The following is a 44,632-nucleotide window of genomic DNA, read 5'->3' as shown; positions in this document are numbered from 1 at the left end:
GTAAAATGTTATGGAATTACTATGTTTGTATTAATATTTAAAGATGTTAAAATTTAAAATAGTAGAAAATTACAGTTGTATAGGGGGTAATATTATTATGGAGTGGAAACGTTCCATATGCTTTTTAGCTATATTTTCTTTTATTTTTTCCTCAAGTACATCCGCACAAGCAAATGTTGTGGAACCAGTTTTAAAAAATGTACGAAGTTATAAAATTTATTATGGTGAAGCAAATGAGCAAGTAATTGAGAGACTTTCAAAGTATGACATGGTTATTATAGAGCCATATGCATTTACGAAAGAACAAGTTCAGCAATTAAAAAAATCAGGAACGGTAGTCCTTGGTTATGTTAGTGTTTTAGAATTAGAAGCGTGGCATAAGCCGCAAGTAGTTGAATCAGACTATTATTATAGAAACGGTAAGAAAATGAAGATTGAGCAGTGGGATACGTATATTATGAACTTAGCTGATGAACATTACCGTGGGATTGTTGTTAATAAGGTAAAACAACAAATTATTGGAAAAGGCATAGATGGTGTGTTTTTAGATACAGCTGGTGATATTGATGACTATTTTTATGATCAGCCAGCTACACAAGGAAAATTCCGAGAAGCATATGTAAATTTATTAAAAGAAATTAAAAGTGTTGATTCCAACCTCCTTCTTATACAGAATTGGGGATTTGATACAATCAAAAATACATCCTTGAATTTTATACATGGTGTATTGTGGGAAGACTTCGATAAACAAGTTATTGTAAAAGATGAATGGAGTCAAAATTGGATGCGCTATTTTAAACAACAAAGCAATAAAATTGTAACGTTTACCGTTACTCCAAATAACGTATCTAAAAAATATAGTTCTATAAATGGATTTATTCCTACAATTAATCCGAATGATATTTATGATAAATAGCAATTGTTCGGAATAAGAAACTATCAAGATTGATTATGGCAGTTTAGGTCAGTAATACGATTATCTTCTAAAGATGAGTGTATTACTGACCAGCCCCTATTACATAATAATGGACTTAATGAATTCGAACGAGCTGTTTATGGTATACTGTGTTACCTTCTTGGCTTGAATATGGTGGTAAGCTTCGTCCAGAGCAATTTGCAATAATGTTGGGGTGATCGTTATATGAAATTCGAATTTCATATAGATCTACAGTGTCATCTAAATCGGCGTAAAAAACGGCAAGGTTATTACTGTCGAGAGAGTAGGGGAAGCTTGCTTCTACATTTCCTCCGACTAGTACGGGAAGCTTTATTGGAGTAGAATAATTAGACCAATCCCATACTTCTATAGTTATGTGATGGGGATAGTATTTATCCAAGTTCACAATGTTAACTACAGCAGAAATAGTATTAGATTCTTTCGTTAAAACGCCAGTTGAACGAACTACATATCGAGGAATTCCATGATGAAACATATACATCTTACCTTTCTAAAGAAATTAATATGAATTTAAAATATTCTATGTAAAGGATTAGTAGAATGAACTAGTATAAATGAATCATTCTATTAATTCTCATGGAAATAAAAGGGGATAATTTAAAAATCATCCCAGGTCTTGTCTTGTTGTTAGAGTGCGTTTATAATCAAGTAATCCTATTAACTTTTTGATAGGATTATTTCTTTTTGAAAGCGTTTTTAATTCGCGGTATTAGGGGAGTGCTGTTACTTTCAAATACTGAAAGGTTGACTGAGATTAAACAAGAAATTAAAGGTAGTTTCATTTCACTTTTTAAGGTAGGAAGTCTGACTTTTCACATGAAAAACTATGTATGTAGTTTTAAGTAAGAAGAAAGATAATAAAAAATATGATTTTTTATATGGTGGGGAGGTTACAGTGTGAAAACATAAGATTTTCACACGAATATATATGGGTTACGTAGGATTATTACTTTCAGGTGCAGCTTTATTTTTAAATAGTCTTGTTATATTGGGCAAAGTAGAGATGAAAAGCGCAGGTGTCTTTAATTTATTTGTAGGGGCATTACAAATTATTATACCGTTTTATTTAATTATGATTTCTGATCAAAGTAATTGGACGGTATATTCATATGCAGCTACCTTTTTATTTGGTTTAACTTATTTATATGTAGGCGTTACTTTTATTAAAGGAATGGATAGTAGTGGACTAGGCTGGTTCTGTATTTGGGTAGCAATTATTGCCCTATTCTATATGGTCATTTCATTTGTTCAATTCCACGATGTTGTTAATGCGTTAACATGGTTTATGTGGGCATTACTTTGGTATTTATTCTTTGTATTAAATGCGCAAAAAAAGAATATCAATCAATATCTTGGCAGAATTGCATTTGTACAATCATGGGTAACATTGACGTTGCCCTCGCTCTTTTATTTTATGGGAGTATGGGGAGAAGGCTTCGTATATGAACTATGGGTTTATGTATCAGTAATTTCTATTTTATATTGCTGCTATTGTATTTTTAAATATCGAGTACGTTAAAGTATCGTATGTAAAAAGCATGGAATCTTGATAATGATTCCATGCTTTTTAATTATATTCATGTTTATAATTAAGGTAGTATTTTACAAAATAGGGGATGATGAAAGTGAAAAAAGTGTTGGTTCTAGGGGGAACAAGGTTTTTTGGTAAGCGATTAGTAGAAGCACTTTTACAAGAAGGACACGATATAACAATTGCGACACGAGGATTTACGGAGGATTCTTTTGGGGATACGGTAAAAAGAATTATAGTAGATAGAGAAGACGAGAAGTTACTGGAAGAGCGCTTGGAAGGTAAATGCTATGATGTTGTATACGATAATTTATGCTATAGCTCGAATGCTGCGGAAGTCATATGTAAAGTATTACGTGGTAGGGTGAAAAAATATGTTATGACATCCTCAATGGCGGTTTATGAGCCTACATTAAACTTGCAAGAAGAAGACTTTAATCCGTATACATATTCAATTACGTATGGTGATAGAGGGGACTTCACTTATGGTGAGGGGAAGAGATTGGCGGAAGCGGTGTTGTTTCAACGAGCAACATTCCCTGTCGTTGCGGTACGATTTCCCGTCGTTATTGGAGAAAATGATTATACGAAGAGATTACAGTTTTACGTTGAAAATGTTGTGAAACAAGAACCTATTGTCGTGGATCGTTTAGAAGGGAAATTGTCGTTCATACACGAAAAAGAAGCAGGAGAGTTTTTAGCATGGTGCGGAATGGGAAGCATTGAAGGTCCAATTAATGCTTGTAGTAACGGAGTGATTTCCATGGGAGAAGTTATTCGTTCCATAGAAGAAAACAGTGGGACAAAAGCTCTTATTCAAGAAGAGGGAGAGAATAAAGCACCTTATAATGAAATAACTAATTGTACGTTACATAATAGAAAGGCTCGCGAATTAGGATTTCCATTCCGAGAATTAAATACAGAAATAAAAAATGTTTTGCAGCATTACATAAATATACTGAAATAATCATAAAAAAGTTGGTGAAGGTAAAAAAATTCCTTAAGTCAAAAACATACTTATTTTTTCGGAAGTCAATAATAATTATAAAAATTTTCCGAAAAATATTACGATAAAAGTAACACTTTTGATTTCGTTTGTGACTCTTATTCTTTTTGCTTATACTGTAAAGTAGTAACGTTTTGTTGAAATAGAAGGAGATTGTTTATGAGTAAAACGAAACAATTAATAGAGGAAGCAAGTAATTTTATTACCGTTTGCTATAAGGAACTTAATAAAGAGCAATTAATAGAAGAGCGTATTGGAGAAATTCTAATAGAAATAGAGAAGACCGGAACGTATGAGCATACATTTGAAGAACTTGTTCATGGATCGCGAATGGCATGGCGCAATAGTAATCGATGTATTGGAAGACTATTTTGGAGTAAGATGCACATATTAGATGCGCGTGAAGTAAATGATGAAGAAGGTGTATATAATGCATTAATTCATCATATTAAATATGCGACGAATGATGGAAAAGTTAAACCGACAATTACGATTTTTAAGCAATATCAAGGTGAAGAAAATAATATACGAATTTATAATCACCAATTGATTCGATATGCAGGATATAAAACGGAAATGGGAGTGATTGGTGACTCTCATTCTGCTGCATTTACTGATTTTTGTCAGGAACTTGGCTGGCAAGGAGAAGGTACGAATTTCGATGTATTGCCACTTGTGTTTTCTATAGACGGGAAGGCGCCTATATATAAAGAAATCCCGAGAGAAGAAGTAAAAGAAGTGCCAATTGAACACCCAGAATACCCTATTTCGTCACTTGGAGTAAAATGGTATGGTGTTCCAATGATTTCAGATATGCGCTTAGAAATTGGAGGTATTTCCTATACAGCTGCCCCGTTCAATGGATGGTATATGGGAACGGAGATTGGGGCGCGTAACTTAGCTGATCATGATCGTTATAATTTACTGCCAGCCGTTGCGGAGATGATGGATCTAGATACATCTAGAAACAGTACGTTATGGAAAGACAAGGCACTAATTGAGTTGAATATTGCCGTATTACACTCTTTTAAAAAACAAGGAGTTAGTATTGTGGATCACCATACTGCTGCACAACAGTTTCAACAATTTGAGAAGCAAGAAGCAGCTTGTGGACGGGTTGTAACAGGGAATTGGGTGTGGCTCATTCCACCGTTGTCGCCAGCTACCACTCATATTTATCATAAACCGTATCCAAATGAAATTTTGAAGCCGAATTTCTTTCATAAATGATATTTAGTATAGGGTTTTTTTCTGCAAAATATAATTTTTTTAATTACTGTTACGTAGCAAATGGAAGCCTTTACTCTCGGTTATTTTTGGAAGGGGATTTTTGAACCAAGGAGTTCCTTATGTTATAATCAAATTTCTGTTTCGAAGACCTTATAGAAATATAAGGTCTTTTGTTTTGCTTTTTTATGTAATAGGAATAGAAGTTTTCTTTTAAATAAGGGATTTAGCATATTTTTAGGGACAACATAAGTGTGTGGAAAATCGATGAATTATTATGCTTATATAATCATTGTGTTTTGGGTGTAAACAATAAAACATAATAAGGTTGTTTTTTTAGATTGCTGAGGAAGGAGGAAGTGTAAATGAGGATGAAGAGTCGAAAAACGGATTGGCCTGTATTTCTTATTAGTGGTGGCTCACTTTTATTATTTGTAATTGCAGTTTTTTTAAATAAAAGTTACGTAGAGGGAGTCATTAATAGCAGTTTTGCAGCTTCAATTAAATATTTTGGTGCCTTTTGGCAGGTTTTATTAATCGGTACATTTGTTGTTGCTATGTGTATGGCGTTCTCGAAATATGGGAGAGTTAAACTTGGGGGGCTAGAAAAACCTGAGATTAGTACGACAAAATGGCTCGCTATTATTATGTCTACATTACTTGCCGGAGGTGGCGTTTTTTGGGCAGCGGCAGAGCCGATGTACCACTTGATGACGGTGCCACCAATACATGAAGGTATATCCGCTGGAACGAAAGATGCGGTAATGCCTGCTTTAGCACAAAGTTATATGCACTGGGGTTTCCTGGCTTGGACGATTTTAGGTACAATTAGTGCGGTAGTTATGATGTACGGACATTATCATAAAGGTATGCCGTTAAAACCTCGAACGCTTTTATATCCTATTTTTGGAGAGAAATTGCGAAAGAGTTGGCTTGGAACAATGATCGATGTGTTTGCCATTATTGCAGTAGCTGCAGGGACAATTGGTCCAATTGGATTTTTAGGACTACAAGCAAGTTATGGATTACAAGCATTGTTTGACATTCCTGATGTGTTTACTACTCAATTAGCTATTATTGTTTGTGTAGTAGCTGTTTCTACTATATCTGCGGTAACAGGAATTGATAAAGGGATTCAAATTATAAGTAATTTAAATGTTAGGTTAGCAGTTTTATTAATGGTATTCGTATTACTGTTTGGACCAGGTGGATTTATTATCGATTCATTTGTTTCTTCGTTTGGATTTTATATACATGAATTTATTCCAATGAGTACATATCGCGGGGATACAGGTTGGTTAGGATCTTGGACAATCTTCTTCTGGGGCTGGTTTATTGGATATGGACCGATGATGGCAATTTTAGTGAGCCGAATTTCAAGAGGAAGAACGATTCGGGAAATCATCGTTGCAATTGGAATTATCGCACCTATTATTACAACGTTTTGGTTTACTATATTGGGCGGGTCAGGTGTGTTCTATGAGTTAATGAATCCTGGTTCTATCTCGAACGCATTAAGTGAATCTGGTATGCCAGCAGCTATGATTGCAATTACAGAGCAACTGCCGCTCTCTAATATTATTGGACCTGCGTTTCTTTTATTAACAATTTTATTTGTAGTGACAACAGGAGATTCAATGGCCTATTCGATTTCAATGGCAGTGACTGGAGATGGAGATCCTAGAATTAGTTTGCGAGTTTTTTGGTCGCTTATTATGGGTACAGTTGCAGCGATCCTTTTATATATGGGAGAGGGAAGCATTAATGCCTTACAATCTTTCATTGTAGTGACAGCTGTTCCAGTATCTATTCTGTTATTCCCGATGCTATGGCTAGCACCTAAAGTTGCAGGAGAATTAGCATTAAAGCAAGGAATTGTAGAAGAAAAAGATAAAACGGCTTTCTTATTCCAGAGAGCTAGTAAATCAAAATAAATGATAAACAAACATTGAAAAGAGGAAGCATCTTAAATGAGATGCTTCCTCTTTTACGTTTAATCTAACACTTTTCCCTTTGTTTCTGGTACACATAATAGCATCGTAATCAATCCGATTGGATAGATGATAAAAATTAGGGACAATGCTCCAAGTAGATTGCCACCCGTAGCGAGTAATCCAATAATAACCGGTCCAAATCCAGCTAATCCACGCCCTGTGCCGAAAATAAAGTTTTCCGCTGTGGAGCGAGCTTCGGCAGGATAGTTTTCCGCTAAAATTGCCCCGAATCCTCCCATCATTCCATTTGCAAAGAATCCAAGTAGGGCGCTTCCCCATAACAATGATGTCGCATCTGTGAATAGGAAGAAGTAAATGAGGCAGTATATAGTACCACCGACATAATAGATTGTAAAAGTTTTGCGGCGACCAATTTTATCGGCTAGAATACCAAAAGTTGCAATTCCAATTAGCATGCCGATCGTAGAGATGAACATCCAACCGCTCGCTTTTGCTAATGTATAGTTATATTTATTCGCTAAAATAGTTGGCATCCATGTAAAAATTCCATAATACCCGAAGTTCTGGATGAATGACATAATAATAAGACCAATTGTTGTTATTGTTACTTTTTTATTTGCAAATAACTTTCGCAGTGGGAACTTTTTCATTTGTTTTAGTTGTTCTGCTTCAGCAGTTGTCAAATTACCTTTAGCTTCCTTTTGTAACAATTCCTTTTTGTAGCGTTGTTTTTGTTCCCATATTTTCGGTTCACTTAAACTTTTACGGACATAAACAGCTAATAAAGCGGGAATTAGTCCAAATAAGAAAACTGCTCTCCAGCCAAAATGCGGAACAATAAATGCTGGAAGGAGTGAAGCAATCAGGACGCCAAACTGCCAGCCAAGTGCAACAATTGATGTAGCTTTAGCGCGCATTTCTTTAGACCATGTTTCTGTTACGATGGCCATTCCAATCCCGAATTCACCACCAACACCCATTCCAACTAAAAAGCGAAGAATTAGTAATTGCCAATAATCTGTTGCGAAATAAATAAGTGCAGTTGCTAGTGAAAATAGTAAGATTGTAAAGGCCATTGTACGGATGCGACCGAATAAATCAGCAATAAATCCAAATAAATAGGAACCAATTAACATCCCAATTGTTGTGGCTAATGTTAAGTTCCCTCCCTCAACAGGACTAAGATGAAATTCTTTTAGAATGTAGACAAGTACGAAAGATAAGAGCAGCATATCTAATCCTTCTGCTGCATATCCTAGCGCAGAACCAAATAATGTTTTATATCTTTTCTCTTTCGTCTCCTCTGTTGTTGGTTGTACATCAGTAGTAATGCTCATTATTACTCCTCCTTATTTTCTTCTACAGTCGCTATGGAAGAATAACAAAAGGCCTTCTCACCTGATATGATGAGAAGGCCAAAAAATCATACGTGTCCTTTAAAAAAGAACACACGTATATTATATTCCGACTTCCTTCTCAACCTCACGGGGTTGGGTTAAAGGACTGTATTATATTACTTTATTTTTAGCACTCTTCTATTAGATTGTCAAATAAAGAGGGAATTGTTATGTGTAAAATATTTCAAAAAGTATTTCATTCTTCTTGACGGCTACTTCATTATTTTCCCATAATAAAACTAACTAATATAAAAAGGAATGAATCACAGATGTTAAATTTAGTACTTATGATGATTGAACGTGTCGGACTTATTGTTATTTTAGGTTTTTTACTCTCTCATACTAAGACATTCAGGCGCCTACTTCATAGGCAGGACGGATATATAGATAAGTTTAAGCTTATTTGTATTTTTTCAGTGTTTACAATTGTAAGTAATTACACAGGAATTGAAATTGCAGGGAATACGATTATGAATGAAAATTGGCTACAAGGTGTTTCTTCATCGAGTACAATTGCAAATACACGTATTATGGGTGTTGGAATTAGTGGATTGCTTGGCGGTCCTATCGTTGGAATGGGAGTAGGAGCGATTGCGGGTATTCACCGTTATATGCTTGGCGGGACGACAGCGGCAAGCTGTGCAATCTCGTCAATTTTAGCAGGAGTGATAGCGGGGTATATTGGATACATTTTCAAAAAATATAATCGTACAATTACGCCTAAATTTTCAGCGATTTTAAGTGTGTTTATCGTTTCTTTAGAAATGATTATGATTCTATTAATTGTAGAGGATGGAATGAGTATCGTGAAAACAATTGCGATACCGATGATCCTTGTGAATAGTTTCGGGAGCTTTATTTTACTTTCTATGATACAAGCTATTTTGCGTCAGGAAGAGAATGCGAAAGCATTGCAGACTCATAAGGTATTGCGCATTGCTGACAAGACATTACCATATTTCCGCAAAGGGTTAACAGAAGAATCTTGTAAACATGTGGCACAAATTATCCACCGCTTTACGGGAACAGATGCGGTATCCTTAACAGATACAGAGAAAATTTTAGCTCACGTTGGATTGGCATCAGATCATCATATTCCTTCACACAGTTTAATAACAGGTTTATCAAAATCTGTATTAAAAACAGGGAAAATAATGAAGGCGAAATCACGTGAGATTATTAATTGTCAACATGAAGGGTGTCCATTACAAGCAGCAGTTGTTATTCCATTAACTTCACATGGAAATACGATAGGAACATTAAAACTTTATTTTAAAAACTCTAATCAATTAAGTCGTGTTGAAGAAGAGTTAGCGGAAGGGCTGGCGAAAATATTCTCCACACAGCTTGAGTTAGGTGAAGCCGAGTTACAAAGTAAGTTATTGCAAGATGCCGAAATAAAAGCGCTGCAAGCACAAATCAATCCGCATTTTTTATTTAATGCAATTAATACAGTATCAGCTTTATGCCGAACAGATGTAGAGAAAGCGAGAAAATTATTATTGCAGCTTAGCGTGTATTTTCGTTGTAATTTGCAAGGGGCACGACAATTACTTATTCCATTAGAACAAGAGTTGAATCATGTACATGCATATTTATCGTTAGAGCAAGCGAGATTTCCGAATAAGTATGAAGTGAAGATGTACATTGAAGAAGCACTAAAAGTGACTTTAGTTCCACCATTTGTGCTTCAGCTATTAGTTGAAAATGCATTGCGCCATGCTTTTCCGAAAAAGCAGCCAGTGTGCCAAGTCGAGGTACATGTGTTTGAAAAAGAGGGGATGGTTCACTTTGAAGTGAAGGATAATGGACAAGGGATTGAGAGTGAACGTCTAGATCAATTAGGAAAAATGGTAGTTCCATCAAAGAAAGGGACTGGAACAGCTTTATATAATATTAATGAACGACTTATTGGGTTATTTGGGAAAGAGACAATGCTTCAAATTGAAAGTGAATTAGAGCAAGGGACAAAGATCCTCTTTGTAATTCCGAAAAAAGTAGAGGAGGAAAAACGGAGTGTTAAAAGTATTAGTAGTTGATGATGAAATGTTAGCACGGGATGAATTGAAATATTTATTAGAGCAAACAAAAGAAGTAGAGATAATTGGTGAGGCGGATTGTGTAGAGGATGCATTAGAAGAATTAATGAAAAACAAACCAGATATTGTTTTTCTAGATATTCAGTTATCTGATGATAACGGATTTGAAATCGCAAATATATTAAAGAAAATGAAAAATCCACCTTCAATTGTGTTTGCTACTGCATATGATCAATATGCGCTGCAAGCATTTGAAGTAGATGCATTAGATTACATTTTAAAGCCATTTGATGAAGAACGTATCGTACAGACATTAAAGAAATATAAAAAACAAAAGCAAATAAAGTTAGAAACAAAGCAAGATGTGAAGAGTGTAGATGTAACGACCGAGATGCATAAATTAGCATTACCAATTGAGGAATCAATTGTACTTGTTAACATTGAAGATATTATTTATGTAGGGCTTGTAGATGGGAAAGTAACGGTAAAGACAATAAAAGAAACATACGTAACACATGATACGCTTGTCATTTTGGAAAAGAAATTACCACAAACAATTTTTATGCGTGTTCATCGTAGTTTCGTTGCTAATATTAATCATATTACAGAAATACAGCCATGGTTCAATTCTACCTATAATTTAATCATGAAAGAAGGTTCAAAAGTACCTGTTAGTCGTACATATGCAAAAGAGCTCAAAAAGCTGCTTCGTATTTAAGAAGCAGCTTTTGTATTTCACTGTATAATTTTTGTAATTGGCTGTTTATATTTGACATTCCACTATGTAAACGCTTTCTTTTACATTTATATCCTATAAAATAAAGGTACCAAATCAAAAGAGGTGGCCAAAATGAGCACAAAAAAAGTATATGGTTTTCTATCACAAATATTCGTTTTTTCAGCTATTATGTTAGTTTCTAATATTATCTCAACCCATTTACCCATTCCGATGCCTTCATCAGTAATTGGGTTAGTCGTTTTATTTAGTCTATTATGTTTAAAGGTTATTAAATTGGAGCAAGTTGAATCATTTGGAACAGCCTTAACAGGTATTATCGGATTTCTTTTCGTCCCATCAGGTATCTCAGTTATTAACTCTCTTGGTGTAATGAGCCAAAATTTTGTACAAATCCTAACTGTAATCGTTGTCGCAACAATTATTCTACTTGCTGTAACAGGTTTATCTGCACAATTAATGTTAGGTAAAGATGACAAAGAAACAAAAGATACAAAAGAATTGAAAGTTGTAAACAAAGGAAGAAAACACGGAAAAGTCGCGTAACTATTTTAGAACATACATGGCTAGGAGGTAATGAACATGACAAGCACAATGACTCCATATTTCGGAATCGTCGTTTCATTAATTGCATACGGAATCGGAACGTTTTTATTCAAACACTCAAAAGGATTCTTCTTATTTACACCACTATTCGTAGCAATGGTATTAGGGATTGTATTTTTAAAGGTAGGTAACTTTACTTTTGAAGAATATAATACTGGTGGGAAGATGATTAGTTTCTTCTTAGAGCCAGCAACAATTGCCTTTGCAATTCCATTATATAAACAAGTTGATAAGTTAAAAAAATATTGGTGGCAAATTTTATCAGCTATCGTGATTGGATCTATTTGTTCAGTGATTGTTGTGTTCATTGTCGCAAAAGCGATTGGTTTAGATACAGCAGTAATGAACTCAATGTTACCGCAGGCAGCAACAACAGCCATCGCATTACCAATTTCTGAAAGCATTGGTGGTATTCCAGCAATTACATCATTTGCAGTTATCTTTAACGCAGTTATTGTATACGCATTAGGAGCATTATTCTTAAAAACATTTAGAGTGAAACATCCAATTGCAAAAGGTTTAGCACTTGGAACAGCGGGTCATGCATTAGGGGTTGCAGTAGGAATCGAAATGGGTGAAGTAGAAGCAGCTATGGCAAGTATCGCTGTGACAGTAGTTGGTGTCGTAACAGTGGTGGTTATCCCAATGTTTATGCCGTTTATCGGATAATAAGGTGAAACTTTAATCATTGGGAAGTGTCCATCCCAAAATGATTATTGGCCTTCACCAATCGGACTTTTACGAGCAGTTATCTCCCACCTAACTACCTCGTATTCGCCGAATTTTGAGGTAGGGGTCTTACCGCCCGTTAATGCGGGATAAAACTTACTTAAAAAAATATAAAAGCAAGCTATTTGTAGGACGGATTTCTACTGATAGCTTGCTTTTTATGTTACAGTAGTGGTAAGACCTATTGTTAGCAAAATGTAAGTTTCTTTAAATCTTCATTAATACTGTGTAGAATACGTTTTGAATTAGGTCATTGTATTGTAAAATAAGAAGTAAGCTACTGTATGGTTTTAGGAATTATATGATAGCTCATCTTCATATGAATGAATAAATTATAGGTAGAAAATAGAGAGAAATCTACTTATTAACGTTTTACTTTATAGGACAGGAGAGAGTACTCGCCGATTATGCAAATAAAAAACCTGTTTCAAAGCAAAGGATTTCAGAGGTTAATCGTATTAGTATTACTTGCTCTCATATTGTATGGGATGCAAAGTATGCTAAATTTAATTTTAATTACGTTTATGTTGACGTATTTAATGGATCGATTCCAAAAGTTTATTTCTCGTAAATTAGATCATTTTATGCCAATTAATCGGAAAATTATTATAGCGCTTTTATATGTAATGTTAGTGGCGGGAATTGCCATTACGCTATTTAAATATTTACCGGTATTAACAATACAAATTTCACAATTGATTTATCAATTCAATGTATTTTTAAGAAATCCACCTGATAGTGAATTAATTAAGTATGCAGTTAATGCTGTTAATCATATGGAACTTTCTAAATATGTAGGGCAAGGCGTAGACATTTTGTATAAATCCATTACGAATGTTGGGAAATTTGGCCTTCAAGTTTTACTTTCTGTAATTTTAAGCTTATTTTTCTTACTTGAAAAAGGGCGTATCGTTGCTTTTACTGCGAAGTTTAAAGAAAGCAGGCTTGCCATTTTCTATACTGAAATTGAGTATTTTGGAAAGAAATTTGCACGTTCATTCGGAAAAGTAATCGAAGCACAATTTTTAATTGCAATTGTTAACTGTGTTTTATCTGTTATTGCATTATGGATATTAGGATTCCCGCAATTACTAGGTTTAGCGTTAATGATTTTCTTGCTTGGTTTAATTCCAGTCGCAGGTGTTATTATTTCGTTATTCCCGCTTTGTATGATTGCTTACAATATCGGCGGTATTATGTATGTCGTTTATATTGTAGTTATCGTAACAGTAATCCATGCGCTCGAAAGCTATGTGTTAAACCCGAAATTCATGTCACAAAAAACAAATTTACCGATCTTCTACACGTTTATGATACTAATTTTCTCTGAACACTTTTTAGGTGTATGGGGACTAATTATCGGTATTCCAATCTTCATATTCTTATTAGATGTTTTAGATGTGACAAGTGATGAAATGGATCAGGATGTTGGAAAACAATAGAGTAAAGAAAAAGCATCGATATTCGATGCTTTTTCTTTTATAACATGGTGTTTCTTATGCCATACTGTAAGGAGAATATAGAATAGGGGTGAAATAATGGCTGTAAATGAAAAGATAGAATTAGCTACATTTGCTGGAGGATGTTTCTGGTGCATGGTTTCGCCATTTGAAGAGATGGAAGGGATTATACAAGTTGTTTCAGGCTATACAGGTGGCCATAAAGAGAATCCAACGTATAAAGAAGTGTGCTCGGAAACAACGGGACATTATGAGGCAGTACAAATTACATTCGATGCAAATAAAATGCCGTATGAAGAGTTGTTAAATATATATTGGAGACAAATTGACCCGACTGATATGGGGGGGCAATTCCACGACCGTGGACAGTCTTATGAAACGGTGATTTTTTATCATAATGAAGAACAACATAAAAAGGCAGAGATTTCAAAAGAAGAGCTTGAGAAGAGTGGGCATTTTTCGAAGCCGATTGCTACAAAAATATTGCCAGCTACTACGTTTTATCTGGCTGAAGAATATCATCAAGGCTATCATAAGAAAAACACATTCCGCTATGAGTTATACCGTAAAGGATCAGGGCGAGATGCTTTTATTAAACAGCATTGGCCAAAGAATAATGCCCATTTAAAAGAAAAATTAAACGAGATGCAGTTTTATGTAACGCAGGAAAATGGTACAGAACCACCATTTCGAAATGAGTATTGGAACTATCAAGAGGAAGGTCTTTATGTAGACATTGTTTCAGGGGAACCGTTATTTACTTCTTTAGATAAATTTGATAGTGGATGTGGATGGCCGAGTTTTACGAAACCGGTTATGTCAGCTAGCGTGAAAGAAAAAATGGATGTTAGTCATAATATGACGCGTACGGAAGTGAGAAGTAAAGAAGGAGACTCACATCTTGGGCATGTGTTTCCAGACGGTCCAGGACCAAATGGACTTCGTTATTGTATAAATTCAGCAGCTCTTCGATTTATCCCAAAAGAGGAGCTAGAGAAAGAAGGATATAGTGATTTCCTAATCTTGTTTGGAGATAAAAAATAACCTCGCAGTTAGCGAGGTTATTTCTTTTTATTTTACTTTTTTCTTTTTGAATTTGCTTAGTGCTTCATAAACGATTGGAACAATAAGAAGTGTTAATAACGTTGAACTCGTTAATCCACCAATTACGGTTACACCAAGTCCTTTAGAAATTAAGCCACTACCTTCAAATCCTAATGCAAGCGGGATAAGAGCCCCGATTGTTGCAATTGCAGTCATTAAAATAGGACGCAGGCGTGTTGCACCAGCTTCTAGTAATGCTTCACGTGTTGATACACCTTCATTTTCTTTATGGATAACACGATCGACAAGTACGATTGCGTTTGTTACAACGATACCGATTAACATAAGCGCACCAATCATTGCAGATACACTTAATGTTTCACCAGAGATTAATAAGGCGACAAGTGCACCAATGATTGTGAATGGTAGCGAGAATAAGATTGCAAATGGTGCAAGGGCACCGCCAAATGTAACGACAAGAACGAAGTATACAATGGCAATTGCAGCTAACATCGCTAAGCCAAGTTGTTTAAATGATTCTTGAATATCTTTTGTAACACCGCCCATGGAAACATCTACACCAGAAGGAAGATCCATTTTATCTACTTCTTTTTGAACGGCAGCAGACGCCTTTGAAACGTCATCCGATGTTAATTTCGCACTCACTTCCGCATAAACGCGGCCATCACGATGTTTTACTGTGTTAGAAGTTTCACCTTCTTTTACAGTCATCACATCTTTAACTGCAATTTCATTGCCAAGTGGTGTTGTAATTTTACGATTTGTTAAGTCATCGATCGTTTCATAGTTTTGTTTTTCAGTTTCTACATATACATTTACATCTTTACCGTCTTTTTTAATTGTTGTGAGAACAGGGCGATCATGTTGATTAGAAAGTCCCATTCCAATTTGAGCAGCAGTTAGCCCCATTTTACTTAACTTTTCTTGATCTGCGACTAAAGTGTATTCTGCATATGTTTTCGCAATACTAGAGTCTACATCTTTTAAGTCTTTATTTTTCTTCATGATATTTTGAATGTCTTTAACGACAGGTTTGATTTCTTCAGAGCTATCTCCATAAACGTATAGCTTAATTTCGTTACTACCGCCACTTGCTCCGAAATCTTGGTTTTTCCATTCGCCTTTTCCAGACATCTTTTGTAAATCTTTAACAACTTGTTCTTTCTCTTTTTCAAAGTTTTTCGTATCGTTATCATATTGAACGAAGAACATAGCTTGATTTGATTGACCAGGGCTCATTGGATTTTCTCCGCCTAATGAGAACTGAATTGTTTTTACATCTTTTTTATCTTGGAAGTGCTTCTCAGCTTTCGTTGCAATTTTTTCGACGTCTTCTAACGTTTGACCTGGTTCAGGTTTGTACGTTGCAATAATCATTTTCTCTTCTTCAGATGGTAAGAAGCTGACACCGATAATTGGTACAAGTGCAAGGCTACCTACTAATAGAAGAATAGCGATACTTGATGTAATAATTTTGTGATTTAAAGCCCATTCAAGTATACGTTTATAACCGTTTGCTAATTTACTTGGTTTTTCTTCATGATGTACCTCTTTTTCTCGCATGCTCTCTTTCTTGAATAAGGAGTGAGCTAGCATTGGTACGATTGTAACAGCCACTAGTAACGATGCTAATAAAGCAAAGACAATAGTTAAAGCGAATGGTAAGAACATTTCACCAATCATACCTTTTACCAGTCCAAGCGGTAAAAATACAGCGATTGTTACAATTGTAGAAGACATAATTGGGATAAACATTTCTTTCGTAGCTTCACGAATTAAATCTTTCCCGCGTAGTTTTTCTTCTGATAACGACATACGTCGATAAATATTTTCAATAACAACAATGGAGTCATCGACGACACGTCCGATAGCGACTGTCATTGCTCCAAGTGTCATAATGTTAAGCGTAATATCCATTTGTTTTATTACTAAAACTGCAATTAATAAAGAAAGTGGTATAGAAACGACAGAGATTAGCGTTGTTCGAATGTTTCGCAGGAACAACATAATAATAACAATCGCAAAGATAGCACCGAAAATAGCTTTGCTAAGCATTGTTTCGACTGATTTTTCAATAGGCGCACCTTGATCGAATGTTGAAATAATCTCTAAGTCTTTATATTTTTTCTCAAGGTCTTTTACTTTATCTTTAACTGCATTTACAACATCAACTGTATTCGCATCAGCAGCCTTCACAATTTGAATTCCGATTGCTTCTTTTCCATTTGTTCGAGAAATGGACTCTGCTTTTCCGACTTCTTTAATATCAGCAATGTCTTCTAATGTAACCGTTGGTATGCCGTTCATAGCGGCTGGATTCATCTGTGGTGTTTGTGCTCCAGCACCAGCGTTTTGATTACCTTGACCATTCGGTGATGAAGGGATAGCTGGAATTTTTAATTCTTTTAATGCTTTAATTGTTGTAATGTTACCATCTACAACCACTGATTTTTCCGTATCTTTAAATGTATACAAGCCAAGTGGTAACGATACGTCCGAACCTTTAATAATATTTTTTACGGTATCTTCACTTAAACCTAATTCTTTCATCTTATCTTTTTTGAAGACAAGCTGTACTTCGTCTACTTGTTGACCTGCGATTTGAACAGATGCGACACCATCAAGTCCTTTTAATCCAGGAATAACATTTTTTTCTACATTTTCTGTTAAGGCAGCTAAAGATTCATTTTTACTCGCTACGCTTAATGAAATAACAGGAAAGGCATTAAAGTTTACTCGTGAGACTTTCGGGTCTTTCACACCTTCTGGCAGTTTCACGTTTGCGAGCGCTTCTTTAATTTCCGTTTCGGCTTTTTCCATATTTTTATCAAAATCATATTCCACCTGAATAGAAGATGCGTTTTGATAAGATGATGAACTAACAACGTTTACACCGCTTAAATTTTGGAGTTGCTCTTCCATTGGTTTTGAAATTTTATCAGCGACTTCTTCTGGTGTAGCACCAGGATAAACCGTAGTTACTGTTACAATAGGCGTTGTAATATCAGGAATTGTTTCTAACTTCATATTCATCCCAGAATAAATGCCTGCAATGGTAACAATAATGGTTAGTAGCCAAACTGCGAACTTATTTTTTAACGAGAAATTGATGAGTTTGTTCATGTTTGCGCTCCTTTTTTATTGTATTGACCAACTGGTCAGTCTAATACATAATATAACTGACTGATTGGTCAATCGTCAATGAAAAGAGATGGTATAATAAAGTGAAACTGTGAGGAACGAGATTTTTTACTATTCCTTACTGAAGCATTATCTTTTATTAATCGAGATTCTATATAGATAGTAGGCCCACAAATACCTATTTTGTCCCGCTGAATTTTTGGATAGGGGTTTTGCTACTTGCTAATATAAGATTAAATTGAATTTTAATTTACATAAGATGCGAAATTAAGTTTAGGAGAGAAGATATGAAAGAAAAAGAGCGCTTAATTATAGAGATGGCTATGAAGTTATTTGCGACTAAGGGTGTAAACGCAACGTCAGTACAGGAAATCGTCACAGCCTGTGGTATATCAAAAGGGGCTTTTTATTTGTATTTTAAATCGAAAGATGAGCTTTTATTAGCGACACTTCGATATTATTATGACAAAATCCAAAAGAAAATGCTGGATATTGAAAAAGAGTCGTTATTACCACGTGAAAAATTTGAAAAACAATTATATTTTCAGTTTACTGATGTGCAAAAACATAAAGAATTTATTATTATGCATGCAAGAGAAAATGCCATTCCATTTAATAAAGAAGTAGAAGAGTTTATGGTGCGGATGAAGTTAGAATCTCATGCATTTTATCGGAATAGCCTACTGTCTATTTATGGTGAAAAGGTCAGCCCATATTTATTAGATTTGGTAATTATGGTGGAAGGGATATGCCACGGTTATTTACAATTAATTATTTTAAATGAACCGGAAATTAATTTCTCTCATGTTGCTTCATTTATTTTAAAAAGAGTAGACGATTTAGTAGAAGGGCTTCTAGAGTCTTCGGAGGAGCCTGTTTTAAATGAAGAAAAGATGGGGGAGTTTTTTTGTAGCTCAGAGCTTATTAAAGAACAGGTGAAAGAGCATTTTTTAAATGAAATTATTATATTAAAACGAACATTAGCAGACCAACTGGAAAATGATGAGGTTTTAGTCACTTTAGATGTTTTAGAATCTGAAATGAGAGTTCAAAATCCGAGGATTCCAGTTATTCGAGGGATGTTAGCGAATTTGGAAGCGTATAATGATTTGAATGATTTTAGATTAAGGTTAGCCCGATATTACTATATAAATTGAGACTGTAAACAGTGGGATTCTAATCCCACTATTTACAGTTTAAAATAAGTTTTTATTTTACATTTTGAAATTTATACATGTCACCATAAACGTTGGTGTCATTGTATATAAACAATACAATATCTGCATTTTGTTCTTCTATTTGCTGCTTCACACTTTTTCCTTGAGTGTAACGAGGATCAATAAAAGTTGTTTTAGCAAAATTACGTGCAAATAAAGGATATGTAGCATCAGCATACGAATCTTTTAAGATAACGATGTGTAAATCGTTGTCTGCCTTTTCATTAATGATGTTTATTTCAGGGAAATCAGTCTGATAAACACTAGCATATCCAGGGGCAGGAATATCTTTTTCTTTTCCGTAAAACTGAGCCATAGATTCCTTAGCGGTATCATCTTTAATGGCGCCATAGTAAACCGTGTAGTCGTCCCAAGATTCACCGGAATTATAGTGGACATATGGAATTTGTACAGATGAAGTATCAATTAAGCGGTACAATTGATTATTCCAGCTACCAACAAACTTTCCTTTCGGTTTTTCCCAGTTAATGGTGTAGTCGTCTTTATTTATTGGTTGTCCTTTATATTTGTTTGAATGAGAATTAATAAAATTCATCGTATCCTCATACGCATAAAAGGCACCTTCCATATTCCAATGATGGTCTGTAGTTAAATACATTCGTTCTAGTTCTTTGTTAGTAAATCTTTCTTTAAACATGGGTAATACATCAATAATAGGGAATTGCGTTTCTACCAATTTCTCAGCAAGGTGATCTCTAAGTATTTGTTCGTACCCAAGATTTAGATAAGATGGAAGCTTATATTGTAAAGCTGTTTGCTTACTAGGAACTAGAGAAAAATAAAATTCTGTTTGTGGAAAATCTTTTTTCAAAGTGTTTAATTCATGAACCCCGGCATCAACATCGTTTAAATGATTTTCCATATTAGGTCTATTAAAAATAAATTGATCATTTGTAACATGAATGTTGTTTACGAATGTTCGATTCATAGACAGTTGGAACTTTATATAACTTTCAAGAAAGAAATCTCTAGGTCCAATATGATCTGTAAAATGTGTTTCGATACCTTTAAATAATTCTCCAGTTTTTATAGTGGAAGCATTTACAGCAGGTTTAATTGCTAAGTTTCTGTTCTCAAATTCAGAAAATGTCTTTTTATCTATAAGGATAACTTTTGCTGTCCAAATACCCACTCCAAAAATAACTGTAAGAAACCCCATTATTAAAGTGAGGTTTTGAAATTTTTTCATAGTGAACCTCCTTTAAAAACGGAAATAAATAAATGGATTATAAGTTGCATTTGTTAGGAATACTAAAACAATGACTAAAATACTTAAATAATATATTGGCGATAAAACAGCAAATCTTTTTGTTGATAACACTTTTTGTAACCATGGAAATACGGGCGCTGCAGTAATAATAGCTAATAGGAAAATGCCCCAATAATTCATTACATAGAAATAACTATTAATATCTGTTAACGGACCGTTAAATCCGAACATGGATTTTAAAAATTCAAGGCAATAACTGAAATTATCTGCGCGGAAAAATACCCATCCAATAATAACTAAAAACATAACGTAAATATGTTGGAGAGGACTCCATAATTTTTGAAGTAGATTTTCAAGTCCTGCTTTTTCAAGTGCAATTAGCATTCCATAATAAATACCCCAAATCATAAAGGTCCAACTGGCACCATGCCAAAAACCAGTTAACCCCCATACGATGAAGAGGTTACGATAAATTTTCCAAGTTGTAACGCGATTTCCTCCAAGAGGAATATAGACATAATCGCGGAACCAAGAACCGAGCGAAATATGCCAACGACGCCAAAATTCAGAAATGGATTTTGAGATATATGGATAATTAAAGTTTTCTAGAAAATCAAATCCAAACATCTTTCCTAATCCAATTGCCATGTCACTATATCCAGAAAAATCAAAGTAAATTTGTAGCGTATAGGCAATGGCTCCCATCCAAGCTAATGATACACTCATATCAGAAGGGTTCATTGCGAAAATCTCATCGGCTATAGCACCTAATTGGTTAGCAATTAAAACTTTTTTCCCTAAACCAATAATAAAACGGCGAACTCCTTCAGAGAATTTTTCGGCATCAACAGTTCGCTGGTGTAATTGGTGAGAAATTGTATTATAACGAACAATTGGTCCTGCTACTAATTGTGGAAATACAGTAAAGTATAAAGCCAAATCAAAGATATTTCGTTGAGCATCGACTTTTTTCTTATAAATGTCGATAATATAACTCATCGCATGGAACGTGAAAAATGAAATACCAATTGGTAAAGGTATTTTTTCAAGAATAATATTGGTATGGAAGATAGAATTAATATTATCCACTAAAAAGTTTGCGTATTTAAAATATCCTAAAATAGCTGTGTTCATTACAATTGCAAACGTTAATAATAGTTTTCTTTGCCCATTTGTGAAGCGACTATTCCCTAACAAGATACCAAACCAATAGTTAACAAAGATAGAGAACAGCATTAGGAAAACATAAATGGGTTCGCCCCAAGCATAAAATACTAAACTAAAAAATAATAAAACTATATTTTGTAGTTCTTTGCGTACAGCATAATAAATTAAGAGTACAGCGGGTAAAAATAAACATAAAAAGACAAGGTTACTAAATACCATTTCAATTAATTCCTCTCCTATTTTATTTAAATGATACCAAAATTATCTTTAGAATGTAAGATTATAAAATTTAGGATATCATTTACATTTTTAATTTCTTTATATTGTGAGAGGTTCTCGTAAGTGGTGAGAGAGAAAAAAATCATTATGTATAAAAAAAGGCCGTCCCTAAATATCTTTTAGGAACGGTCCGTTTTTACTGACATGAAATAATTTAGTTGTTTTTTTCTGCCCACTCTTCAACATTCCAAACTTTTGTTATCCAGTCTTCATAGAAGTCGGGTTCGTGACATACAAGAAGAATTGTCCCCTTATATGCTTTCATAGCTTTTTTAAGTTCTTCTTTTGCTGTAACATCAAGGTGGTTCGTTGGCTCATCGAATAGTAGCCAGTTACTTTCTTCACCCATTAGTTTACATAAGCGAACTTTTGCTTGTTCCCCACCACTTAATTGATTTAATGGGCGAGAAATATGTTCATTCTTCAATCCACATTTCGCTAACATTGCACGAATTTGATGTTGGTCCATGCTAGGGAATGTGTTCCAGACGTCATCAATTGGTGTTATATTATCAGCTTTAACTTCTTGCTCGAAGTATGCAGGCTCTAAGAAGTCACCAAGGCTCGTTTTACCACTTAAAGGTTTATTTTTTCCTAAAATCGTTTTTAGTAATGTTGATTTACCAACACCATTACATCCAACGATAGCAATTTTTTCACCGCGTTCAATTGTCATTGTTAGTTTTGGTAGTAATGCGTGTGTATATCCGATTTCTACATCTTCACCTTCAAAGACGAAACGGCTACTCGCACGACATTCTTTAAATGAGAATTCTGGCTTAATTGCCGTTTCAGGACGATCAATAAGCTCCATACGATCAAGCTGTTTTTGACGACTCTTTGCACGACCTGTAGTTGAATAACGAGCTTTGTTCTTCGCAATGAAGTCCTCTTGCTTTTTAATAAACTCGCGCTGCTTTTCATAAGCGTTTATATGTTGATTTTTATTGATTTCTGCTAGTTCTAGGAATTTTTCGTATGTCGCTGTATAGCGCGTCATCTTCGTGAATTCTAGATGGAAAATAACATCAACACATTTATTCATAAATTCCGTATCATGGGAAATTAATAAGAATGCATGCGGGTATTCTTTTAAATAATTCGATAACCAATTAATGTGTTCAACGTCTAGATAGTTGGTAGGCTCATCGAGTAATAATACTTCTGGTTGTTCAAGTAATAGTTTAGCAAGTAATACTTTTGTACGTTGTCCACCACTTAGTGCTGAAACATCACGATCTAAACCGATTGCATCAATTCCAAGACCCCGTGCTGCTTCTTCGATTTTCATATCTAGTAAATAGAAACCGCCTGCTTCCAGAGCATCTTGTATTTCGGCCATTTGCTCAAGAAGGTCCTCTAATTCTTCTGGTGTAGCTGTTCCCATTTTTTCTGTAACTTCATTTAACGCGTTTTCTTTTTCAAATAAAGGTAAAAATGCGTCTGCTAATACATCACGGATTGTACGACCAGGTGTTAAAATTGTATGCTGGTCTAAGTAACCGTAATGTGTACCTGGTGTCCACTCTACGCGACCTTGGTCGTGAATAAGTTGACCAGTAATAATATTCATAAATGTTGATTTACCAACACCATTTGCACCGACTAATCCAACGTGCTCACCTGCTAGTAATCGCATAGATACATCTTTAAATAATGTACGATCACCAAATGTATGTCCTAGTTTTTCGACTGTTAATAAGCTCATAGTATCCTCCGTCCAACTTGAAATAGTACCTTGAATCATGATACTAAATTCTTTCATATAATGCTATCATTTCAAAATGTATATTTTTTCAAGAATTATGTTGCGTTAATTTTTTTGGGGAATATAATAGTAAAAAAGTTACTTCTATTTACAGAAGTAACTTTTTTACTAAACTTTTTGTTTTACTTTACTAACTTTTTTCTCTGCTACAATGAAATGTGGTCTACGCTTTGTTTCGTAATAAATACGACCGATGTATTCACCGATAACTCCTAGGAAAATGAGTTGAATACCACCGATAAATAATATGGCAGAAATTAATGTAAAGTATCCTGGTACATCGACGCCGCTAACAGTAATTTGAATAAATGTAGTGATTACATATAAAACAGCTAAAAGCGTTGTTAATAATCCAAGGTATATAGATAATCGCAATGGTTTATTGTTAAACGAAATTACACCATCTATCCCGTAATTTAATAACTTAGAGAAAGTCCATTTACTTTCTCCGTCAGAACGTAATACATTTTCGTATTCAATAATTTGTTCCTTGAAACCAATCCAAGAAAATAAACCTTTTGAAAAACGATTGTATTCAGTTAGAGATAGTAATGAATCGACTGCACTTCTACTTAAAAGTCTAAAATCACCGATGCCATCTACTAGCTCAATATCAACGAATTTATTCATGACTTTATAATATAAGCGAGAAACGAAAGAGCGTACTGGTGAATCACCTGTTCTAGTTCGCTTTGCAATTACTTGATCATAGCCGTTATTATAGCCGTCTAACATATCTTTTATTAGTTCGGGTGGATGTTGTAAATCAGCATCCATAATAACCACAGCGTCGCCTGTAGCGTACTTTAGACCGGCAAGCATAGCAGCTTCTTTTCCAAAATTCCTACTAAATGATATATAATGCACATTTGAGTCTGAATCGGCTAGGTCACGTAGAATCTCTAATGTATTATCTTTACTTCCATCATTGACGAAAACAAATTCATAATTAGTAGTTAGCTTATGAATTTCAAGAGAAGTCTCTGAATAGAAAGCTCGAAGCACCTTCTCCTCATTATAACAAGGTACTACTATTGAAAGGGTCATGTTAGGACCTCCTTAGGTGTAATTTTAAACTGAGCATGAAGTAAAAGTTGAAGCAATTATCTTCAACTTTTACTTCACTTTATTTTACTAACTTTTTTTAAAACGACTTTTAAATTTTGTATATCGATCCTTATCTCCAAGAACTAGAAGCGAGATACAAATGATAAATGAAATGATAGAAATAACGAGACCCATTTTGAAATAAGGTGTGACGTATTTCATTTCAACTACATGCTGCCCTTTTGAAATAGGAACACCAATAAAGGAAGAATTAGCCTTCGTAAACTCAGTTTCTTTACCGTCAACCTGTATTGACCATCCTTTACTATATGGTACAGATAAATATAGTAATCCATCTTTAGTAGAATTAATATTACCTTTTAAGTAGTTACCTTTATAGTAAATATTTTGTAGGCTATTTTCTTTTAAAGTATTCACTTTTTTCGGGACAGTTTTATAGTTGGTACTGTTGATTTGTAAGTCTTTAAACTCATATTGACCAGGAGTAGGGATAGAAATGATTAGCTCAGTTGGCTTCGCATCTTTTCCTAAATTGTAAACAAATCTTTCTAACGGGTAAGCATAAGCTCCATCTTCATTACCTTTTATCATAGATTTGTCATTCACATTAACCCCAAATGATTCCTTATTTATATTTCTAATTTTAATTTCAACAAGGAGATCACCTAACATATCGGTATTATCAACAGGTACTATTATACGCCCATTTTCATGAACAGTAAGTATATCTTTCTCTTTCTCTATATTTTCCAACTTAATTTTATTTGGATTAATCTTAATTTGTTTTGAATCTAGCTGTTTTGTATTAAAGTGTTTTAAAGGAAGACTTCCAACGTTATCTACAACTACAGCATCTAATAAAAGTTGATCTCTCTCGGCGAAATTAAGTTTTGAAAATTCTTCATCACTTATACCAGCTTCGTATACATAGCCTAATGGTAATGCAAATTCGTTTTTATAAATGTTGTAAGGACCTACTTGTTGTAAATACGTATAACCATATGGAATATCAGTTTTATTAGCACCTTCACTTAATACATAATATTTTACCCCTAGCATGTTCTCAAGGAATAGTCGTTTATCTAACTGGAAGAACATAGATGGACTATCATATCCTTGGAAAACATTGTACTTATTTTTCATAAAGTCATGAACATCATGATTGACTAAGCTTTGATAAGTACTTGTACCATGATAACCTTGCAGCATCGGTGTATTCTTATAATTATTGTTTGGATTGATAATTCGATAAAAATCTTTATCTTGATTTTGTATATAACGAATTGCGTCAATTTCATCCTTATTATCGAGACCTGGCCCATGTAATGATTCTTTCGTTACGCCTGCTTGATTAAAGTGTTTACTAAGAGCTGTATCTGAATAGACGTAATTAATACATATTACATTGACCAGTACATTTAATATAATGAAAGATTGTAAGACTACTTTTGATAAATAGCGCCATAGCAATATTGTAATAATAGATAAAGCAGTAGTACCAATTAAAATGTTATCAATCGTTTCTAGTGGTTGTTCGTTTATGTTTACTTTTCTATAGAATGCGTAAATAAATAGTGCTGTTGCTAGCAAAGGACCTATTAAATAGTTGACCTTCTTTTTGTGAAGTAGCATCCAATCTAAAATGTAAGCTGAAGTTTGGGCAACCACAAATGCAAATAGGTAAAACCATCTGTATTGCATAGCAGAAAAACCATTAAATACGGAATACGTATATGGAATCATATACAGAACTAACATAAACCCTGTAAAGAGTAACTTATTTGTGACAAGTTTATTGCGTATTAGAAGCGCGCTAGTAATAAGGAAGAGGATGAAAACTGGGAATGCGAGCTGATAATCCTCTGTATTATTAATGAAAAAGATACTTTCCATTAAGTTTTTATAAAACGTATCTTCAAAAAATAACGGAACAGTAAATTTTGTAGCTAGTCGATCTGAACTAAATACACCATTTACAGATGGTATAAAGCAAACAGCAGCTAAACCTAGTGATAAGGAATATAGAAAAGCAATTCTAATATAATAAGTTAGAAATGTTTTTATCGCTTTGTTTTGCTGTGTAGCGAAATATTGGAAAAAGGCATAAATATAGATGAAAATGCTAGTAATGAAAGCGAAATAGAAATTTGATGCAAGCATAAGCGCTGTTGCAAACAGGAATAATCCCTTTTTTCGCTCTAAAATATATTTATCCAGTCCCCATATTACTAAAGGTAGAAACACTATAGCATCTGCCATGAAGTCCCATAATAAAGAATGGCGAATAAAAGTCACACATCCCCCATATATAATGGCAGAAATGAAAGAAGAAAAAATAGTTTTATTATGATAACGTAAAGAGCCATACATGAATAACATCGCTAATGTACTTTTTAAAATACTCATATATAGCTTCATCTCAAAGATTTGGTCAAAATTTAGTTTAGGAAGAAGGAGCGTAAGCCAGAAAAATGGGGCTGTACTATAGTAATAACTAAATTCTCCGAATAAATCTCCACCTAAGCCATAATCCCAAGACCAAAACAAATTCCCATCTTTAAATGCATGTTGTAAAAGGAATGTAAAAAAGCTGAATTGTGATAATGCATCTCCCGTACTAGAAAATACACTGTCTGATTTTAGGAAAAAGTAATGAAAAGCAAATGCACATATTATTAATAATGGAATGATAATAAGTGTGCTTTTAGTAAAAAAGGTTCTTTTATTTACTTCTGAAGTCATTAAATGAATAAGCCTCCTCAATACAATTATTCAGATTTAAACCACATTCTCCATATTTAGATATTGTTTTATAATGAAAAAAAACTATGGATGAATCGGCAATTTTTAATGGTAGTAATAAAGTTTTCAGTTGTACAATTCGTGGTGTGGCAAGTTAATATTTGTATGGAAGATTAACTGCGAATTGCCTTAATACTAGGTGTTGTACATCTAGGGCTGTTCGTTTCCAAGTATAATCATTCCAGAAAGGCAAGTCAATTTAAGATAAAGATTGAAAACAGGGTTAATTCTAAGTAAAGAAGATAAAATAAAAACTTCAAATTTAATTTGAAGTTTTTATTTTTATTTATTTTCTAACTAGCTTTTTATTTATAAATCCTAAAATCAATCCGCGTATTTGAGGATCAATGGCAAGACCGATAATGCCGTACAATATACCAGTAAATGTTAAAGCTATTAGTGGAGGTAAGTTAATTAATGTTGTGCGGTATATTGCGTAACTGATTATAAATGCTAGGCTATTAAATATTATTCCTTTGAATAGTAATGAAAAGCCTTTACGAACGAATAAAGTAAATCCGATTAATAATGTAATCTCGGTAATGATAGCAGCTGCCGCAGCTCCCATCATTCCAAATTGGCTACCTAATGCGATGTAACTTATGATAGCGACAGCTAATCCAATCCCCATCGTTGTCGCACGCTTCCACTGTTGACCAATTGTCGTTAAATTATCAGCAAGTGGGTAGTTGATAGATTGTAAAATGACCATAAAGGCTAAAATTGCAAGAGCGTCACCAGCTGGGGCGTACTCTTCACCTAATAAAGTAACAATCCAAAAGCTTGGATCGGCGATAAATGGGATAGAAATCCCCATTCCTAAGAAAGACATAAGCTTTAATTCGAACAGAGATAGTTTTCTATGTTCATCAATATTCTTTTCATTTCCAAAAGCAAATAACTTTGGATAAAAGGCTGCTGCAATTACACCGGGTATTTGATAAAGTACAGCGGGTATTTTCGATGCAGCTCCAAAGAATCCAACTTGCTCGTACGTTGAAACTTTTTCTAATATAATAGGCCCTAACTGTGGTAAGAGCATAATGATAATGCCATTGATTGTGAAAATAAGCAGTTGATCTAAAATGCCTTTGTCCCAGCCTTTATGAACTGTTGTATGGCGGAGTACCATTATGAAGGCGATGACTCCTGTTACAAGACTAGAAATCCCGTACATGGCAGCGACCATCATAAGTGACCATTTAAATGACATTCCTAGTAGAAGCGCAGCTGCGGCTGTTACACCTTGTATTACAGAAATAATCGCTGTAAATTGCATACGTTCTGTTACCTGGAAGTAAGCCATACCAACACCTTGTAAAGTTGCTCCAAACATGGTCGGTAGTACAACCCAATATACCATGGCACGTAAGTAAGCATCAGCGTAGAAGAACTGAGCGAAAATAGCGAAGAGCACAGAAATTACGATGGCTAATACTAAACGAATGCGTAAATAGCTGCTGATTAGTACACTAATGTTAGCGTCACTTCTTGTTCCTTCACGCATAAATGTATGTGTCAAACCTGCATCTGTAAAGTAACAAATAACAGCGGAAACTGCTAACGCTGTTGTAAACATACCGTACTCACCTGGTGAAACATATCTTGCAAAGAAAATCGTCGCAATAGCAAGCACAAATCGAACAGTAATATTTCCTACAAATAGGTAGGAGGCGTTTTTAAGGATTTTATTTGTTTTCATGGAAAAAGACCTTTCTATTCTTCAGGACGCGCTTCGTCCTATTTGTAAATTTGATTTGTTTACGGAAAGAATGTTTAGAAGCTTATTTTTTATTTAAGAAAACATAAACTTGATTCGTACAAACCAAAGCATCGCGTATAACTTCTTGCTTCGTTTTCCATTTTTCGAATAAATTTTGCGACAATATTTCTTTATATCGCTTTTGATTAGTTGAACTTGTGATTTATCTAATTTAGAGTTGCCCTTAATGTATATACAAGCGTTATTAATGACTGTATATGGGAATAGGTAAGTTTCAAGAATTTCAAGAAGCTCTGTAGAATCATTCACGATTAGGTCTTTTGATTTATTATGAACCCAATCCTTCATTCGATTAAATACTTCTAATTCTTTTGCTGTTTTTAATTCATAATCTTTATACTTTGAAGAAAGATTTCCTTCTGATAAGATTCGGTAATATGTCAAATATTCATCTACATAGCATACGTTTGTTACACTCATTAATTTAAATAGAAATTCTAAATCTTCTCCCCAGCTACATCCTGGTGTGAAACGAATATTATGATCCATCACGATAGATCTTTTGAAAATCCAAGTACTTGTTTGAGCAACAACTTGATGTGTTAAGAAAGGTTTGGTCATATCACCTTTAATAAAGTTTGTCGTGTGCTCAACTTTTTCTCCAGTCTCTTCGTAAAAGTTCATATAGCCACAATAACAAGCATTCATATTGTTTTTATGCATGCTTTCAACTTGTTTTTCTATTTTTGTTGGATGCCATAAATCATCACTATCAAGAAAAGCAACATATTCTCCGCTAGCATTTTCAATTCCTGTATTACGAGCAACAGAAACGCCTTGATTTTCTTGAGGGACGTATTTTATTTGTCCTGGATATTTTTGCTCAAGATTTTTTACGATAGAAGATGATTGATCTTTACTCCCATCATCTACAATTACAATTTCAATATGTTTATATGTTTGATTTAGTATCGATTCCATCGTTTCTTCAATATATTTTTCCGCATTATACAGCGGGATAACAACTGAAACGATTTGTTTTTGTTCCATCATATAATTTTTATCTCCTCAAATTTTTTATGTTGCACACTATATATAGGCCTTTTCAAAGGAAGAAGATTACAAGAACATCTGTATAAGTTTACCGCATATAAACTTTGTAAATCAACTCTATGTATTTTATATGAAAAGGGTGTAAACAAATGCTTCATATAAAAAACCTTCCTTTTTGATTAGAAAAAAGGAAGGTAAATCATTTATTAAATACTCCAAGGTTTATTCAAAGTTAACACTTCAGCCATTTCTTTACTCTTCAAACGTCCTTTTTTTCTATTTTCTGCACGATCTGAACCAGTTGTATGTAGCCAATGTTCTTCCTCTGTTTCAGGAATTACTTGTGGTACAGATGAAGGTTTTCCGTCTTTTAATGCGACAAATGTAATGAAACAAGTTGCGGCCATTCTACGCTCGCCTGCTAGTAGATCCTCTGCAATTACTTTTACGAAAACTTCCATCGAAGACCTTCCTGTATAACATACGAATGCTTCATAACAAACAGAATCTGCCTGGTGAATTGGAGTTAAAAAATCAACGGAATCGATAGATGCTGTTACGCAATGTTTGCGGCTATGTCTTGCAGCCGCAATTGAAGCGATACTATCAATTTCTGCTAATAATTTTCCCCCGAAAAGTGTTTGGTGATTATTTAAATCGTTAGGAAAAACACGTGTTGTTTTAATTGCTTTTGATTCTCGCATGAATTTCTTTTCCATATATTCATCCCCTATTTTCTGTTTTCAATCAGAGTGACATGTGTAAGTGGAGTACTCATATTAGATATTTAATGAAGTAAAGTGTTCCAAAAGAGGATTATCCCACTATTTGCGGGCTAATAGTCAGTGGAGGATGAACAAAACCCCCATGGATTAAAGTTTCACTTTATTGAAATTTCTGTATTTGTATTCATGTAACTGAAAGAAAATTTATCGTATATAAAATGTAGTGTAAAAGAGGATTCGCTTACATTGCAAGTGAAAAAGTAATGACTATGTATTTGTCATAGAAATTCCCTATTAACCTTGTGCCTATTCATGATAGAATCGTTTTGTTATGAATGGAAATAGAGGTGCAATGGACATATGAATCATATACAAACAAATTTTTCGTCTTTCTTCAGTAAAATAATGATAGGTGCGATGTTCGCATTTTTTGTCTATAGTTGTTGGTCAGCTTTTGAAACAAGTAAGCAATTTTTTGAGGGAAGTACAACAAGTATGACAATCGTATTGGTGATTTTTGTTATTCTTATCTTGTTAGTAGCATCAATTTTGCAATACCGTTTTACAGATAAACAATTTCTTATTTTTCTAATAAGCATATCTATAGTTGTAAGACTTATCACAGTTCTATTTGTAGATAGTCCAATGATAGGTGATATGAAAGCTATGTATGATTCTGCAAAGCAGATTGCAATTGGCAATAATATAGAGAATGTAGCACAGTTACCTTTTATTATTTATGAATCAATCATCATTCGTATATTTGGTGATACAGTATTCGCTTTACAACTATTTAATATTTTATTTTGTACAGGAACTGCATTTTTCATTTATCGCATTGCGTCAATGGTCTTTGGGGAAGAGTGTGGTCGTATTGCATCAATGTTTTACGCTTTATATATTCCAAATATATTTATGAGTTCTGTATTAACGGCGGAATCACTCGCAATATTTTTATTTTATTGTGCTTGTTACATATTTTTATATAAGGGATTAGATCATCCTTATATGTGGGTAATTTCAGCCATTTTATTTGCGTTTAGCAATATGATTTTACCAATGGGGTTATTTTTACCTATTTTTATAGCTGTATATGTGCTGTTAATTGAATTGTTTCGATCAGCAACGAAACAAAAATTACTATTAAAAATGATAGGAATACTTATTTTGTTTTATAGTACTCATTTTAGTGTGAGCTATGGTATCAAGATGATGGGAATGTCACAGTATACGATTTCTAATCAGACTTATGTCCAATCTGTTTTAATTGGAAAAAGTCAAAATGAAGAAAAACCACCGAAAAATCAAAGTGTAAAAGAGCACATTGATCAAGAGTTAAAAGAAATGGAAGTAGAAAGATTTAAACTATTAAAACCAGTTATTAACCAGCTTTCAGATGAGGGAATAAATTCTATTATTTTTAAATGTGAAAAGCTTATATATATAGTGGTGACATTATTTATGGCCATAGCTTTATTACATTTTCTAATTAAGAAACAGCAAAATGAAGGATATATGTTGTTTGTATTATTAATTACCGGATATGTATCGTTAAGGCTCTTTCAAGTAGATATAGCATATTATAATATTGTTATGCCAGCTTTGTTTATTTTACAAAGCTTTGGTGTTTATATGAGTTATTTTTATTGCCAAAAAATATTTTTCAGAAAATAAAAGAATCCATTTCGGATTCTTTTTTTTGTAGATGGATGATAAGGATGAATACAAAGTGGAGAGGAAGAATTTCCACTTTGTACCGATTCACCTTATCGGTTTAGTTCTAGTTGTAAATTATCCGCTGTTAAGGCCATTTTCGAGGAATCGTCTTGAATACTCTTCATTACTTGTGAGATAGTTTCTAATTCATTTTCAATTTTTTTATTTTGTTCTTTAGAGTTAGACATATCTTTTACGATTTCTTGGAAATATTGGTCTGTCGCATGCATACTATCTGTCCCTTCAGATACGAGAGAGCTAATTTGTTCCACGGAAGAAGAGACGTGGATAATTTGTTCATTAGTTTTTTCAACGAGCTTTGTAACGTTGAAAATTGATTCTTTCGTTTGCTCTGATAACTTTCGAATTTCTCCCGCTACGACTGAAAAACCTTTACCAAATTCGCCAGCACGTGCAGACTCAATAGCAGCATTTAATGCTAGTAAATTTGTTTGCTCGGCGATTGATTTTACAATATCGATGATTTCGTTAATTTTGTTAGAAATATCAAGAAGTTCACGAGTATCAGTAATAATGGTTTCCATATTCGTTTGGATGCTTTCCATTCGTTTGTTTTGCAGATTTAATTGTTCTTTTCCTTTGTTGGCCTTTTCTTCTGATGTCGTAGCTAATGATGTACCTGTTTTTGCAATTCCTACGATACTTTCGGATTTTGATGTTAACTGTTGAATAGAAGAGCTTGTTTTTTCAGATACTGCCGCTAGTTCTGTTGCAATATGTGTAATCGTCATAGCTGTCAGTTCTTTTTCTTTTTCATGTTCTTGTTGGATTCTTTCATATTCGGATTCATAGGCTGCAATAACAAGTTCTTGCTCTAATGTGAATAATTTATTTATTACGTTTATAGAATAAGAAAAATCGTCTATCGTTGAAATTTTCGTTTGCAAAATCTTCATGACAGAGCGGAATAATTCTTGATAAGCAGCAGTATACCATTTTCTATGTAAACCAATTTGTACGTGCCTTTTTGCAATTCTAACACGTTGTTCAATAAAATCTTCATTCATATTCCCGCTGAACAATTCTTTAATATGTGTCTTTAAAGTTTGTTTTAATTTTGGAATAGAGCTGTAGCGTTCAATAACAGTAATTAAATTAGGTTGTTTTGTGATGTTGATGTAGAATTTTTCTGTTATCCAATCTATTTCCTCATAAATAAATGGCTGTAATACTTTTACAATTTGTAAATCTTCCTTTGAAATATGTAGCATATCCATTTGAGTTTTTAGTTCAGAATTAGCAGGCACGTTAAATATTATTTGTTGGCCTTTGCTTAATTCGATTATACTGGTGTTTGTTTTATTTTTTTTAAAAACCCCAAGCATCATTCTTCCCCCTGTTTATAAAACGTTTTCATTTTTTTATTCTAATGTAATTATATATTTTTATATACAATTACTCTATAGTATGTGGAATTGTATATAAATTAAGAGAATTCTATGTAGAATTCTCTTAATGGCCTTTATTAATTTTTGCATGTGTTTTAAAGAAAACGGGGAAATGTACATTATATATTACGGTGACTACACGAATAACGAATGTTATTAATAAACAAACATAGAAAGCTAATACGTGTGCCCCCAGTGCATGTGTAATTAGGAAACTAACTGCTCCTAAAATAGAAGCAATTGCATATATCTCTTTTCGGAATACATACGGGATATCTTGAGCGCAAATGTCGCGTAAAATACCGCCCCCAATACCTGTAATAACTCCCATTGAAACGACTAAAAACGAGGCGTCAACGTGATGTGACATTGCTGCATTTGCACCAATAGCTGTAAATACACCTAAACCAACAGCATCAGAAAGCATAATAACAACTTGAAGTTTATTAATGCGCTCAAAAAACATACATGTGAATAATGCTGATAGTACACTTACGAAAAAGTAAATGGGTTTTACAAATGCGACAGGAGGCAGGTTACCAATCATAATATCACGAATAATACCGCCGCCGAGCGCAGTAGCTACAGCTAAACAAAGGACACCAAATAAATCTAGATCTTTTTTCAAACCAACTAATGTACCAGAAATGGCAGCGGCGATAATGCCAAGAAACGTAAATATATCGATTAATAACATGGCTTTAATTCCTTCCTCCTAAAGATGTTCCAGAGAAAAAATATACACTAAAGTTTTGGAAATAACAATTACTTTTCGCTACATGTAGAAAAATGGATGAAATAGCTAAAGAAAGCGTTTGAAAATGCTTGATAAGTAGCAATAAAGTAAAGCGAAAAAGTGTGGAAAGATTAATTGTATAGTTTTTTGATGTAGCTTAGTTGGAGGGATGGTACAATAAGAGAAGTCCGTTTTGCACATTTGTATAAAATGATAAAAAAATATTTTTATACGTTCGAAAATGCGTGCATATGTGTTAGATAGTTTTTATAGGGATAGGGAAGGATAGCTAAAGGACAATATTTTCGGTTACTAATAATGCTGGATTTGACTAGTTTCGGCATGAAAAATAGTTCTCAATTTAAATATGAGTTATGTTATAATTGCTAGGTGTGTTTAAACAGTAGAAAACTATGATTAAAAGATAATGTAAAGATTTTGTATGGAGGTCTTGGAATGTTAGCAAATCAAGCTAGGGTTAGATTTGAGCATTTTTTGCTCTTTTTTATTATTTTACAGCCTGTTTTAGATTTATTAACGTCTCTTAGCATCGTTTTATTAAAGTCAAATGCCACTGTTGGAATTTTAGTAAGATTTCTTATTATGGCTGTTGGTGGTATTTACATTTTAATTCAGGCAAAAGAGAAGGAAAATAGGAAGTTTTTAATTTACTTAATATTATTAGCAGTAGTTTTAGGGATAGGGTTTATTAATAATACACTAGTTAAGAATCCTATTGTACTTGGTGAAGAAGTTAAGTTTGTTGCGAAGGCATTATATATATATATCATGCTAGGATCATACATTTTAGCTTTAAAATCATTGAAAAAGACAGTGAATATTAGTGACAAAGTCAGAAATAGTATTGTGTATTCAACATTAATCATTAACGCTATTATGGTTATTTCTATTTCGACATCTACAGACTTTGGTAGTTATCAATGGATGAAGGTTGGTTCCCGAGGATGGTTCTATGCAGGTAATGAACTAGGGTCAATCTTAGCTATTATTTTCCCTATTGTGGTACTATATTCTATTCAAAAAACAAAGAGCGTGAAACACGTTTTATATTGGATTCCATCGCTGTTAATGATTTACTCTTTAATTCAAGTTGGTACGAAAGTAGGGATGGGCTCAATTGGTGCTACGTTAGCTGCAGCAATAGGGATCATCGTACTACAATTACTATTTGATAGAAAAAATCCAAACAAAAAGTCTCTTGTACTTAATGGGTTAATTGCTGTCATCTTGTTAGCTGGTGTTGTCGGAACGTTTAAAATGACGCCATTAGCACAAAATATGGGTATTCATAATAACTATTTATCAGAACAAAACGTAGCACAGCAAGGTCAAAAAGAAAAAGAAATTAAAGAGAAAATTCAAAAAGAAGAAAAACAACATAAAGTTGAAAAGCCAGAAGAAAAGGCGAAGGTGGAAGCGGAAGTTAAGAAAGAGATTGAGAAAGAGCAAAAGAAAGAAAATCAAGAAAATCTTATTTTCAGCGGACGCCAAGTATATGAAGAGAGACATAAGCAATTCTTTAAAGAAGCGCCAACGTCACAAAAATTATTAGGAATGGGTTATGCAGGTAACTTTAAGTATAATGAACAAAAAGAGCCAGATCCGAAGTTAATTGAAATGGACTTCCATGATTGGTTTTATGATTTCGGAATTATTGGCTTTGCATTACTAATGATTCCATTTATTTATTACGGCTTAAGAATTCTGCTAGCATTTATTACAAGATTTAAAGAGATATTTAATATAAAATATGGAATGATTACAGCAAGCTTAGTATTAGCACTAGGTATTGCATATATTGCAGGACATATTTTGACGGCACCAGGAGTTGGGATTTACTTTGTAGTGTTGTTAGCGTATCTAATTGTAGACTTAGAAATTGAATGATAAAAATAAAAGCTAACTTTTGTTAGCTTTTATTTTTTAGTACAGTAAAATAAAGATAGATGGAAATGTAGCGAGGATTTAAAGGAGGAAAAAATATGAGGATATTGCATATGAATGCAGGAGCAGAAGATGGGGGAGGAAAAACACATATTATTTCACTTCTCGATCAGTTCCCAACTGGTGAAGTAGAATTAGCAGTATTTGAAGATGGAATTGTTGCGAAAGAAGCAAGAGAGCTAGGGATAAAAGTTCATGTGTTTTCACAAAAATCTCGCTATGATTTATCCATTTTAAAGAACATAAGTGAATTCATTAATAAAGAAGAATTTGATGTAGTTCATACACACGGTCCTAGGGCGAATTTCTTTGTTTCTCTAATGAAGAAGAAATTCGCGGCAAAATGGGTAACGACAATTCATAGTGATCCATTTCAAGACTTTACTAAACAAGGCTTAAAAGGCTGGATTTTTACTAAGTTAAATTTGAAAGCTTTAAAAAATATAGATTTATTTTTTGTTGTAACGAATAGGTTGAAAAAAAGCTTAGCGGCATTAGGTATTTCAAATGAAAAGATGCATGTTATTTATAACGGGATTGAATATGATCAGGAAAAAGCAGATGGCTATAATAAAAAGGAAATGTTTAATATTGATGAAGATGTGTTTACGGCAATCCAAGTAGCACGTCTGCATCCTGTTAAAGGACATGAAGTTTTATTCGATGCGTTACAACAAACAAAATTGGAGAAAATTAAAGTGTTATTAGTTGGCGACGGGCCGTTAGAAGGAGAACTAAAGGCATTAGCTACTGAAAAAGGGATTAATGATAAAGTTGAATTTTTAGGACACCGTCAAGATGTGAAACAATTATTTGCTTCATCACATGTCAATTTGTTAACTTCTCATAGCGAAGGATTTCCATTAGTTTTATTAGAAGCGGCAAATCAACGTGTACCATCAATTGTGACTAGAGCAGGAGAAATCGAACCGTTAATTGCAGATGAAACTTATGGGTGGATTGTGCCAACGGGTGATGGCAAAGCATTGGCATTGGCATTAGAAGAGGCGTATGATAAGTGGAAAACTGGAGAGTTAGCAGTAATGGGTAAGCATATTTATGAGCATGCTACTATGAACTTCTCACTTCAAAAATTATATGAAGATACGAAAGAAACATATAAGCAATTAATAGCGAAAAACCTTTAATGATAGAGAGGATAGTTAAATATGTCAGTACAAACGGTTGATATTCTAGGTGTTCCTTTCTCTACAATGACAATGGATGAAACGATCCAACATTTAAAGAAGCAACTAGAATTAGAGCAAGCTCATACTTTTCAGGTGGTAACAGCAAATCCTGAAATTGTTATGTGCGCAAAAAAGGACGAAAAATTCCATAAAACATTATTAAATACAGATTTAATTACACCTGATGGTATTGGAGTTGTAAAAGCAAGTGGTATGCTTGGTACACCTTTAAAAGAGCGTGTAGCAGGATTTGATTTAATGAGCAATTTATTTGCAAAGTTATCAGAAGAGAAGAAATCAGTATCTGTTTTCTTATTAGGTGCAAAACCACATGTTGTACAAGCCGCGGCTGATCATTTAACGAAGACATATTCGGCTGCATCTATCGTGGGTATACAAGATGGATATTTTAAACAAGAAGAAGAAGAGAATATTGTTTCACGTATTCAAGAGGCAAAACCAGACCTATTACTTGTTGCACTTGGCTTCCCAAGGCAAGAAAACTTTATCCAAAACAATAAGCATCGTTTAGAAACGAAAATGGCTGTTGGAGTAGGCGGTAGTTTAGATGTGTGGGCTGGAGAGGTAAAGCGTGCGCCAAAATGGATTCAAGCTATTCATTTAGAGTGGTTTTACAGATTATGTAGTAATCCAACACGTTGGCGTCGTCAGTTAGTATTAGTTGAATTTTTAAAAGAAGTAATGCGTTCAAAAAAGTAGCGGAACATCGCTACTTTTTTTATTTGTTCATTTTTGATAAAGGAAACTTTAATCAGTGGGGTTTTGTTCATCTCACCACTGATTATTAGCCTTCCCCAATCGGGCGTTTATGGGCAGCACGGCTCCCAACTAACTTCTTTGCTTCAGCTGGATTTTGAGATGGGAACCCTGCTGCCCTCTAATAGCGGGATAAACATTTTACTTTATGGGAATGATGAAGGAGAATTTTTTACACGAAAGTATTTTACTTATACAATTCACACATGTAAAATGATGTGTAAAGACACCTGTGTAAGGAGGACTTCTTGTGGGTAAGGTAAAAGAAATTTCGAAGCGAAAGCTACTGGGTATAGCTGGGCTTGGCTGGCTATTTGACGCAATGGATGTTGGAATGCTTTCATTTGTAATAGTGGCGTTGCAACAAGAGTGGGGATTAAGTACTCAAGAGATGGGTTGGATAGGTAGTATTAACTCAATTGGTATGGCTGTAGGGGCGCTCATTTTTGGGATACTATCAGATAAAATAGGACGGAAATCGGTCTTTATTATTACATTATTACTATTTTCTATTGGTAGTGGCTTAACGGCTTTAACGACGACACTCGCGATGTTCCTCGTTTTACGCTTTTTAATTGGTATGGGACTTGGCGGGGAACTTCCAGTTGCATCTACCCTTGTATCGGAGAGTGTTGAAGCACACGAACGTGGGAAAATAGTTGTACTATTAGAAAGCTTTTGGGCTGGTGGTTGGTTAATCGCAGCTCTTATCTCATATTTTGTTATTCCTAAATACGGTTGGGAAGTTGCTATGGTATTAAGTGCAGTTCCAGCGTTATATGCTTTATATTTAAGATGGAATTTGCCCGATTCTCCAAGGTTCCAAAAGGTTGAAAAAAGACCATCTGTTATTGAAAATATAAAATCGGTTTGGTCTGGAGAATATCGTAAAGCAACAATTATGTTATGGATTCTATGGTTTTGTGTTGTCTTCTCCTATTATGGAATGTTCCTTTGGTTACCTAGTGTAATGGTACTGAAAGGCTTTAGTTTAATAAAAAGTTTTCAGTACGTACTTATTATGACTTTAGCTCAACTTCCAGGATATTTCACAGCTGCATGGTTTATTGAACGTCTTGGTCGTAAATTTGTATTGGTTACGTATTTAATTGGTACAGCATGTAGTGCTTATGTGTTCGGAATTGCGGATTCATTAACAGCATTAATAGTGGCGGGTATGTTACTATCCTTCTTTAATTTAGGTGCTTGGGGTGCATTATACGCTTATACACCGGAACAGTATCCAACAACTATTCGGGGTACAGGTGCAGGAATGGCAGCGGCATTTGGACGTATTGGTGGTATTCTTGGACCATTATTAGTAGGGTACTTAGTTGCTTCACAAGCTTCACTATCGCTAATCTTTACGATTTTCTGTGGATCAATTTTAATTGGGGCACTTGCTGTAGTTATACTTGGGCAAGAAACGAAGCAACGAGAATTAGTGTAAAAGGAGAAGGGGAACCGAGGTGGTTTCCTTTTTTCTGTTTTTTTAGATAAATAATGGTATAGTAAGAAAAAGGGATTGTTTCTTACTAAAGCGAATGTATACAACAAGACATATGGACAAAGGAATTAGGTGGCTGGATAAATGAAAATCTTACTTATCATGGAAGAAACAGAAGAGCGAAGAAAATTAGTTGAGAACTTTACTGAAAATATTCGAAATGTAGAATGTTTTGAAGCGGAAACTGGAACAGAATCTTTGCTAATAATGAAAAAACATACACCTGATTTTGTTTTTTTAAATTCGCAATTAATAGATGGTACTGGTTTTGAATATTCGAGTTTGTTACGAGAAGTGAATTATTATACGAAATTTATTTTTATTGGTGAGGATATAGAAGAGGCAATTACAGCTTTTCGTTTCCAAGCGTTTTATTATTTATTACGACCATTTCGTGAAGAAGATTTACAATTCATTTTATATAAAATGGGAAAAGAACAAGGTGAGAAAGCAAAGAGTCATTTGCGTAAACTGCCGATAGAAGGCCATGAGGGGATTAGATATATTTTCCCAGAAGATATTATATATGTAAGTAAAAATAAGGAAAACAAAACCGTTTCAATTTATACAACAAATAATCAGTATATTTCAACATACACACTCCAGGAATTAGAAAATAAACTAAATGCATATGATTTTTTACGTGTACATAAAAGCTATTTAATTAATATGTCATATGTACAAGAACTTAAACCTTATTATAATGGCACGTATAATTTGTATTTAGACAGGTACGATGAGCAACCGATTCCAGTAAGCCGCAATTATGTAAAACGACTTCGAAATAAAATTGAACTGTGACAAGTAATGAGAGAATTTTAACATGATAATCTAGAAATCCTTCATGATAAGGAGGATTTGAGTGAAATATTCAGAAAATTTAGTACAATCTCCACTAAGAAGTAGTAATGGGGGGTTGTATGTGAAAACATTGAAGTCAATTTTACTTTGGGGAGTTATTGCAGCAGTAGGAGCATCTGCTTTTGGTGTAATAGCTTTATCACAAGGTGAAACTATTAATGCTGTGTGGCTCTTAGTAGCTGCAGTATGTGTGTATGCCGTTGCTTATCGATTTTATAGTAGATTTATAGCGAGAAAGGTTTTTGATTTAGATAATAATCGGCAAACGCCAGCCCATACATTAAATGATGGAAAAGATTATGTTCCGACAAATAAGTGGGTATTATTCGGGCATCATTTTGCAGCAATTGCTGGGGCAGGGCCTTTAGTAGGACCTATTTTAGCGGCACAAATGGGATATTTACCAGGGACAATTTGGATTATTGTCGGGGTAGTTGTCGCTGGAGCTGTACAAGATTTTGTAATTTTATTTGCTTCGATGAGACGTAATGGTAAATCATTAGGTGAAATGATTAAAGATGAGATTGGTCCTGTTACAGGATTAATTGCAATGATTGGTATTTTAGGTATTATGATCATTTTATTAGCGGTATTAGCTTTAGTAGTTGTGAAGGCGCTTGTTGGAAGCCCATGGGGAATGTTTACAATCGCAGCAACGATTCCAATTGCTATTTTAATGGGAGTTTACATGCGTTACATTAGGCCAGGGCGAGTAGGAGAAGGATCAGTAATCGGTATTGTTCTACTAATCTTATCTCTTATTGGAGGACAATATGTGGCGGAAAATCCGACACTTGCAAGTATGTTTACTTTTAGTGGTGAGACAATTGCTATTATGCTTATCGTATACGGATTTATTGCATCAGCATTACCAGTTTGGATGCTTCTTGCGCCACGTGATTATTTAAGTACATTTTTAAAAATAGGGACGATACTTGGGTTAGCAATTGGTATTTTAATTGTAGCTCCAGATTTGCAGATGCCGGCAGTATCTAAGTTTATTGATGGAACAGGTCCTGTTTTCTCCGGAAACTTATTCCCGTTCTTATTTATTACAATTGCCTGTGGTGCGGTGTCTGGATTCCATGCTCTTGTTTCATCTGGTACGACGCCAAAAATGATTGAGCAAGAGGGACATGCACAGCCAATCGGTTATGGGGCAATGTTGATGGAGTCGTTTGTAGCAGCGATGGCTATGATTGCGGCTTGTGTATTAACACCAGGAACATATTTTGCAATTAATAGTCCGGCAGCGCTTATCGGTACGGATGTATCGCAGGCGGCTCAAGTTATTTCTTCATGGGGATTTGCTATTACACCAAATGAATTAAAAGACCTTGCTGTAAATGTTGGAGAGCAAACGATTTTATCACGTACAGGTGGTGCACCAACATTAGCGATAGGTATGGCATATATTTTTTCACAAGTAATGGGTGGAACGGCAATGATGGCATTTTGGTATCATTTTGCCATTCTCTTTGAAGCATTATTTATTTTAACAACGATTGATGCAGGAACGCGTGTAGGTCGCTTTATGATTCAAGATATTTTAGGACATGTATATAAGCCGTTTGCGAAAACAGATTCTACATTAGCGAATGTAATAGCTACAACGTTATGTGTATTAGGATGGGGATATTTCTTATACCAAGGAGTAGTAGATCCACTTGGTGGAATTAATACATTATGGCCACTTTTCGGTATTGCAAACCAAATGTTAGCAGGTATTGCATTATTACTTGGAACGACAATTTTGTTCAAAATGGGGAAAAAGGCGTATGTTTGGGTGACACTTATTCCAACTGTCGGATTGCTTATTGTAACAATGACAGCTGGTTATCAAAAGTTATTTCATGAAAATCCTAAAATAGGATTTCTATCACATGCGAAAGTATTCCAGGGAGCATTAGATGACGGGAAGATATTAGCTCCAGCTAAAAACGTTGCACAAATGAAACAAATTATTTTTAATGACTATATTGATGCGGCACTTTGTGGAATTTTTATGATAGTTGTAATCGCTGTATTAATTTCTGCACTTCGAATTTGGATTCAAGTATTAAGAAATAAGCCAATGCCGTTAAAAGAGGCACCATATATTCCAAGAGATGAAAGTGAGTCGAGGAACTATGCTTAAAAGTTTACGGAACGTATGGGGAAAGAGAAAGCAATTTATTAGTTTACTTGTCGGAGTTCCAAGTTATGAAACGTATGTAAATCACATGAAAGTACATCATCCAGAAGAGAAAATTCTATGTCAAAAGCAATTTTTTGCTGAGGCGCAAGAAGCTAGATTTAACGCAAAAGGTGGAAAGATATCACGCTGTTGTTAATAAAAAAGGACGAATTTTCGTCCTTTTTTATTTTTTTGCTGTTTCACGTGGAACAGCAAAAAAATAAACAAAAATCTTTGGGAATTATAGGCATTTCGTATACAATAAAATAAGGAAAGGGATAGATGGAAAAGTAGGGAGATTATTTTATGTTAAGAGATCTATTTGTAAACACAACAATTATTCTTTCCTTTATTTTTATTGGAGGTCAGCTTTTAAGAGATAAGCCATTAAAAGAAGGATTCTCTTTTTGGCAGAAATGTGTGGTAGGTATTTTCACAGGAATATTGAGTGTACTGTTGATGCATTTTGGTGTACATATTGAAGCTATTATGTTGGATCTACGTTATTTAGCTGTTATTTTGGCAATTATAATTGGAGGTCCGATAGCTAGTAGTATAACAGTTACTATTATTTTAATTACTCGGCTAGTATTTACTGAGCACTCTTTAGCTTCTGAATTGGCCTGTTATACTATTGTATTGATAGGTATTGGAATCATCTTTATTTGGAGGATGAAAGTTTCTATATTTACAAAATGGATATGGTTTAATGTATATAGTTTATCTATTTTAGTAGTGCCACTTTCTATTTTATTTAAGGATATATCTATAGTGGCATTATATTTAGTTTGTAGTAGTGTTGCAGCATATATCACATTTATAAGCGCAAGTTACGTATTGCAATCGAATGAATTATTTCAAACGATGAAGCATTATGCAACGATAGATGCATTAACGAATCTAGGGAATGTAAGGCAGTTTGATTTAGAGATGAATCGCCATATTGGTAACAAGTATATGAAAGATGATTCACTTTGTTTATTACTTATCGATATTGATCACTTTAAGTATGTAAATGATACATACGGCCATCCTGCTGGGGATGAAGTATTAAAACAAGTAGGGCGTATTTTGCTAAAGAATGCACCATTCCCAAATTTAGTCTTTCGAAAGGGTGGCGAAGAGTTTGCCCTGTTGTTACCAAAAATGGGATTAGCATTTGGAACTCGTATAGGGGAACAAATTCGACTAGCTGTTGAAAAGCATTCATTCCAATTGCAAAACGGAGAAAAAATGAAAATTACAGTTTCGGTCGGAGTTTCAGAGTATGAAAAATCCCCGGAACAATTTATTCAATCAGCAGATGATGCACTATACTATTCAAAAAGAAATGGTAGAAACAAAGTTAGTACAGCATCATAGGAATTCGGGGAGTACTTTAAAACATTTCTGCAAAATATATTAAAACCCAC

General features: G+C 34.1%; 34 protein-coding genes and 1 pseudogene. 21 read left to right on the top strand and 14 right to left on the bottom strand.

Annotated elements, in window-relative coordinates:
* Nucleotides 1–97 precede the first annotated feature (97 nt).
* Nucleotides 98–916, top strand: a complete 819-nt coding sequence (locus KI356_RS02020) for an endo alpha-1,4 polygalactosaminidase (RefSeq protein WP_128283065.1) — start codon at nt 98–100, stop codon at nt 914–916.
* A 115-nt stretch (nt 917–1,031) separates the two neighbouring features.
* Here the strand turns inward: KI356_RS02020 and KI356_RS02015 are convergent, their stop codons facing one another.
* Nucleotides 1,032–1,433 carry a hypothetical protein gene (locus KI356_RS02015; protein WP_212934668.1) on the bottom strand — a complete coding sequence of 134 codons (402 nt, stop codon included), beginning with the start codon at nt 1,431–1,433 and terminating at the stop codon, nt 1,032–1,034.
* Nucleotides 1,434–1,886: 453 nt separating this feature from the next.
* Here KI356_RS02015 and KI356_RS02010 point away from each other — a divergent pair, with 453 nt between their 5' ends.
* The 4 genes from KI356_RS02010 (at nt 1,887) to KI356_RS01995 (ending at nt 6,656) form a co-directional block, all read left to right on the top strand.
* Nucleotides 1,887–2,477 (top strand): AmiS/UreI family transporter, encoded by a 591-nt coding sequence (locus KI356_RS02010; RefSeq protein WP_128283063.1) that lies wholly within the window; start codon nt 1,887–1,889, stop codon nt 2,475–2,477.
* Between the two features lie 100 nt (nt 2,478–2,577).
* Nucleotides 2,578–3,456 (top strand): NAD-dependent epimerase/dehydratase family protein, encoded by an 879-nt coding sequence (locus KI356_RS02005; protein WP_212934667.1) that lies wholly within the window; start codon nt 2,578–2,580, stop codon nt 3,454–3,456.
* Between the two features lie 198 nt (nt 3,457–3,654).
* Nucleotides 3,655–4,725: a nitric oxide synthase oxygenase gene (locus KI356_RS02000; protein ID WP_212934666.1), complete on the top strand. Its 1,071-nt coding sequence runs from the start codon at nt 3,655–3,657 to the stop codon at nt 4,723–4,725.
* A 362-nt stretch (nt 4,726–5,087) separates the two neighbouring features.
* Nucleotides 5,088–6,656 (top strand): BCCT family transporter, encoded by a 1,569-nt coding sequence (locus KI356_RS01995; RefSeq protein ID WP_128283060.1) that lies wholly within the window; start codon nt 5,088–5,090, stop codon nt 6,654–6,656.
* Between the two features lie 59 nt (nt 6,657–6,715).
* Here the strand turns inward: KI356_RS01995 and KI356_RS01990 are convergent, their stop codons facing one another.
* The gene (locus tag KI356_RS01990) at nt 6,716–8,014 is read right to left on the bottom strand and encodes an MFS transporter (protein ID WP_212934665.1); all 1,299 of its coding nucleotides are present in this window, start codon (nt 8,012–8,014) and stop codon (nt 6,716–6,718) included.
* Between the two features lie 329 nt (nt 8,015–8,343).
* Here KI356_RS01990 and lytS point away from each other — a divergent pair, with 329 nt between their 5' ends.
* From lytS to msrB, 6 genes are all read left to right on the top strand, one after another.
* On the top strand, nt 8,344–10,113 hold the full coding sequence (gene lytS / locus KI356_RS01985) for a two-component system sensor histidine kinase LytS (protein WP_128283058.1): 1,770 nt from the start codon (nt 8,344–8,346) through the stop codon (nt 10,111–10,113).
* Complete coding sequence (locus tag KI356_RS01980) at nt 10,091–10,831, top strand: LytR/AlgR family response regulator transcription factor (RefSeq protein ID WP_212934664.1); 741 nt, start codon at nt 10,091–10,093, stop codon at nt 10,829–10,831. The genes lytS and KI356_RS01980 overlap by 23 nt, the downstream gene beginning before the upstream one ends.
* Nucleotides 10,832–10,963: 132 nt before the next feature.
* Nucleotides 10,964–11,395: an antiholin-like murein hydrolase modulator LrgA gene (gene lrgA, locus KI356_RS01975; RefSeq protein WP_212934663.1), complete on the top strand. Its 432-nt coding sequence runs from the start codon at nt 10,964–10,966 to the stop codon at nt 11,393–11,395.
* 36 nt (nt 11,396–11,431) lie between these two features.
* Nucleotides 11,432–12,124 (top strand): antiholin-like protein LrgB, encoded by a 693-nt coding sequence (gene lrgB, locus KI356_RS01970; protein ID WP_097902491.1) that lies wholly within the window; start codon nt 11,432–11,434, stop codon nt 12,122–12,124.
* Between the two features lie 467 nt (nt 12,125–12,591).
* Entirely contained in the window at nt 12,592–13,626 is a 1,035-nt protein-coding gene (locus tag KI356_RS01965) for an AI-2E family transporter (RefSeq protein WP_128283055.1), read from the top strand.
* A 96-nt stretch (nt 13,627–13,722) separates the two neighbouring features.
* Nucleotides 13,723–14,688 (top strand): peptide-methionine (R)-S-oxide reductase MsrB, encoded by a 966-nt coding sequence (gene msrB, locus KI356_RS01960; protein WP_212934662.1) that lies wholly within the window; start codon nt 13,723–13,725, stop codon nt 14,686–14,688.
* 27 nt (nt 14,689–14,715) lie between these two features.
* On the opposite strand, the gene KI356_RS01955 is transcribed toward msrB, so the two are convergent.
* A complete protein-coding gene (locus KI356_RS01955) occupies nt 14,716–17,832 on the bottom strand; it encodes an efflux RND transporter permease subunit (RefSeq protein ID WP_212934661.1) in 3,117 nt (1,038 codons plus the stop codon).
* 305 nt (nt 17,833–18,137) lie between these two features.
* Here KI356_RS01955 and KI356_RS01950 point away from each other — a divergent pair, with 305 nt between their 5' ends.
* Complete coding sequence (locus KI356_RS01950; RefSeq protein ID WP_128283052.1) at nt 18,138–19,007, top strand: TetR/AcrR family transcriptional regulator; 870 nt, start codon at nt 18,138–18,140, stop codon at nt 19,005–19,007.
* A gap of 52 nt (nt 19,008–19,059) precedes the next feature.
* Here KI356_RS01950 and KI356_RS01945 read toward each other — a convergent pair whose 3' ends face one another.
* The 8 genes from KI356_RS01945 to KI356_RS01910 form a co-directional block, all read right to left on the bottom strand.
* Nucleotides 19,060–20,277 (bottom strand): alginate O-acetyltransferase AlgX-related protein, encoded by a 1,218-nt coding sequence (locus KI356_RS01945; RefSeq protein ID WP_212934660.1) that lies wholly within the window; start codon nt 20,275–20,277, stop codon nt 19,060–19,062.
* A gap of 12 nt (nt 20,278–20,289) precedes the next feature.
* Nucleotides 20,290–21,684, bottom strand: coding sequence for an MBOAT family O-acyltransferase (locus tag KI356_RS01940; protein WP_212934659.1), 1,395 nt, complete (start codon nt 21,682–21,684; stop codon nt 20,290–20,292).
* Nucleotides 21,685–21,898: 214 nt separating this feature from the next.
* Entirely contained in the window at nt 21,899–23,509 is a 1,611-nt protein-coding gene (locus KI356_RS01935; protein ID WP_128283049.1) for an ABC-F family ATP-binding cassette domain-containing protein, read from the bottom strand.
* A gap of 111 nt (nt 23,510–23,620) precedes the next feature.
* The gene (locus KI356_RS01930) at nt 23,621–24,559 is read right to left on the bottom strand and encodes a glycosyltransferase family 2 protein (RefSeq protein ID WP_128283048.1); all 939 of its coding nucleotides are present in this window, start codon (nt 24,557–24,559) and stop codon (nt 23,621–23,623) included.
* An 87-nt stretch (nt 24,560–24,646) separates the two neighbouring features.
* Nucleotides 24,647–27,322, bottom strand: coding sequence for a YfhO family protein (locus KI356_RS01925; protein ID WP_212934658.1), 2,676 nt, complete (start codon nt 27,320–27,322; stop codon nt 24,647–24,649).
* Nucleotides 27,323–27,668: 346 nt separating this feature from the next.
* Nucleotides 27,669–29,084, bottom strand: a complete 1,416-nt coding sequence (locus KI356_RS01920; RefSeq protein ID WP_212934657.1) for an oligosaccharide flippase family protein — start codon at nt 29,082–29,084, stop codon at nt 27,669–27,671.
* 93 nt (nt 29,085–29,177) lie between these two features.
* Nucleotides 29,178–30,158 carry a glycosyltransferase family 2 protein gene (locus KI356_RS01915; RefSeq protein WP_128283045.1) on the bottom strand — a complete coding sequence of 327 codons (981 nt, stop codon included), beginning with the start codon at nt 30,156–30,158 and terminating at the stop codon, nt 29,178–29,180.
* Nucleotides 30,159–30,364: 206 nt separating this feature from the next.
* Nucleotides 30,365–30,877, bottom strand: coding sequence for an acyl-CoA thioesterase (locus tag KI356_RS01910; RefSeq protein ID WP_128283044.1), 513 nt, complete (start codon nt 30,875–30,877; stop codon nt 30,365–30,367).
* A 366-nt stretch (nt 30,878–31,243) separates the two neighbouring features.
* Between KI356_RS01910 and KI356_RS01905 the strand changes: the two genes are divergently transcribed.
* Entirely contained in the window at nt 31,244–32,557 is a 1,314-nt protein-coding gene (locus KI356_RS01905; protein ID WP_128283043.1) for an ArnT family glycosyltransferase, read from the top strand.
* A 92-nt stretch (nt 32,558–32,649) separates the two neighbouring features.
* Here the strand turns inward: KI356_RS01905 and KI356_RS28665 are convergent, their stop codons facing one another.
* The 3 genes and pseudogenes from KI356_RS28665 to KI356_RS01895 all read right to left on the bottom strand — a co-directional run bounded on the left by KI356_RS28665 (nt 32,650) and on the right by KI356_RS01895 (nt 34,705).
* Nucleotides 32,650–33,456, bottom strand: a complete 807-nt coding sequence (locus KI356_RS28665) for a methyl-accepting chemotaxis protein (RefSeq protein ID WP_438820832.1) — start codon at nt 33,454–33,456, stop codon at nt 32,650–32,652.
* Nucleotides 33,451–33,831, bottom strand: a pseudogene (locus KI356_RS28660) (protoglobin family protein); the annotation flags it as partial. The gene KI356_RS28665 and the pseudogene KI356_RS28660, both read right to left, overlap by 6 nt.
* 241 nt (nt 33,832–34,072) lie before the next feature.
* Complete coding sequence (locus tag KI356_RS01895) at nt 34,073–34,705, bottom strand: trimeric intracellular cation channel family protein (protein WP_002174452.1); 633 nt, start codon at nt 34,703–34,705, stop codon at nt 34,073–34,075.
* Between the two features lie 495 nt (nt 34,706–35,200).
* On the opposite strand from KI356_RS01895, the gene KI356_RS01890 reads away from it, so the two are divergent.
* The 8 genes from KI356_RS01890 (at nt 35,201) to KI356_RS01855 (ending at nt 44,582) form a co-directional block, all read left to right on the top strand.
* Nucleotides 35,201–36,652 (top strand): O-antigen ligase family protein, encoded by a 1,452-nt coding sequence (locus KI356_RS01890; RefSeq protein ID WP_212934656.1) that lies wholly within the window; start codon nt 35,201–35,203, stop codon nt 36,650–36,652.
* A 95-nt stretch (nt 36,653–36,747) separates the two neighbouring features.
* Nucleotides 36,748–37,857: a glycosyltransferase family 4 protein gene (locus KI356_RS01885; protein ID WP_128283040.1), complete on the top strand. Its 1,110-nt coding sequence runs from the start codon at nt 36,748–36,750 to the stop codon at nt 37,855–37,857.
* A gap of 21 nt (nt 37,858–37,878) precedes the next feature.
* Nucleotides 37,879–38,619 (top strand): WecB/TagA/CpsF family glycosyltransferase, encoded by a 741-nt coding sequence (locus KI356_RS01880; protein ID WP_212934655.1) that lies wholly within the window; start codon nt 37,879–37,881, stop codon nt 38,617–38,619.
* Nucleotides 38,620–38,926: 307 nt separating this feature from the next.
* The gene (locus tag KI356_RS01875) at nt 38,927–40,126 is read left to right on the top strand and encodes an MFS transporter (protein ID WP_128283038.1); all 1,200 of its coding nucleotides are present in this window, start codon (nt 38,927–38,929) and stop codon (nt 40,124–40,126) included.
* 141 nt (nt 40,127–40,267) lie between these two features.
* Nucleotides 40,268–40,984, top strand: a complete 717-nt coding sequence (locus tag KI356_RS01870) for a LytR/AlgR family response regulator transcription factor (protein ID WP_128283037.1) — start codon at nt 40,268–40,270, stop codon at nt 40,982–40,984.
* A 121-nt stretch (nt 40,985–41,105) separates the two neighbouring features.
* Nucleotides 41,106–43,181, top strand: coding sequence for a carbon starvation protein CstA (gene cstA, locus KI356_RS01865; protein ID WP_128283036.1), 2,076 nt, complete (start codon nt 41,106–41,108; stop codon nt 43,179–43,181).
* Nucleotides 43,174–43,377, top strand: coding sequence for a YbdD/YjiX family protein (locus tag KI356_RS01860; RefSeq protein WP_002113158.1), 204 nt, complete (start codon nt 43,174–43,176; stop codon nt 43,375–43,377). The genes cstA and KI356_RS01860 overlap by 8 nt, the downstream gene beginning before the upstream one ends.
* Before the next feature lie 149 nt (nt 43,378–43,526).
* The gene (locus KI356_RS01855; RefSeq protein ID WP_212934654.1) at nt 43,527–44,582 is read left to right on the top strand and encodes a GGDEF domain-containing protein; all 1,056 of its coding nucleotides are present in this window, start codon (nt 43,527–43,529) and stop codon (nt 44,580–44,582) included.
* Nucleotides 44,583–44,632: the final 50 nt, after the last annotated feature.

Origin of the sequence: Bacillus hominis (assembly GCF_018332515.1) — a bacterium.
GTDB lineage: Bacteria > Bacillota > Bacilli > Bacillales > Bacillaceae_G > Bacillus_A > Bacillus_A hominis.
The sequence above is the reverse complement of the archived record's forward strand: the minus strand, read 5'-3'. Positions and strand labels throughout refer to the sequence as shown.

Excerpts from the sequence above, each read along its gene's own strand:
- KI356_RS01905 (WP_128283043.1), top strand. The coding sequence starts at position 31,244 with ATGAATCATATACAAACAAATTTTTCGTCTTTCTTCAGTAAAATAATG.
- KI356_RS01955 (WP_212934661.1), bottom strand. The coding sequence starts at position 17,832 with ATGAACAAACTCATCAATTTCTCGTTAAAAAATAAGTTCGCAGTTTGG.
- KI356_RS02010 (WP_128283063.1), top strand. The coding sequence starts at position 1,887 with ATGGGTTACGTAGGATTATTACTTTCAGGTGCAGCTTTATTTTTAAAT.
- KI356_RS02020 (WP_128283065.1), top strand. The coding sequence starts at position 98 with ATGGAGTGGAAACGTTCCATATGCTTTTTAGCTATATTTTCTTTTATT.
- KI356_RS01995 (WP_128283060.1), top strand. The coding sequence starts at position 5,088 with ATGAGGATGAAGAGTCGAAAAACGGATTGGCCTGTATTTCTTATTAGT.
- KI356_RS01895 (WP_002174452.1), bottom strand. The coding sequence starts at position 34,705 with ATGTTATTAATCGATATATTTACGTTTCTTGGCATTATCGCCGCTGCC.
- KI356_RS01855 (WP_212934654.1), top strand. The coding sequence starts at position 43,527 with ATGTTAAGAGATCTATTTGTAAACACAACAATTATTCTTTCCTTTATT.
- lytS (WP_128283058.1), top strand. The coding sequence starts at position 8,344 with ATGTTAAATTTAGTACTTATGATGATTGAACGTGTCGGACTTATTGTT.
- KI356_RS02015 (WP_212934668.1), bottom strand. The coding sequence starts at position 1,433 with ATGTTTCATCATGGAATTCCTCGATATGTAGTTCGTTCAACTGGCGTT.
- KI356_RS01925 (WP_212934658.1), bottom strand. The coding sequence starts at position 27,322 with ATGACTTCAGAAGTAAATAAAAGAACCTTTTTTACTAAAAGCACACTT.
- KI356_RS01860 (WP_002113158.1), top strand. The coding sequence starts at position 43,174 with ATGCTTAAAAGTTTACGGAACGTATGGGGAAAGAGAAAGCAATTTATT.
- msrB (WP_212934662.1), top strand. The coding sequence starts at position 13,723 with ATGGCTGTAAATGAAAAGATAGAATTAGCTACATTTGCTGGAGGATGT.
- KI356_RS01990 (WP_212934665.1), bottom strand. The coding sequence starts at position 8,014 with ATGAGCATTACTACTGATGTACAACCAACAACAGAGGAGACGAAAGAG.
- KI356_RS01880 (WP_212934655.1), top strand. The coding sequence starts at position 37,879 with ATGTCAGTACAAACGGTTGATATTCTAGGTGTTCCTTTCTCTACAATG.
- KI356_RS01950 (WP_128283052.1), top strand. The coding sequence starts at position 18,138 with ATGAAAGAAAAAGAGCGCTTAATTATAGAGATGGCTATGAAGTTATTT.
- KI356_RS01940 (WP_212934659.1), bottom strand. The coding sequence starts at position 21,684 with ATGGTATTTAGTAACCTTGTCTTTTTATGTTTATTTTTACCCGCTGTA.
- KI356_RS01945 (WP_212934660.1), bottom strand. The coding sequence starts at position 20,277 with ATGAAAAAATTTCAAAACCTCACTTTAATAATGGGGTTTCTTACAGTT.
- KI356_RS01920 (WP_212934657.1), bottom strand. The coding sequence starts at position 29,084 with ATGAAAACAAATAAAATCCTTAAAAACGCCTCCTACCTATTTGTAGGA.
- KI356_RS01915 (WP_128283045.1), bottom strand. The coding sequence starts at position 30,158 with ATGATGGAACAAAAACAAATCGTTTCAGTTGTTATCCCGCTGTATAAT.
- KI356_RS01965 (WP_128283055.1), top strand. The coding sequence starts at position 12,592 with ATGCAAATAAAAAACCTGTTTCAAAGCAAAGGATTTCAGAGGTTAATC.
- KI356_RS01870 (WP_128283037.1), top strand. The coding sequence starts at position 40,268 with ATGAAAATCTTACTTATCATGGAAGAAACAGAAGAGCGAAGAAAATTA.
- KI356_RS02000 (WP_212934666.1), top strand. The coding sequence starts at position 3,655 with ATGAGTAAAACGAAACAATTAATAGAGGAAGCAAGTAATTTTATTACC.
- KI356_RS01885 (WP_128283040.1), top strand. The coding sequence starts at position 36,748 with ATGAGGATATTGCATATGAATGCAGGAGCAGAAGATGGGGGAGGAAAA.
- KI356_RS01910 (WP_128283044.1), bottom strand. The coding sequence starts at position 30,877 with ATGGAAAAGAAATTCATGCGAGAATCAAAAGCAATTAAAACAACACGT.
- lrgB (WP_097902491.1), top strand. The coding sequence starts at position 11,432 with ATGACAAGCACAATGACTCCATATTTCGGAATCGTCGTTTCATTAATT.
- KI356_RS02005 (WP_212934667.1), top strand. The coding sequence starts at position 2,578 with ATGAAAGTGAAAAAAGTGTTGGTTCTAGGGGGAACAAGGTTTTTTGGT.
- KI356_RS01890 (WP_212934656.1), top strand. The coding sequence starts at position 35,201 with ATGTTAGCAAATCAAGCTAGGGTTAGATTTGAGCATTTTTTGCTCTTT.
- KI356_RS01930 (WP_128283048.1), bottom strand. The coding sequence starts at position 24,559 with ATGACCCTTTCAATAGTAGTACCTTGTTATAATGAGGAGAAGGTGCTT.
- lrgA (WP_212934663.1), top strand. The coding sequence starts at position 10,964 with ATGAGCACAAAAAAAGTATATGGTTTTCTATCACAAATATTCGTTTTT.
- KI356_RS01935 (WP_128283049.1), bottom strand. The coding sequence starts at position 23,509 with ATGAAAGAATTTAGTATCATGATTCAAGGTACTATTTCAAGTTGGACG.